A 53,065-nucleotide genomic window follows, 5' to 3' on the forward strand; every position below is an offset into this window, starting at 1 on the left:
TAATATTTATTTGGGTCATCTTTTCCTACCTCCATGTGTTGTTTTCTTGGTCGAAAATATTTTAACATGGGTCTGGAAGATGACCTATTTTTTTATACCTTTTTACACAATTATAAGGACGTTATCCTTCTAATCAGATGTGAGAACCTCTAGCGTCTGATTAGGTACTGTATTTCACCTGCTAATCAAATGTGAGGACCTCTTACGTTCGACTAGGCACGGAATTTCATCTGCTAATCAAATATGAGAACCTCTTACGTTCGATCAGGTCTTGAATTTCATCTTCTCATCAGATGTGAGAACATCTTCCGTTCGATCAGGTTTTGAATTTCATCTTCTCATCAGATATGAGAACCTCTTACGTTCGATTAGGCACGGAATTTCAGCCGCTAATCAAATGTGAGAACTTCTTCCGTTCGACTAGGTTCTGAGCTTCATTTTCTAATTAGATATAAGAACCTCTACTTTCGACTAGCCACCGAATTCTCACCTCTCATTGCATGTATGATTACCTAAAGTTAGTTTACCCATTAGAACCTATCTTCAAATCGCACAAAAAATCGCACAAATGCTCTGGAATATGCCGAAATACCTATGCCAACTCCTCCTTTTCTCATATTTTTGAAAAAACTTTAAAAAGTCTCTTGACATATCATGTTAATTATCTTAATCTTAATTCTAATAATTTAATTAATTCAAGCGTTGATGAAGAGTAGTAATTTATCGGGACTCTAAGAGAGCTGGTGGTTGGTGCGAACCAGTGTGCTTCCAATAAATGAATGGACTTCTGAGCTTCCAAACCGAACCCTTAGGCAGTAGGCTTTGGCGATTACGTCTTATCGTTATATGAGACAGGTATTAAGCATGATTGCTTGATGCTGTTAAAGCGAGCTTTTACAGCTTATAAAGGTGGCACCACGGTCCCTCGTCCTTTTTTGGATGGGGGACCTTTTTGATTTTATAGAAAAAATTCAAATACAATAAATCGTGGAGTAAGAGTAGTAGGCAATCCGGAAAAACGTTAAAGAGAGCTGGTGATGGTGGAAATCCAGTACGTGGCCGGTTGTTGAATGGACTTACGAGAGGTTTTCTGAACAAGCTTGCACTGATTGCAGTAGGAAAACACGGGTTTCCGCCGTTATACGGATAGGATATCGAAGGAAGTACGTCATATTCCTTCTGTATCTGAAAAAGATGAAAAGATATTTCTTTTCAAAGAGAGGTGGCACCACGGTCGCAAACGTCCTCTATAAACACTTATGTTGTGTTTGTAGAGGGCGTTTTTATTTTACCAATTTTAAAGGAGTGAAAAATTTGACCTCAACGGCTCTGACTTATCAGTATGTGAAACTCGACGCAGAAGGCAAGACACCGATTCATGTTTTTGAAAATCTTTCAGGAACGAAAAAATTCCTGCTGGAAAGTACTTTCTCCCATGAGAAAAAGGGGAAGTTTTCCTTCTTGGGTATGAACCCATATCAAGAAGTAATTGGGCAGTCTGGTGAAACGACAATTCATCATTTGGAAAAAGGTGAAACAGAGAAGAAGGATATCCATGTGCTCCATTATTTAAAAAAACATCTTCCCAAAATGGAGACACATCTGCCGGTACCCTTTTTTGGAGGAGCAGTTGGATATGTAGGCTATGATGCCATCCGGGACTTTGAGGATATTGGCGGTCCGCTTCCCGACGAACTGCAATTGCCGGAAATTCATTTCATGCTTTTTAAAGACATCATCGTGTTTGATCATGCGAAAGAGGCAATTTACCTTATCGCAGTAAATCCGAATGGTGCACCTGATTCGAATTTAGACAATCGTGTCCAGGAATTGAAAGAGGTAGTGACAACTGAATCCTCATTATCAGTAGGAATGGAACATGCAGAATTTCTGCCACAGGAAGCGGAAGAGAGTTTCAAAGAAAAGGTGGCCAAAGCCAAGGAGTATATCGAGAAAGGTGAAGTGCTACAAGTTGTACTTTCCCAGAGGCTCACTGCTCAAATCAAAAATAAGCCAGATTTCCCGTTTTCCTTTTACAAGAGCTTAAGGGAGAGCAACCCATCGCCTTACATGTTTTACGTGGATTTCCAAGATTACAAGTTGCTAGGAGCTTCTCCAGAAAGCCTGCTCCAAGTGGTGGACAGAGAGGTTACAACTAATCCAATTGCAGGAACCAGGCCACGTGGAAACAGGGTGGAAGAAGATTTGAAGCTCGAAGCTGAATTACTGGCCGATGAAAAAGAACTTGCCGAACATGAGATGCTGGTCGAACTCAGTAAAGAAGATCTTGCTCGAGTTTGTGAAGAGGACAGTATCCAGGTCCCCACTGATATGGTCATTGAAAAATATCAACATGTCATGCATATCGTATCTGAGGTGAAAGGAAGATTACGGGAAGATTTATCAAGTATTGATGCTCTCATTTCCTGCCTCCCAGCAGGAACGGTATCTGGCGCTCCAAGACTTCGGGCGATGCAGATCATTAATGAACTGGAAGATAAAATGCGCGGACCTTATGGTGGAGGAATTGGCTATATCAATTACAACGGAGATTTGAATATGGCGTTGACGATCCGTTCCTTGTTCGTTAAAGGGGAGACAGCTTATCTGCAAGCGGGTGCTGGGATTGTCAGTGAGTCCGACCCAAGTAAGGAATATGAGGAAACATTGCATAAAGCACGTTCGTTGCTTGAAGCGGCATATGTTTCACAGTAGTAAGAAGAGAATTTAGATGAGAAGAGATGAGAAAGGGGCAAGAAAAATGAAATTTTATCTGAAAAAGTTGATGAATAAAGAGAATTTGACGTTGGAAGAAATGAAGCAGGCTGCAAGAGCATGTTTTACCGGGAATGTGTCACAAGCGGAAATTGCCGGTTTCCTTATTGCACTTCAGGCAAAAGGGGAGACTGCAGAAGAAATTACGGGGCTAGCGGAAGTCATACGTGAGAAATCTTCCTTCCATACGGAAAGGGACTTTGCTGCAATTGATAATTGTGGAACAGGAGGTGACCAATCTTATAGCTTTAATGTGAGCACAACATCAGCCTTTGTCATGGCCGGTGCGGGGCTGAAGGTGGCAAAGCATGGTAACCGGAGCATCTCCAGTAAGACTGGAAGTGCAGATGTGCTTGAGCAATTAGGTGTTTCACTATCTTTCTCAAAAGAACACGTGACTGAAATGATTCATGAAAATAACATTGCATTTTTATTTGCACCACATGTCCATGAAGCGTTGAAGCCATTCTCCGTCGTGCGGAAACATCTTGGAGTGCCGACAATCTTTAACATGATTGGTCCACTGACCAACCCAATCCAACTAGACAGCCAGCTTGTTGGTGTTTATCGAAAAGATTTGCTCCTAAAAGTTGCAGAATCACTGCAAAAACTTGGACGCCGTCGTGCCGTTGCTGTAACTGGAGCTGGTTCTTTGGACGAAGCATCTTTAGCAGGAGAGAATCACCTCGTCATCCTTGAAAACGGGGAGCTGACCAAAATGACGCTACATCCGGAGGAAGTTGGATTGCCGGTTTTTCCAAACGAAGCAATCCGCGGTGGAGATTCAAAGCAAAATGCAGAAATTCTCCTTTCCGTGTTACAAGGAAAAGAAGGTCCCTATTTAGATACCGTCCTTTTAAATGCTGGTCTGGGCATTTTTACGAGTGGCAAAGCTGTTTCCATTGAGGAAGGCATTTCTCTTGCAAGGGAAAGCATTAAATCTGGTGCTGCTCTGGATAAATTAGAACGCTTGATTGATTTCAGTAAAAAAATTCCTAGTGAGGTGTACTAATATGACAATTTTAGATAAAATTATTGCCCAAAAAAGAAAAGAACTTGTTGAGCTGATTAATCTTCCGTTGTTGAAGGAGGTGGAAAAGCCTGTCCCTACATTTAAGGAGCAGGTTGCTTCTTCCTCAAATATGAGCATTATTGCAGAAATAAAACGAGCTTCCCCTTCAAAAGGGGCAATTGACTTAACTGTTGATCCAATTGAACAAGCAAAGACTTATGAAGGAAATGGGGCAGCTGCCATTTCAGTTTTGACGGATGAAACATTTTTTAATGGCTCATTAAACGATTTGCATGCAGTTCGAAAGGCAGTGGATCTTCCAGTTTTATGTAAAGACTTTATCATTGATACACTGCAAATCGACCATGCACGTGCGGCAGGAGCGACAATTATCTTACTGATTGTTGCGGCTCTGGATGATGAAAAACTAAAAGAATTGTATGATTATGCAACAAATCTTGGCCTGGAGGTGCTCGTAGAAGTGCATGATGAAGTGGAAATGGAGCGCGCACTGGCTATCCAGCCCGAGATTATCGGTATTAATAATCGCAATTTGAAAACTTTTGAAGTGAATCTCGCGACGACCGAGAAACTTGCTTCGTATATCACAAATCCCAACACGATTTTGATTAGTGAAAGTGGCATGCGCGTAAGACAGGATGTTGAGAGAGTAGGTAAGGTGGGAGCCGAAGCAATCCTTGTTGGTGAAACACTCATGCGATCAGACGATTTAAATGCAACTTTTAGTGAAATGCAAATCCCTCTATCAAAAGGCAGTGAGCAACATGCTCGTTAAAATATGTGGCATTACGACGAGGGAAGCAGCCATTGCTGCAGTGGAAGCTGGTGCTGATTTTATCGGTTTTGTTTTTGCCGAGAGTAAACGGAAAATTACTCCGGCAAAAGCAGCTGAAATTGCTAAAAACGTACCTGTTTCTGTCAAAAAAGTCGGAGTGTTTGTAAATGAAAAACCTCTTGTCATGCGTGAAATTGCAAGTGAAGTCGGATTGGATTTCATTCAATTACATGGAGATGAATCTTCGGTCACTGCTGAAAGTTTACCGGTGGAAATCATCAAAGCTCTTCCGGCAGAGAAGCAGTTATTGGCCCAACACGATGATTACCCTTGCGATTATCTTTTAGTTGATACGCCGAGTAAAAGTGTTCGTGGTGGGACTGGTAAGACGTTCGACTGGGACGTACTCAATGAATGGAAAACGAACAAGAAACTAATCCTAGCTGGTGGACTTACTCCGGAAAATGTTCAGCAAGCAATTAAAAAGGTAAAACCAGTTGGTGTGGATGTATCCAGCGGAGTGGAGACGGACGGAAAGAAGGACATAGAAAAAATAAGACAGTTTATTAAACGAGCAAAGGAAAGGGAGGACGAGAAGCATGAAAACATACACCATGCCCAATTCACAAGGTAAATACGGGGAATTTGGAGGGCGGTTCGTTCCAGAATTATTAATGCCAGCAGTACTGCAATTGGAGAAAGCTTATCAAGAGGCAAAGGAGGATCCTGAATTTATTAAAGAACTAGATTACTATTTGAAGCAATATGTTGGTCGGGAAACTCCATTATATTTTGCCGAGCGGCTTACGGAAAAAGCTGGCGGTGCGAAGATTTATTTGAAACGTGAAGATTTGAATCATACCGGAGCACATAAGATTAACAATACGATTGGGCAGGCCTTGCTTACGGTCCGGATGGGGAAGAAAAAAGTGGTTGCAGAAACTGGTGCTGGACAGCATGGAGTTGCGACAGCGACGGTTTGTGCACTGCTTGGACTCGAATGTATCGTCTTTATGGGGGAGGAGGATATAAGGAGGCAGGCGCTAAATGTGCAGCGAATGGAATTGCTCGGTGCAGAGGTTCGCGGTGTGACTCAAGGTAGCGGGACTCTGAAGGATGCAGTGAACGAAGCGTTACGATACTGGGTAAATCATGTCGAAGATACCCACTATATTATCGGATCGGTAGTCGGACCACATCCGTTTCCGCAAATTGTTCGGGACTTTCAAGCGGTGATCGGTTTGGAAACGAAAAAACAAATCCTTCAGCAGGAGGGGAAACTTCCTGAGACAGTTGTAGCTTGTGTCGGTGGTGGAAGTAATGCAATGGGAATGTTTTATCCATTTATTGAAGAATACGATGTTTCGTTGATTGGAGTTGAAGCTGGTGGTAAAGGCATTAAAACAGGTCAGCATGCGGCAACACTTTCAGCCGGAAAAGTTGGCGTTTTGCACGGTACATTAACACATCTTTTACAAGATGAGCATGGGCAAATCGAAGAGGCCTTCTCCATCTCTGCCGGACTTGATTATCCAGGAGTTGGACCTGAACATAGTCATCTCCATAAGATTAACAGAGTGGCCTATACGTCAGTCACGGATGAAGAAGCATTAGAGGCTTTTCAATTGCTGTCACGTACAGAAGGAATCATTCCGGCACTGGAAAGTTCACATGCTGTAGCTCATGCGATGAAACTGGCTCAAAAAATGGCTGCCGATGAGACGATTGTCGTTTGCTTATCGGGACGTGGCGATAAGGATCTTTAGAAAAGTGGAAAATGAAAGGGAGGAAATAACATGGGAAGAGCTAAACTGGAACTAGTCTTGCAGCAAAAGCTTGCAGCAGGAGAAAAGATATTTTCGCCATTTATGACAGCTGGTGACGGGGGACTTGATGTATTGGAGGAAAGAATCCGATTCTTTGAGGAGAATGGAGCTTCTGTCATTGAACTCGGTATTCCATTTTCCGATCCTGTCGCAGATGGCCCAACGATACAGGAAGCAGGGATTCGGGCGTTAAAACAAGGAACAAACCTTCAAGCTGTGTTGGATATTTTACAAGAAACGAAAGATCGTCGTTCCATTCCGATTGTGATCATGACTTACATTAATCCGATTTTAGCATTTGGTGTGGAACAGTTTGCACTGAAATGTGAGCAGGCAGGAGTGGATGGGGTAATCATTCCGGATTTATCGATGGAGGAAGAAGACATTATTTCTCCAGCACTGCAAAAACATGATCTTGCTTTTATTAGGTTGGCTGCTATGACGAGTCCAAAAGAGCGTTTAATTGAATTAGCCAAGCGTTCAGAAGGGTTTCTTTATGCCGTGGCTGTGACTGGGACGACTGGTGCTAGGGAAAAACATGACTCCCATGTTACCACGTATTTGCAAGATTTAAAGACTTATAGTCGTGTTCCGGTGTTGGCGGGATTTGGAGTGTCAACAAGTAAACAGGCAAGAGAGCTTAGCGAACATTGTGATGGAGTAATCGTCGGAAGTAAAATCGTTCAGCTCTTGCATGAAGGAAAGTTGGATGAAATAAAGCGGTTAATAGAGGGGAGCAGGAAAGCGGGGAGCTTGTCCTGACATATCTCATTTTCGTTGTGTAGACCTTCTTGGAGATGATATATTATAGTGGAACATTCAGACATATTAGATAAGTATCATCAATTAAAGGAGGTGTAACATTGTCTAAAGCAGTAATCTTAGATGGTTATACGTTAAACCCTGGAGATCTCGATTGGAAGCCACTTCAGGAATTAGCAGATTTCGAGATTTATGACCGTACAACTTATTCCATAGAAGAAGCACCTCTCATTATTGAACGGGCGAAAGATGCTGAAGTCATTTTAACGAATAAAACACCACTGACGAAAGAAATTCTTGACGAACTTCCGATGTTGAAATATATCGGTGTGCTTGCGACAGGTTACAATGTGGTCGATGTGGAAGCTGCTAAAGAAAGAAATATTACAGTAACGAATATTCCAAGTTATGGGACGGATACGGTCGCTCAAGCTGCGATAGCTTTACTGTTAGAACTTTGTCATCGTACGGGAGACCATAGTAACGCCGTAAAGAATGGGGAATGGACGAACAGCCCTGACTTCTGTTTCTGGAATCATCCAATCATTGAACTATCAGGTAAGACAATGGGCATTATCGGATATGGGCAAATAGGGCAAACGACTTCCCGTATTGCTCAAGCATTTGGCATGAAAGTGCTAGCGTACAATCGTACCCGAGAAAAAGTCATCGAAACGGAAAGTGTACGCTATGCAACACTTGAAGAACTATATCGTGAAGCAGATGTGATTATGCTGCATTGTCCATTGACAGAGGAAAATGAAGGTTTCATTAATAAAGAGTCTATTGAACAAATGAAAGATAGTGTCCTCATCGTTAATAATGCTCGTGGTGCTCTTATCAATGAAGCGGACCTTGCTGATGCATTAAATCGAGGGAAAGTTGCAGGAGCAGGTCTTGATGTGGTATCAGAAGAACCGATATCAGAGGATAACCCGCTCCTAAAAGCAAAAAATTGCATCATCACTCCACATATAGCTTGGGCAAGTCTAGAAGCAAGGCAGCGGCTGCTGGATATTGCTGTTGAAAATTTAAGCAAATATTTGGAGGGAAATCCTATAAACGTTGTGAATCAGTAAATGGATACAAATAATCCCCTTCTAATCAGTTGAGAAGGGGATTCTCTCATTCCGCACTTTCAGGCTTCATTTGCTTCTCTACGCTTCTCATTACTCGCCAAATATTAAAGATAGAATAGCCTAGCATTAATATGCCTGGAATGATAAGGCAGAGTATGATGCCTTGAGGGGATTGAAGAAAACTTACAGCATAACCAACCATGGGGATCGTTATCCCTGTATACAAGCCAACAATATTTTCAGCCAGTACTGGATTTCTGTCTATCGCATTATTATTATCACCTTTTGTCGTGTATAGAACATTGTTATCAGTTTGATTCACCTCGGTGATCCGGTGGGTAATCAGCGTATTTTGATCTTCCAAGAATGTGATGACGTCACCTGGTATTAGACTATTCTTTTCTTCTTCTGTTACGGATTCAATGATAATAATCGAACCAGTTTGAATACCCGGTTCCATTGAGCCGGATAGGACGGTCTTTATTTGGTAACCAAAAAGTTCTGGTTTTCCTCCTGAGAGAGCTGTGGAAATGACAAGTAATCCTACGGTGATCAATGCAGTATAAAATAATACTGAAAGTATTGAACTCAACCACTTAAATACTCTACGCATAATCATTTTTCTTCATCCTCCTCATCTTTAGGCATGTTTTCTTCTTCATCTTCTAAATTCTCTTCCGTTACCATCTCACTATCATCTCCTGATTCCCATACTCCAATCTCAATGGAGCTTTCAACGACTTTAGTTTCCTTAATATAAGCAACAGTCGGTGAGGATACGTATGTAATAGAGAGGAGGAGTAGATAAAAAACAGCAGCTGTCTTTAACAATGTTTGAAATAATGTTTTCGCATATCTTATCCTCATTTATAAAACCGCCTTTCAACCGTCATGCTCATTCCTCTTTATGTTTTCCATCTCTTTGCATAGCTTCGAATTGCCATTTCAAATTCAAGACATCTCCTTGAAAATGGTTTTGATTTTCCCCGTTATCAAGAAAACTGAAACGAACGGTGAACTTCTGGGGTGTGCTTTGGGTAGGTAAGGAATCCAATATGGTTGTTGGCTCATTATTTAATTGGGAGAGTGACTTTTCGAATAGACTTTTCTTTTCCTCCTGATGAATGAGTTCCACGATTATATAATCAGCGAGGTCATCTCCTTCATTAGGCTCCCCATGATCTACAATCTCGTAAGAAGTAATTAACTGAATCTCTTTCATGTCGATAGAACCTTCATTCGTCAACTCAAAGTCACTTTGTATCGAGTCGCCGGGGATGAAATCAGAAAGTTGGATAATGCTTGAAGTATCAATTCCTAATTCCATTAATCCAATTTCAAAGGAATTGTTCGTATCTTTACTATCCGTAAAGTAAGCGCTCGTTCCTCCGACAATCAAACTCAATCCAACCATTGCAAAAAATATACTAGTCACTAATTCTTTTGTTTTCTTCACCCGAACCTCCTCCTATGATAGATGTTTTATGTAAAGAATAAATGTTGAACTATCTTTGAAAATTTGGCGGCCAAAGTTATATGTCGTTTTCCTTATCCTCTGGCCGCCGGTAGCCCGTTCTACTATTCTCTTAACAGTTTATTTCTTAATAGACCCCTACAGCATTATAGGCTTGTTTCACTGCTTGAACTGCAGCAGAGTCTGCACCGTATAGATCTGTTGCAGCCTGGATTGCAGCTTGTCTCATCATACTGAAATCAGAGTTGCGTGTCAGGTAGTTGGCGAGGGCACGGTAATAGATTTGTTCTGTTGCTTCACGTCCGACACCTTCCACCACTACACCGTAATGTTCGCCACCTTCTGAAACGAGGTATGCGGCTTTATTATTGATACTACTATTGATGTGAACCCCACCATTATCCAGTGGACCTTCATAACGTAAGCTCCAGTGATCTGGGTATGGTGCTGCCGTTCTTCTCTCTATCAAAACGGCTGGGTCTTCCAATGATCGCAATCCAATGGTACCGTCTGCCATAATATCTTCCCCAATGATCCAATCATCCCGATCAACCATCGCGCCGAAGATATCTGCAAAGGATTCATTAAGAGCTCCAGATTCGTTTCTGTAAATCAAGTTGGCTGTATGCTGAACTACACCGTGGGACATTTCATGTGCTGCAACGTCCAGTCCTGCAGCTAGATTATGGAAACGGACACCATCTCCATCACCATAAGACATATAAACGCCGTTCCATGATGCGTTCGCCCAATTCTCTCCTACGTGGACTCTTGAAAGTAATGGTTGTCCATTATCATCGACAGAATCCCGATTGAACGTACGTTTGAAGTAATCATAGGTTATTTGAGCGTTTGCATGGGCATCAACTGCCGCTCCGTCCGTAAACATCTTACTGACACTGGTGACTAGAGCATCGTTATGGTTATTATCGAAAGTCAGTACTCCTTGACCTCTTGTTTGGTCATGAAGGCCATATAATCCATCAAGTAATGATGCTTCGAATTTCCGCCTTTCACCAAACACTCCATTTCCGAATGCTGTCACGTTATGGGCAGCATTATAACTGTCTACTACTTTGCCATTTGTCGCATCAATAAAGTAATGCCAAAATCCAACTTGTGGTTCTGAAGTGGAAGCTGTGACAAGGTACGTATGGTAGAATTTGTCCTTATATTCATAGATATATTGCTCAGCTTTCACCTCGCCATCATAATTTTCGACAGTGCCAATTCGCTTTTCTAAAGCTGCTTTAGCTTTATCTATTGCAACTTTTTCAGAAATGATATTCTCGATTTCTATCATTTCTTTAGCTAGGTCTGGTATGACTGTACCGAAGTAGGAAGTGACATTATCATTCTCATCTAGAGTAATCGTCTGGCCTCCGTTGTACACTGGAATCCCTTCATAGACCTGCTCAAGCTTGAAGTGATGGGTACCTGTACTGTCATCAGCGATCTCGTCGACAATAATAAAGCTTTCTTCTGCTTCACTTTTATTCAATTTAAATTTAGCGCTGTTTTGTTTCAAAAATTCAATTGCAATCTCTTCTTTGCTCAATTTCTGAGGAGCACTCCAGTTATCGATGATGTAGGAAGGGGTTTCATGTACTTCGTTAATTTTGACTTCTTCCGCAGAGGCGGACCCGGTGGTGAAGAATGCTCCTAGACCAATAGATAAAGCTGCAATCGATGAATATACTTTAATTCTTGTATTCAATCTACTCATCCTCCAAATCATTTTAATTGTTTAGTTGATGGGTATATGATTCTAGCGTTCTTCACCATCTGTTTGAGTCGCCTGGAACGTCCAGACTAGTTCTAGACTATCTCCCTGGAAAATATTCTGGTCTTCATCATTATCAACAAACTCGAATTCTACCCAGAAATCATTCGTGGCTCCAGGTTCCAATCCGCCTTTCTGTCTCCATAACGGATCCCAAATGTCTCTTTGGACTACATCCGGGTCCATATTTTGAAGTTCACTTAGTGTGGTCTGGAAAATGGGTTCACTTTCTTTATCCCAGTTCCACAGGAAGTTAACGCGGATGTGATCACCAAAATCCTCTGAGCCGTTGTCTGAATTGACGTCAATAACATTGTAGGCGGTTTCAAGATTCACCGTGTCGATCTTCAAGCTACCGCTATTGGTGAGTACAAACTCACGCATGATGGAGTCACCTGGTTTAATATTATCGATATTGATTACTGTTTCTGGGTTTAGTGATAAATCTAATGTTCCTGCAGCGAATACGTTGTTCGTCACTACTTGGTCACTGAAATAAGCGAAGGTTCCACCTACCAGTAAAGAGGTTCCTAAAACAGCCGTAGCAATACTTGAACTGAGTTTTTTTCTGATTTTCATTTTTTCATCTCCTATTCCGATTTTTACTAGATTTAGAAGCTAAGGTTATATATGGGAACTAGAATGATAATACCCCCTTTCAAAGGTATAGGGTCAATGAATCTTCCTCATCACCTCCTAAGGATTTATCTATATATAGGCGTTCAAAGATGAGCTTCAAAGGATGGTGCCTAAGTTAACATGGTAAAGTTAATGAAAGGTGAACGCTTACGATGTGAGATTCAAATAGTAGGTTCATGAAGTATTCGTCAAATTTACTGAAATAATCACTAAATTTTTCGATATGTGAGTGGATGTGGGATTGGTGAATAGACTCATTTATGATTGCTTGTCTACCCATTTCATCTGTTTATTAAATACATCAGATTGATAAAGGTATTACCACGCAAAACATATTCTTTCAAATTTCTCAGCAGATGTCAGAATATAGGTAATAAGTCTGCAGTTGAGATATTTGTAAGTTTAATTCTAATTATTATAAATAATTATGTCGTATTCACTATAATATACAATCCAAAAAAATGGTAGAGGGTATTTTTGTTGGAAACGCACTAATATCGTCTATTATTGTCGAATATGTATAAAATAATAGAAGAAGAGTATAGTAGAATTGGTTTTCTCGGAGATATCGTATAGAAATGTAGAGTATAGTTATAATTTACAGAACCTTAGAAATATAGTAATATATGACTAATAACATATATCTTTATATGGTTAAGGAGGAACTATTTTGGTCAACGTACAGCAAACCGAGAAGTTAACTTCCCTTTATTCTGAAATCGAAGCGAATTTTGAAGAGATGAGAGACTGGAGAAGACATATGCATATGCACCCGGAGCTCTCCTTTGAAGAAGTGAAAACCGCCAAATATATCGAGGAGAAGTTACGGAGTTTTAACTTGGAAGTAAAAACAAATGTAGGTGGAAGAAATGGATTGATCGGGATTTTGAAAGGTGCAAACCCTGGAAAAACAATTGCATTACGGGCCGATTTTGATGCCCTTCCGATCGATGATGAGAAAGATGTGCCTTATAAATCGATGAACCCTGGTGTTATGCATGCTTGTGGTCATGATGGTCATACTGCTGCGTTACTTGGTACCGCGAAGGTGCTCAGCAACTATAAACAACATATTAACGGAACGGTGATTTTCATTTTCCAGCCAGCTGAGGAAAAGCCACCAGGCGGAGCGAAGTTTATGATTGAAGAAGGTATTCTGGATGAAGTTGATGCTGTGTTCGGTGCCCATCTCGGCTCAGAAATACCTTTAGGGAAAGTAGCGGTTGGCGCAGGTTATAAAATGGCGGCTGTGGATAAATTTGAAATCCGTATAAAGGGCAGAGGCGGCCATGGTGCAAGACCAAATGAAACGATTGATTCTATTATTGTCGGCACAAGCGTTGTCGAAGCGCTCCAAAAAATTGTGAGCCGTAATGTTGACCCGTTAAAATCTGCAGTTGTGACCGTCGGTGTCTTCCAAGCCGGCAATGCTTTTAATATTATTGCTGATTCTGCGAGAATCGAAGGAACAGTGCGGACGTTCGATGCAGCTGTTCGTGACCAAGTAGAAGAAAGAATGCGCTCGATTTTAGAAGGAATTACGAATGCATTTGGTGCAACGTTTGAGATTGACTATCTTCGTGGTTATCCGGCGCTCTATAATCATGAGACAGAAACGGAACTGGTAAGGAATGTTTTATCCCAGCCATTTAAAGAAGAAAACATTGTTGAATTCCAGCCAACTATGGGGGCGGAGGATTTTTCATACTTCCTGAATGAAAAATCAGGAACATACTTCCGTGTAGGTTCTCGAAACGAAGATGAAAAGACACACTTTCCGCACCACCATCCGAAGTTCGATTTTGACGAGCGGGCACTGATGAATATCAGCAAGTCTTTCGTTACGATCGTTTCACATTACCTCTTTGATTAACTGATTCATCAGAATAAGTTCATATATGTGTTCTAAAAGTGGGGCGAAAATATGTCCCACTTTTTTATGTGCAAACAAACAGAACCTTTATTCCTCCAGAGGATACAATATAGGGAGAGGAAGGTTGACTCTAAGTTTGTTTAAAAAGGGTTGATCACTTGGGGGGATATAAAATGTTTGAAGCTGGGCAAGGCGCAGCATACATGTCACAGGGTGAAAATATGGATAAGGTGAAGAAACTTAGTGTGGTAAATAATGAGGCTTATATGAATAAGATCGGAAGGCCTGGCGCTTTTGGAGCGATGGAAGACGCAAAGATGGTCGATGAAGGAGCTCTGACTAGCGTCCAATATTATAATAAATTGCAAGATGACGACGCAGAAGGAAAATGAATGGAGAACACCAACAAACAGACTATATCTGAATGTTGGTGTATTTGTTTAATCATTGATATAGAATATCCTAGTCTCCCGTATGGTATCACCAGCTTTGTTGGCTGCTTCAAACGTGACGACATGGAATTTCTCTTGGAGCTTTTCTTCGAGCTGTAGTGACAGCGTTGCAGTTTCTTCATCAAAAGAAGGTACATAAGGTATTCCATCCACTATGATTCTGATACTTTCCAAATCAAGCTCTGTATAATCTTCAATCTTAGCCTGTAGAACTGGTGTGGTAGTTTGGATGATTTCTCCCATTTCATATTCAGGTTCAATAACAGGTCCAGCGGTTTTCACCTCTTGATTAATATCCGCAATGGATTCCACTTCTTCGAGCAATCTTAAAATATTTCCACCTAGAATTTTTTCGATATCTTCTAGGCTATACCCCCTATGAGCGAGTTCATCCGTAATTAAAGGTAGATCTTCTGCGGATTGTAAATCCTCAGGCAACGGTGCGCCGTCGAAATCAGACCCAATCCCAACATGATCAATTCCCATGATATCTACCGCATAATCAATATGATCGACAATGTCTGAAACGTAACCAGTTGAGTTATTTGTTAAAAAGGCTGGGAAAAATACGATACTGAGTACACCGCCATTTTCTTTTAATGCGAGCATCTCATCATCTGTCAAATTCCGCTGATGCTGTTTTAATCCATAGACGCCAGAGTGTGATGCAATAATTGGAGCTTCACTGACTTGGATTACATCCCAAAATGTTTCCCGGGACATATGGGAGACATCAACCACCATTCCTAGTCGGTTCATTTCTTTGACGACTTCCGCACCTAAATCAGTCAATCCGCCATTGGAAGGTGTTTTTGCCGGATCACCATAAACGCGATCAGCTCCTTCACCAAGTGCATTGGAATAATTCCAGTTGAATCCAATTGCTTTTACACCAAGGTCATTGTATTGGTGAAGCAATTCTATCGCATTATGCTCTTCCAGTGAATAAGCACCTTCGATGGTAGGGACTGCTGCGAGTTTTCCTTCACCCACAGTTTGTTTTATTTCAGCACTGTTTTGAGCAATTTTAAACGTATCTGGATTGTTACGCTCTGTCCAATAGAGTGCATTCAATAAAGCGAGTGTTCTACTAATGGAACGAGCATTATTATCATAAAAACCAGAAGTGTATGCTGCGAAAAATGCTACATGAAGTCCACCAGCTTTTGCCTTTGGGATATCCAGGTGAAAATCTGTTTCTTCACCAATGTCTATCTTAGGCAACCAAGTAGATTCATCAATGGCGAGCATCATCGTGTCGTTATGAGTATCGACAACAGTCGGCTCGTAGAATAAATAATCGACCGCTTTTGTATGGATAAGTTGTACATGGCTAAAACCTGGAAATGCTAGAAATAAAGCGAATGACAGTAAGTATGCAAACCGTTCCATGATATCCTCCTAAATACACTATCTTATTCTATTAGTCTAGCATAATTTGTTCTCAGATGACGGATATTAGGGGCTGGTCGACAAATGAATTCTTCACGGTCTGTCCTTGATCTGAAGTGCATATAGATAGAAGGAAGAATTTCAAGGGGAATCCAAAGGAGGGATTGAATGGGGAAGAAGCTTTGGTTATTTGGTCTGTTGATGTTAGCCCTATTGATTTTTGTTGCTTGTAGCGATAAGGATAGCGAAGGTGATGCAGAAGATACCAACCCTGGAAAAGCTGAGACAGGTGATGAAAATGACAGGACTCTCACGATTGCCATTGGAGCGGATATGGTGACATTTGATGTGCATGATCATATCAATACATCTACAGAGGCCATTCATGTGAATATGTTCAATTATTTAGTGAAGCGCGATAATGAGACTGGTGAGATCGTTCCTGATTTGGCCGAGTCTTTCGAGAACATCGATGACTATACATGGGAGTTCAAATTGAAAGAAGGAGTCACTTTCCATAATGGTGACGAGTTGACATCAGCTGATGTGAAGTACTCTCTTGAGCGGGTCGCTTACGGGGAAGAATTACGGGATTACACGAATTATAACCAGATTAAAGAAGTGGAGATCATTGATGATTATACATTCAGGATTATCACCCATGAACCAGAGCCTGTCTTGCTTAATCGGATTTCCCGTATTGCATCTGGTATCTTACCATCCAAATATATTGAGGAAAATGGATTTGACCACTTTTTAGAGAATCCTATCGGAACGGGTCCGTTTCAGTTCGTGGAATGGGTGAGGGACGACCGGATTGTATTTGAAGTATATGACGATTACTTTGGCGGAAAAAATCCGGATTGGGATAAATTAGTTTTCCGGATTATTCCTGAAAACTCCACAAGAGTCTCTGAACTGTTGACAGGTGGAGTCGATATCGCGGTGAACGTTCCACCTGCTGACTGGGAGCGAGTTGAAAATCATGAAGGCACGTATTTAGCTCAGGAAACATCGAATCGGACATTAATGATTTTCTTACGATCTACAGAAGGTTACCCTACTTCCGATCAACGTGTCCGTGAAGCACTGGACCTTGCCATAGATAACGGAGCGATAGTGGAAAGTTTACTTGGGGGAGCCGGCGTACCGACGATTACTAGAGTAGCACCTGGAAACTTTGGATTTGCGGAACATTTATATGATACGTACAACTATGACCCAGAGCGGGCAAAAGAGTTACTTGAAGAAGCTGGCTATCCAGATGGTTTTGAAATGACTTTCCATTCTCCGCGGGGCCGTTATTTGCAAGATGCTGAGATTGCAGAAATGGTCGCTGGAATGTGGGCCCAGATTGGCGTGACGGCAAACATTGAATTTATGGAATGGAGTAACTTCGTAGAGCTCCGAAATGCGAAAGAAAATAAAGACGCTTACTTACTTGGTCTAGGAAATTCCATGTTCGATGCAGCGAATGCGCTTGATTATTATAGTGCGACACGATTTGAGGGAGAAACGGATTACCGGAATGATGAATTGGAAGAACTGTTGGCTGCAGCAATGTCCAACATGGACCCGAAGGAAAGAAGTGAACAGTATGTACGCGCCCAGGAGATCATCGCCGAAGATGTTGCACACATTGTATTGCACCAGGAGTCGATTAATATTGGAGTAAGTGAAAGAATCAACTATACTCCGACAATGGACGAAATGATTTATGTGGAGACGATTACAAAGAAATAATCCGAAGTGGGTTTCCCGAAAATGAAAATCCATTTGGGGAACCTCACTTTTTCCCATTCGTAAAGGGGGATAAGCTTATGAATTACTTTATCAAAAGAGTTCTGGAAATCATCCCAGTATTATTTATTATTTCATTCATCGTCTTCGTCCTCGTGTTTGTAGCAGGTGACCCGGTTGCATTGTTGCTGCCGGAAGATGCACCAGAAGAGGCCGTAGAAACACTGCGAACGTCCTTAGGATTGGATGACCCCTTTTATGTGCAGTACGGCAGGTATGTTGTCAACATGCTGCAGGGAGATTTCGGAGATTCATTCCGATACGGCCAAGATGCGATGTCACTTGTGTTGGAGCGGCTCCCCGCCACGTTGGAACTTGCGATTGCCTCGATTTTGGTTGCGATTATGATTGCGATACCTTTGGGAATCTGGTCTTCTACAAAAAAGAACTCATCCATTGATTTAGTCGCTACTGGAGCGGCGGTCCTCGGAAAAGCGATGCCGAATTTTTGGCTCGGTATCATGCTGATTTTATTATTTTCCGTAACACTTGATATGCTTCCTGTCTCGGGAAGGGGAAGTTTTTCTCATTTGATATTGCCGGCGATTACTCTAGGTACTGGGATTGCTGCTGAAATGACGAGATTGATCCGTTCGAGCATGCTGGAGACTTTAAGTCAGGATTATATCCGTACTGCGAAAAGTAAAGGCTTAAGAACCGGGATTGTCGTCTATAAACATGCATTTCGTAATACGCTTGTTCCTGTCGTTACCATTATTGCCTTGCAAACATCAACGCTTATCGGTGGAACGTTAATTACAGAAACGGTCTTTGCCTGGCCGGGGATTGGCCAATTACTTATCCAGGCGGTGAATACCCGTGATATGGCAATCGTTCAGGCATGTGTGATGGTCATTGCTTTCTTTGTCATCGTCATGAATTTAATTGCTGATTTGCTCTACCAAGTCTTAGACCCTCGGATCAGATATAAGTAGGAGGTGGGTAACATGCCGGATTCGCTGCCGATGCAAAATAATCTTGTGAAAAACTCAAAATGGAAACGTTGGCTGAAACTTCTGTTACGCAGCAAAACGGGAACGGTTGGGTTATTGATTGTACTTACCATTGTGTTCGTTGCCATATTTGCTCCATGGCTTGCACCGTATGAACATAGTGTCATCGATCCGTTAAATACCCATAAACCTCCATTCTGGATGGAGGGGGGAGATATGGCAAATGTTCTCGGAACGGATAATTTAGGGCGGGATATATTAAGCCGGATTATCTATGGTTCACAAGTTTCTTTGTTAGTCGGCATTTCATCTGTTGTTTTAGCCGGGGTCATCGGTGTTTTGGTCGGTTTGTTTGCGGGATATTTTGGTGGATTCCTTGATGCCTTTTTCATGAGGCTTGCCGATTCATTTTTAGCGATCCCGAATATTCTATTGGCCTTAGTGATGCTTGGTGTATTTGGCCCGGGATTGATGACTTTAATTCTGGTTCTCGGTGTCACGAATTGGGTGCAATATGCTCGGATTATTCGTGGGGAAGTGTTGTCTATTAAAGAGCGGGACTTCGTGAGGGCAGCGAAAACCATCGGTGTTAAAAATCGTAATATTATTTTTTCACATCTTTATCCGAATGTCATATCCTCTTTTATTGTCGTCGCGACTTTAAGTGTTGCAAGCACGATTATTCTTGAGTCGTCGTTAAGCTTCTTAGGGTTAGGCATTCAGCCGCCACAAGTATCCTGGGGAACGATATTGAGCGATGGCCGTGATTACTTGGCGACAAGCTGGTGGTTAGCGACATTTCCTGGGCTTGCCATCACGATTGCTGTATTAGGAATCATTTTCTTAGGAGATTGGCTACGGGATGTGATGGATCCGCGCTCGGTGAAGTAAAGGGGGAGAGGCAATGAACGATATACTGCTAGAAGTGAAACAATTAAAAACATATTTTTTTACAGAAGATGGTATTGTACCGGCAGTTGATGATGTCTCTTTTAACATTCATAAAGGTGAAACCGTAGCAATTGTAGGAGAATCTGGTTCAGGGAAAAGTGTTACCTCTCTTTCCATCATGCGATTGATCGAGGAACCAGGAAAAATTGTCGGTGGTGAAATAAACTTTGAAGGCATAAATTTAAATAAAGTTCCAAGGATGAAAATGAGGGAAATTCGGGGTAATAGAATAGCAATGGTGTTTCAAGAACCGCTAACCTCTTTAAATCCAGTGTTTACGGTCGGGAATCAACTGGCGGAATCGATTAAGCTTCATCAAAAGAAAAGTAAAAAAGAAGCAAGGGAAATAGGTATCGAGATGCTGCGAAAAGTGGGAATAGCAAGGCCGGATAAAGTTTACGATCAGTACCCGCATGCATTAAGCGGAGGAATGAGACAACGGGTTATGATTGCGATGGCTTTGTCATGCAGCCCGAAGCTGTTGATTGCCGACGAACCGACGACGGCACTTGATGTAACGATCCAGGCACAAATCTTAAGATTAATGAGGGATTTAATAAAAGAATTGGATACGTCGATTCTATTAATCACACATGATCTTGGAGTTGTTGCCGAAATGGCGGATACCGTAGTCGTGATGTATGGTGGGCAAGTTGTGGAGAAGGCGGATGTGTTCACATTATTTAAAGAACCGAAGCATCCGTATACGAAAGGATTGATGGATAGTTCACCTAAAATACATGAATGGAACGAAGAACTAGTATCTATACCAGGTACAGTCCCTAGTCCATTCGAATTTCCGATAGGGTGTAAGTTTGCTGACCGGTGCCCGCATGTGATGAATAAATGTAAGGAAGAAATTCCTTCCTTGATAGAAATCCGTAAAGGGCAGGAAGTCAGGTGCTGGCTACACAGTGAGAAGGTGGTGGACTTGGAATGAGCCAATTGCTTGAAGTAAAAGGGTTGAAGAAATCTTTTGATGTTACTAGGGGGTTGATCAAAAGGAAAAAGCAGTATTTACATGCCGTCAATGATGTCAGCTTTTCCGTACAAAAAGGAGAGGTGTTAGGTATTGTCGGTGAATCGGGCTGTGGAAAATCTACACTTGGAAATTTAATTATCCAACTGCTTGAGCCGACAGAGGGTGAGATCATATTTGATGGTGTGGATTTACGCAAGCTACCCCCAGAACAATTGCGGAAAAAACGTGAAGATATTCAAATGGTTTTCCAAGATCCTTTCTCCTCGTTAAACCCTAGGAAACGTGTCTTTGATATAATCGCTGAGCCATTAAAGACCCATGGTTCATATAATAAAGTAGAACTTGAACATGAAGTACTCCAATTAATGGATGTAGTAGGTTTGAATCGTTCCTATCTGAACCGCTACCCTCATGAATTCAGTGGGGGACAGAGGCAGCGAATAGGAATTGCTCGGGCAATCGCGCTCAAACCAAAATTGATCATCTGTGACGAGCCGGTTTCGGCCCTCGATGTATCGATTCAGTCACAAATCTTAAATTTACTTAAAAAACTACAAAAGGAGCTGCAGCTGACGTATATTTTCATCGCCCATGGGCTGCCAGCGGTAAAACATGTTAGCGATCGGATCGCTGTAATGTACTTGGGCAAAATCGTTGAACTTACAACGAAAGAAAATTTATTTACAAATCCGATGCATCCCTATACGGAAGGACTATTGTCAGCCATCCCGATTCCAGACCCGACAGCGAGGAAAGATGAGCGGAGATTGTTAGAAGGTGATATACCAAATCCAGTGAATCCACCAACCGGTTGCGCATTCCACACCCGTTGTCCTTATAAAACGGAACTTTGCGAGCGAGTGGAGCCTGAGTTTACGGAGAAACGAGACGGGCATTTTACAGCATGCCATCATCCACTCAAGGAGGGAAAGGGAATTATATCTCAACATGAAAAATACTAAAAGAAGGAAAGTGGAGACAATTAGTACGTATGACATATTACCTTATCTGACTGCAAATAAGGAAAGGATAAAGGAGGAGTTATTGGAATTGGTTAGAGCGGAGTCGCCTAGCCATGATAAAGATTTGTTGTTTCATTGTGAGCAAACGATCAAACGAATTTTTACAACACATTTTGGGGATTTGTTTGAATTAGAACAGTTCCCGATGGAGCACACCGGAAATCATTTCAAATATGAGATACCTGCTCAACCTGGACCGCGTATATTATTTTTATCCCATTATGATACGGTTTGGGATAAAGGGGTATTACCAATCAAGGAAAAGCAGGGAAGGATATATGGGCCAGGAATTTTTGATATGAAAGCTGGTCTGCTTTGCTCCATCTGGTCTGTGAAAGCTTTATTGCAAACAAAAGGAAGTCTTCCTTTTTCGCCGGTATTTTTATTCACTGGTGATGAAGAAATTGGGAGTTCCACTTCTAAAGAGATTATCGAACGAGTGGCTCGTACATGTGATGCAGTGTTTGTAATGGAACCACCGACTGCACGGAGTTACTCACTTAAAATAGAAAGAAAAGGCGTTGGAGAATATAAAATTAAAACAACTGGAATCAGTGCCCATGCGGGAAATCATCATAAAGATGGTGCAAGTGCCATCCTGGAAATGTCCAAAATCATTCAACAATTGGAAGGGCTCACGGATTATAAAAAAGGTACAACTGTCAATGTTGGAAAAATCAACGGTGGATCGGTAAGTAATGTCATTCCGGAATTGGCGGAGATTGAAGTCGATTTTCGGGTGAGGAATATGGAAGAAGCAAGGCGAGTCCAATATTCTATTGAATCATTAACGGTGAGCAACCCAGAGGTTGATATTTTCATAGAAGGTGGATTGAATCGACCGCCACTGGAAAGGACAGAAGAGAATATTTCCTTATTTGAAGTCGCAAAAGCAGCGGGCAGAAGGTTGGGAATGGAAGTAAAGGCTGCAAGCGTGGGGGGAGGAAGTGATGGGAATTTCACATCAGCCATCGGTATACCGACATTGGATGGGTTAGGTATACCTGGAGGCGGACCTCATGCAAGATCAGAGCATGTGAAGTTCGACCTGTTTCCTGAGAAGTGTGCACTTGTAGCGGAAACGCTGATTCAATTAACAACAAAAGGGTGGAATCTACATCCAGGTACAACCTCTGTTAAATGAGCAAATTCTACCATGTAAAACTAGTGACCGGCCTGTTTGTGGAGGCATTACCTCAACAAATAGGCCGGTTGTTTTGTGTTTTTTTCCTTATTATCAAACCATCTTAGTCCCAGATTTTAAGTCCTGCTTCAAGAGCAACTTCTTTCACAGACTTGCTCTCCCGTGTGGAATCAATTTCTTTAGCTGTTTAGGAGACTGAATGAAATCCGGTTAGGGTAGTGTTTATTGAAATAGACAAATCAAGGTAGATTTTTTGTGTTCAGCGTTCCTTATTGACTTGCCAGACCCAAAAATTTCAATGCTGCTCCAACAATAGTTATAATGGAAATGTACATAAAACATGATGATTTTTGTTATATAAACGGATATAGAATCCTGCCTTGAAAGGGGTAAAAATTAATGATGAAATATGACTTACCTGGAAAAGTAAAAGAACAATTGGAATTAAAAAGGAGAACGGATCCTGGTTCATTTGAATATTTGATCCGACCAGGTGGATACGTTCCACCTCATATGGATTTGCTTGCTGATGCAATTATCGCTTTAAGCATGGGGAAAAATATTTTATTAAAAGGTCCTACGGGAGCTGGGAAAACGAAATTCGCAGAAACACTGTCCCATTTATTCAGACAGCCGATGTTCAGCGTGAATTGCTCGGTCGATCTTGATGCGGAAAGTTTGATGGGGTTCAAGACACTTGCTTACGAAGGGGATAAGCAGGTGATTGACTTTGTGCCTGGTCCAGTAACGAATGCAATGAAAGATGGCAGTTTCTTATATATTGATGAGATTAATATGGCAAAACCAGAAACCTTGCCGTTGATCAACGGTGTTCTGGATTATCGTCGTACGATAACGAACCCGTTTACGAATGAAATCATTACAGCGAATGAAGGATTCGGTGTTATTGCCGCCATTAACGTAGGCTATATTGGTACGGTGCCATTGAATGAAGCGTTGAAAAACCGCTTCATCGTCATTGAAGTCCCTTATATCGAAGGGGAACAGCTCAAAAAATTAATTCAGGATACGACCAGTTTGACTGATGAAAGGACAATCGATTTATTTGTACGGTTATCCGGTGATTTGATAACAGCTGTCGAACAGGGAAAATTGCCGGAGGAAGCAGCATCGATTCGGGCATTACTTGATGCTTGTGACTTAAGTGGGTTCATACAACCAAAACGGGCAATCCTGAGGGCTATCGTTGATAAACTCGAGGAAGAGAGAGAACGAGAATTTGTGAAAAACCTAGCTGAAACATTATTTTAAAAAGGAGCATGTACTATGTATCGTTTTCATGATTCTCGAGTACGAACCGACTTTTTCATGCAACTGCAGGATTTAACGACTGTTTTAGCTGGTAATGCTGAATTGAAATTTGAATTTAGTTTCGGCGCGAGTATTGATGTCATCAATCGGAAATTGACTGCAAGCAGGTTTTGGGAAAAGCTCGACGAGGAAACCAAAGAGGCAGGGCTGAAAAGTGATGTCTATTTACGAGCGTTGGGAACAATGAAACATTCCGATGTGCCGACAATGCAGTCATATATGAAAATCATGCAGGAATCAAGACTGCAGAAGTTTTCCAGTCAGCTTTTCGCTTTGTTGGAGGATTTACGCTTGGAAGAAATCGTGAAAAGAGAGCGTCCAGGGACGACTGCTGTTTTTCAAGTGAGGAAAACGTATTTTCAGCATTTCTTCACTCAACAGCTTGCCTCGAATGTTATCCGCAGCCGTGCATTGGACGAACTTTTTTGTTTGATATATCTTTTACTCCTGTCCGATCGGCCGGATCCGGATTTTTCCCGTTCGAATGAACGTGCGCGAAAGAATCTTGAACAGCTAAAACCAATGTTATATTCAGTTTACGAGGCAAAAAGCACAAAAGATATTACAAGAGTTTGCGAACAAATTTCTTTTCATTTGGAATCATTATACGATGCAGATTCCATTAATGAATATTTTATTTTTCCAGTCGGTGAACTATATGCTTATGAAAAGAACACATTATTTGATGAACTGACTCGGACTGATGAGCTTGTAAATGATGATGTGGACGAAGTAGATAAAGAAGAAAGTGAGTACTTCGATGAAACATTCTCCACTTGGCATCGGGAAAATAAAAATGAAAATCGAAAGCAGAATTTCTTGCAGTTTGAACTGGAGCAGGGAACGAAGACAAGTATGCTCGGCGGTGGAGTTCGTGAAACAGAAGATGCGGACCAAGCCCTCGCCAGTATTCAAGGGTCTTCAGGTGAGAGCAAACAACAGGATTATTCGAAAATGGAAGCATTAGAGCAGTCCGGCATGAATGACCAGAAAAGTGGAAGCGACTATGTGTATGGTGAAGAAAATACAGACGCAGTGAAAATAATCAAGGAAGCAGAGAAGCCTACGCTTAGTGAGGAAGAGTTGTATCGTGACTATGTTGCTGAAATTGAACGATATCAACGTTTGCTCGCCAATACGATAAAGAAGACCTTGGAGCATAAGAAAACAAATCCAAGAAAAGATCTTTTGGTCGGCCGTTTATCGAAAAAGCTGCTTTCCGTTGTGCTCGATGAAAACCCGCGGATCTTTTACAAAAAGAATGAGGAGTCCAATGAATTTGATGCGGTTTTTACACTGCTTGTAGACTGTTCAGCTTCCATGGTCGGAAAGATGGAAGAGACGAGGAAGGGCATTGTTCTATTCCATGAAGTGTTGAAGCAATTGAATATACCACATGCGATTATAGGCTTTTGGGAGGATGCCAATGAGGTGAAGGAAGGTTATCAGCCGAACTATTTTCACATCATACATTCCCATAATGATTCTCTTTATGAAAATAACGGTGCAAAAATCCTTCAATTGGAGCCCGAAGAAGATAATCGTGACGGCTTCAGTATTCGAGTCGCAACTGAGGAACTCAGGAAGAGGCGGGAGAAAAATAAGTTTCTACTCGTGTTCTCGGATGGTGAGCCGGCAGCGGCAGGATATGATCAGAACGGTATTGTCGATACACACTTGGCTGTCTCGGAAGCACGTAAAAATGGAATTGATGTCATCGGCATGTTTTTAGCTGAAGGTGAAATTGGTGAAAAAGAAGAATTCACGATGCAAAATATATATGGTAAAGAGCGGATTATGGTACCAACTGTTGCTGAACTTCCAGAACACTTTACCCCGCTATTGAAGAAGCTTTTGCTTAAGACGATCTAAAAAAGTTATGGATAATAGATTCAGGGTGCTCGATGGCACCCTAAGTTATTTTTTATTTCCCCAAGTTGCGGAAATGCTATTTATTTTGGTGACTGAACATGGATTACTTTCCCGAAGCAACGGAGGTGTCCTTCATTCGGACGAATAACCGTGGTTTACTTTCCCGAAGAAGTAGATATACCTTTCATCAGTGAAGATAACCGTGGTTTACTTTCCCAAAGAAGTAGATATATATTTCATTCGGGAAAATAACCGTAGTTTGCTTTCTCAAAGAAGTAGATATAAATTTTATTCGGGAAAATAACCGTGGTTTGCTTTCCCGAAGCAGCAGATATATTCTTTATTCGGGAAAATAATCTCGTTTTATTTTCCCAAAACAACAGAAGTATCATTTGTTCGGAAAGTTACTATTGTGTTTCAGTAAATAATTATTTTTTCCTGATTACAACCTATCAAATATAATATTTTCCAAGAATTGTAACTCTTTATGCTATAATAAAAATAGAATGAATATTATAGAAAGTAGCGATAACTCTTGGCGAAACAATCACATATCACTTCGCAGACACAAAATAAGACAATGTATAGCATATTATTCATCATCGGTTTGACTCATTTATTGAATGACTCATTGCAAGCAGTCGTTCCGGCTATGTTTCCGATACTGGAACGTTCCCTCGGGTTGACTTTCACCCAGCTTGGCTTGATTACGTTTACTTTGAATATGGTTGCTTCAGTGATGCAACCTGTCGTTGGAATGTATACGGATCGTCGTCCCTTCGCTTATGCACTGCCCATTGGATTATTATCGAGTATGTTTGGAATGCTTGGTCTTGCCTTTGCACCGAATCTGCCTACGATCCTCATCAGTGTCGTCTTAATTGGTTTAGGTTCCGCTGTATTCCATCCGGAAGGTTCACGAGTTGCATATCTTGCTGCCGGTAATAAACGAGGACTGGCCCAGTCAATTTATCAAGTCGGTGGGAATAGTGGTCAGGCTCTCGCTCCGGTCATAACTGCTCTTGTGCTCGTTCCAATGGGGCAATTTGGTGCGATTTGGTTTGTTGCAGTAGCGTTTATCGCTGTGCTGTTTTTGACATATATATCAAGATGGTATGCACAGCAAATTCATATTTTTAAACAGAATAATAAAAAGAAGAAACAAACTGCAAAAACAAAGGTGAAGCTACCAAAATTGATTCGGAACTCTGTCATTGTACTCATATTTGTGGTCTTTGCCCGTTCGTTGTATCATAGTGCAATTTCCAATTATTACGCTTTTTATGCGATACAAGAGTATGGAGCCAGTATTGCCGAATCACAAATTTTCATTTTTGTGTTCCTTGTAACTGGGGCGGTTGGAACGTTTGTAGGTGGGCCACTTGCGGATCGATTTGGAAAAAGAGTCATCATAATGCTTTCGTTACTTGCTCCAGCACCACTTACCATCCTATTGCCTTATGTAGGTCCATATGTGGCTATGATTTTAGTTGGTGTGATAGGGATACTTATTTTATCCAGTTTCTCCGTTGCAGTTGTATACGCACAGGAGATGGTTCCAGGTAAAATCGGTACGATGTCTGGCTTGATCGTTGGACTCGCCTTTGGAATGGGAGCAGTAGGATCCGTATTTTTCGGAAGCCTTATTGATTCCATTGGTTTAACCCAAACCATGGTTATCGTATCCTTTTTACCACTGCTCGGATTACTCACCTTCCTGTTGCCATCTGATGATAAAATAAGAGAAATCAACCGTAAATTGGGTGGATCTACCCTTGATTGATGTACTGGGACAGAGAGACTGTGCCAGTGACTAGGAGGAGCATGTTGAGAAAGAGATATATCATATTAACAGTCATCGTCTTATTCATTTTAATGATTCTTTTATTTTTTCGTTTCGGTGGAGAATTATTAGTGAAGGAAGATAATATAGAAGAAATAGAAGAAGCAGTTTTGGTGCTTCTCATGGGCAGTGTCGGTGACCGTGCACTTGGAGCGTACGAACTTTACGAAAATGGAAATATCGATCAAATCTTATTAGTCGAATCTCATATAGAAGGTGAGGAGTTATTAGGAGAACGGGACATTGCCATTCCAGGAGACGCAGACTTAAGTAAGCATATTTTAACTGAATTAGGTGCACCACAAGAGGATATAACGATCTTACCCGGGCATGCCGAAAGCACGAAGGACGAGGCTGTGACAGTGAAAGAGTACCTGAAGGACAATCCCGATATAAATACGGTTATTCTAACTACATCTAAATTTCACTCCTATCGTGCAAACCTTATTTTTAATAAAGCTTTAAAAGATCAGGATGTTGCCATTTACTCCTCGCCTACGCCTTATGATCCTTTTGAAGCAAAAGGCTGGTATCAAGATCGGGAAGATATTCAACGAGTGATAACGGAATATATAAAGCTTGCACACTATTTACTTCTTGAGCAATTCCAATTGTAATAACTCTATGGAGGAATGATTCTATGAAGAAATTAGGTATGGTAGGTGGCTTGGGGCCAGAGTCGACAGTGGAATATTATCAATCAATTATTACTCAGTATCAGGAAAAGATGGGGAGTAAAGAAGTTCTCCCAGAACTCTTCATTAACAGCATTAATATGTATCGAGTGTTCGAGTTTATTTCAAAGGATGACTTACAAGGATTAGCAAATTATCTCGTCGAAGCAATTGAAACTTTAGAGAAGGTAGGGGCTGACTTTGCAGTTATTTCCGCCAACACACCCCATATTGTATTTGATGAAGTAAACCAAAGAGTGAGTATCCCGGTGTATAGTATTGTAGAAGAAACTGTAAGAGAAGCGGAAAAACAAGGGCTCAAAAAAGTCGGTTTAATTGGAACAAAATTTACGATGGAGAATGACTTTTTCAAAAAGCCGTTTGAAGACCGGGGCAAAGAAGTTGTCGTACCTACAGAAAAAGAACAACAATATATTCACGAAAAAATTGTAGCTGAACTGGAAAATGGAATTGTAAACGAAGAAACAAAGGAACATTACTTAGCAATTATTGAAGATATGGTGAAACGGGACGGTATTGATGGAGTCATTCTCGGATGCACCGAGTTGCCAATGATTATAAAAGAAGATGATTTGGAATTACCGCAATTGAACACAACACAAATACACATTGATCGGATTATCGAATTAATGTTTTCATGATTCATTGCGTCATTGTGATACGAAATAGTATATAGAGAAGCGAGGGGAAGATTGCCCCTCGCTATTTTTGTTATTTTTAAGTCAAATTTCCCCATTCTTCTACAAAAACATGTATAATCATATCGTGCGTTCTATTGTTATAAGATTATCTATTCAACAAAGTTTCGCAATATTCAACATTGTTGAGTAATTGGAGGGCGTTACAAACATTTAAAGAAGAGGTAAGAGATAAGGGGATATCGGATAGACTATAAACAGCCATGTAAGTACTATATTTAAAGTCTGTGATCCAATGATCACAACTTGTATAGTTTAGCATAATTAGTGAACAGAAAAAAGTTACAAATCAAAACATGGACACCCCGATTTCTCGAATAGAAGGAGGTAGAAAAAATGACAGAAAAACAACATAACAATGAAATGACATATGTCGAAGTCATTGGTGATACAGTTTATGGTAAGCATTTGATTGCAACAATTTCCATCAGTATCGCTTTTAGTCTCATTGGCTTTTTTATCGGGAAACAAATATTCCCGAAAATTGCTCCAGAACAAATGGTACAATCTTATTCTTTATTGCTCGGGATTGCTGGAAGCTTAATCGCCTTGCTTACTAACACATTCCTTTTTAAGCCGAAGCGGACACTGAATGAAACACCAAGCACGAGTGAGGAGATAAGTGAAGTGTATAGACAGCTTCAATTGGATATCGAAGAAGAACGACAGTCCATTAAAGATGATCCAGTAATCGCTCAAGAAATGAAGGAACAAGGTATTTATGACATGTTTATGAATGAACAGGAGGACAAGCGCTGATGGATGTGTTATTCATTGCAATAATCCTCGCGGTTGTCGCGGGAGTTATTTTTACATTGATTGGACTTATTTCAGGGTCTGATGAGACTGCAGTAATGGTACCAGCAACATTGATAGTGATCTTGCTTGGTGCTCCACCAGAAGCAGTGTTTGCATTTTTTATGTCGGCAGTTCTAGCCAAGCATTTAACTCATGCCATTCCGACTGCATTGATGGGTGTGCCAGGTGATACGACAGCTGCTCCAATGCTGGAACATGCAAACTTTATGCGTCGGATCGGGCTCCCACATATTGCTTTGCGGAAAATGATTTCAGGCGGGATCATCGGTGCGTTTATTGCCTTGCCGATTGCCTTGTTGTTTGCTGTATTCCTCAGCCAATTCGGAACATTTTTCCAAGAAAATGCAGGGATTATCTTTACGGCAGCAGCAGTTTTAATTGGTTATTTCTCAAAGGGACGTTGGGTGAGCATTTTGCTTATTGTGCCGCTTGCTTTAGTTATTCAAGGATTGAACTTAGCAAGTATGACGATTCTGGACAAGAATCTCACCATCAGTTTCTTTCTAGGGATAGCAATTGGACCGATGTTGACAGATATTTTACTCGCGACGTCGAATAGTGCACGTCCATTAATTCAACAGAAAAAAATGAATGAGTACAAGCTCGCACCAGAGCAGAAATCATGGGCAGGATATTTTCCAAACCCGTTTAAAGTGTTGACGAAAAAACAAACAGCTGCGGTTGGTGGCACGTCATTTATATCTTCTTTAACATTTGCACTCAGTCCGGTTGGGATGACATCCCTTATGGGTGAGCTTGTAGGGACAAGGACGAAAGGTCAATATAAAAAAGCTACGACGAGTCTTTCTACAATGAATGGAGTCACCGAATCGACATACGTTGCAGAAACAATCATTCCATTGATTGCTTTTGGTATTCCGCTGAGTCCGGTGGCAATTGGACCGGCACTTGCTCTATTTAACGCTCCACCGGTATATACGACGGAACCGGTTCATAACTTACATACGTTGTTGGAACCGATGGACTTCCTCATCTATGGGTTGATTGGGATGGTCATTGCTTCAGTCATCGCCTATCCGTTTTCCATGAACTTTGCAAGGAAGGCGACCGTGTTTGTTTTGAAACGAATCAACCAAGAAGCCATCATCGCCATGTTTATTGGAATCGTTTGTCTCCTTTCATTTTATGAAGGAGGTATCGTTGGGATTTTTGTCACCTTTGCGATGTCAATGGTAGGTGGGATGCTTAACCGTTTCCTAGGAGTTGGAGTTGGCGTCCAGTTTATGATTTATTATGGTTCAAGTTGGATCATTTCTACCTTACTTGGCTTATAAACAAGAGGTGGTACCGATTATCGGTGCCGCCTTTTTTATTTCTCTAGGAAAAACTTTTTTGAACCAGGTTCAATTTTTCAGAGAACGGGGTATAGATTCTGAAATAGAAGTGAAAGCACCCAAACAGGTGAGGGGGACATAAACGGTATGTATGAATTTCAAGTATTGGATTCGAGACAACAATTCCTCTCTCCTTTTTTGCTGAAGGAAGGTAAGATTGAATCGTTGGTTGAGCGATTATTAATGGAGGATTATCTGTTTTTCGACTTGGAAAACGACGACTATCAAGATAGGTTCTATGGAAATACAAAACTTTCTCATCGCGCGATGGAGAACTATTTTATGCCTTATATCGAATCGATTTTGTTCCCGAAATCTTTGGAAGCCTTCGACAGTGTCCGGAGATTTTCAAAAGCGGTAGATCAAAAGTGTACATTGAAGTCGGCTGATTTTGAAGTTGACTTTATCATTGATTCTATGGATGTTTATATTTTTCCGTATCATATCGGGTTAGTGAATTTACGGGTCCGTATACCTGGTAATCTCACTAATAATGAAGTGTATACGTTCTCTGAGAAATTTCGAAATCTGGTGCCAAGGGATGAACATAATAAGGAGATAAGCATTCAATGCGATGAAAATACACATGATCATGCGAAAGATTTTATTTTCAATAATTTGCTGAAGCCTTTTAAAAGGTATATGGAAAATCATACACCTGATTTTCCAACCTACTATGGCAGTTTACCGTTCTATATGGACGAGCGGATGTTTGTTGTCAGTTATATCCAGAGTGACCCTGAACATGAAATCTCAAAAACAGACTTATACCGTGCTGGTGAGTTGAATGGTTATAACCAGGATGGGGAGGAGTATATCGGAGCAACAAATGAAGATTACGTGAAGCGTTATTATAAAAGTTATGTTTATGACCGTTGGGCAAGCAATACGTTTTATGTGGCAACAGATTCTCATTTTGTCTGTATTACAAAAGAACAGGGGAATTTAGCTGAGCGAAAGTTGAGGGAAATGTATGGCGACTATTTTTATACTTTACTCATGCTTTGGTATTATCGGCTCATGCTGTTGAAATTGAATCATGAACATTCGCAGATTGAAATTGAAAAAGACCATTCCAAAGTGAACCTATTGACGATAATGATTAGTGATTTTTCCGCAAAATATTATTTTCCAGAGTTGAGCAGTAATACATCTGGTCGTGAAATCGCGAACTTATTGCGTAATGCATTTAATATTGAAAGGCTCTATAGTGAAGTGGATGCGACATTATCCAGATTGTTCAAGAAGCAAGAAAAGTTAGAAGGAAATCAGATCAATGCACTGCTTCAGATTCTTACCATCTATACGGTGATTTCCGGAATTTATGGAATGAACCTCGTAATTGATGATTTAAGTGGGAATATTAACTGGAGTAAGTTCATGGAATTCTCCTTCTTTGAATGGATTGTCGTGTTCGTTACGATAACAGGGATTGTCCTTTCTTTCATCATGGGATACTACTTCTTAAAGCGTTGGGTTCTAGAGAGGCGCAGTAAAAAACGTAAAATGTATTAAAAGGGAAGTGACTTCATTAGAACATATTTCTGGTGAAGTCACTTTTCGTTTGCTCTTCTGTTTGAATGTAAGATATTGGAGGGGTACAATAGAAGCATCTCAGGAAATAGGGTGTTTAACTGATGAAGGCCTTGGCAAAGTGGGGATTGAGTTTATCCATTACGTTGTATGGATTATTGCATTTCATTACTTATTTCTATCAGAATGAGTCATTATTATTTTTCCTATCTATTAGTGGAATCAGTATGATTATTTTTGCTGTCATCATATTGTCTGTAAAAAGAATGAAAATGCCGATTGTACTCGTATCCATTGGTATAATTATCTTAATGTATTCGGACACATCCCTAGGTAATGGGATTATGTCTGGTTTTCTCCAAATGCGGAACATGATCGGTCTTTTGATCCTTGTTCCATTAATCAGCTGGGTCTTACGGGAAGAGCCATATATGGAAGCAATCGTTTCGTTAGGGAATAAGTTCTTGAACACGAGCAGAAGGTTTTATCTCGGTACGATTTCCTTCGTTCAAGTCATCGCTTATTTCCTTCTATTTGGCTCGATACAGATGGTGTATCATTTTATCAATGAAATTCTTAAAGACGAGAAAGGTGAAGCATGGGAAAACTTTAAAGGCACCGCGTTGCTTCGTGGTTTTGCATTATCTACTTTGTGGGTCGTAAGCATCCCGAGCTTTGTTTTCGTTGTGGAAATCATGGATGCCTCGCTCTATTTGTCCATCTTGCAAGGGTTCGGCATGGCGGTTGTCGGTGTGTTGATCGCTCTTTTTTTCTCTCGTTTGGAGGAGAAGAAATACGGGGTTGATTTAACGGCAGGCGTGCAAAGTGAATTTGCTGAAGTGTTGGATGCAAATCATGGGCAGGTAAGAGTGAAGCGGGATTTTCAGGAATTTTGTTTGCTCTTCCTATCATTGTTTGGAACGATATTCATTTTACAGGCATTCATTGAAATGGACTTGCTCATCCTGATTCCTCTTGTCGTCGCGGGATGGATTGTCCTGTATTACTTATATAAGAAGCGGCCTCAAAAACTTGCAAGACAGTTGAAATCACATATTAAAAATGACATCTTTCATGAAACGTATCAATTTTGTATGATGCTTGGGTCTGGAATGCTGATTTACGCTTTAAATCAAACTTCTTTTGCCAAGAACGTTGTGGAAGGGATTTATAGTTTACAATCTGCTGTGCCATTTTTGAATCTGTTATATTTTTTGCCGTTTATCGTAGTCATTTTAGGGTTTTGTGGATTGGGTCCACTTACGGTTATGGTTCTAGTGGGTGGGATTCTAAGTGGATTGGATCTTCCGTATCCTCCGGAAGTCATTGTCTTAGCAGTAACATCCGGTAGTGCCATCTCCATCCTCTTGTCGCCGCTGATTATGCCTATAATTACGTTGAGCAGTGTAAATGGGTTAAGTGGATTTAAAAATGGGATCGGCTTCAATTGGAAATATGCCCTCATCCTTTATATCGTCGTTCAGGTTTATGTTCAATTGATGGCCGCATAAACTTGGGTTAGCTGCTTTAGTCCATTCTGATGTATTTTTGATATACTAATTTTTGCGAAAGACATTATTCATCAACAAACGTATAGGGGGAAGAAACATGGCAGGCACATTATTAGGCAGGATAAATGAACAGTACAACCAATTTTCCGAGACGGAAAAGAAGGTCTCTACTTATATTCTTAATCATGCAGAACTCATTCCAAACATGACGACAAATGAATTGGCGACTAAAGCCGGTGTAAGTGAAGCAAGCGTAATACGATTTGCGAAGAAAATTGGAATAGGCAGTTTCAAGACGTTCAAGATTTCTTTGGCACAGGAACTGGCAGTCAAGGAAGACTATATAACTGATTTTTCCATATTGCAAAAGAAGGACTCCCCCTATGAAATGTTCCAAAAGGTTGTCCATGTCAATAAAAATGCCATCGAGTCTACCATGGAATCGTTGGATAAAAAAGAGCTGGAAAAAGCAGTGGACACATTGAAAAATGCTAGAAAGATTGTTTTTTTTGGAATAGGTGGTTCATCTATCGCAGCTACGGATGCTCTTAACAAATTTGCTAAATTAGGATTTGAAGTGGAATTTAATACAGACTTTCATTACATGCTTTCCAGAATGCCTTTTGTTAATGAATTGGATGTTTTCGTAGCGATCAGCATGTCTGGAGAAACAAAAGATGTCCTAGAGTTAACTCGGATTGCTCAAAAGAAAGGGGCAAAGGTGATAGCCATTACAAATATGAACAAATCTCCACTTTATAAGGAGGCGGATATTCGCTTGGCAACACCTGTGGTGGAGAAGGATTTTCGTATCGGAAGCATTACCTCAAGAATGACACAATTGACGATTGTCGATACACTCTATATTTGTATCTTTAACTTGATTGGTGAAAAGGTGTTGGATGAATATCAAGAAGCAAGAGATTATGTCATCACATTAAGGAGGTAGTCATTCCTTATCTATTTTATGAAATTTTATTTCATAAAAAAATAATCATATATTGACATTAAATTTCATAAAGTAATATAATAGAAGTGTAAATAATAGGAAGGAGCTGATGTCATGCTCGATAAATTGACGACAGAATTACGAAATCCACGAACGATGAACTTGGATGAAATGTCTACTTTAGATATTTTACGAACAATGAATCAAGAAGATGAAAGCGTTTTAGAAGCGATAGATAAGCAACTGTCAAATATCGAAAAGGCCGTACAGTTTGTGATTGAATCATTCAATAATAATGGGAGACTCATATATATTGGTGCTGGAACGAGCGGCAGGTTAGGGATTCTCGATGCGGTGGAATGTGTTCCTACTTTTGGGACGGATCCGGAGATGGTTCAAGGATTGATTGCTGGTGGAAACCAGGCAATTTATGAAGCGGTTGAAGGGGCAGAGGACGATGCGGAATTAGGAGAAAATGATTTAAAGCGGATTCAGTTGACGGATAAAGATACCGTCATTGGAATTGCAGCAAGTGGTCGAACACCTTATGTTATCGGGGCACTAAAATATGCGAATTCTATTCAAGCAAAGACAGTGAGCATTTCTTGTAATCATAATGCGGAAATGAGTAAATACGGTGATCTGGCGATTGAACTGGAGACAGGACCTGAAGTACTGACTGGTTCTACTAGATTAAAAGCAGGAACTTCCCAAAAAATCGTATTGAATATGATTTCTACCGCGTCCATGGTTGGAATCGGTAAAGTGTATCAAAACTTTATGGTGGATTTGAAGCCCACAAATGAAAAATTAGAAGAACGTTCCAAACGGAATATTATGGAAGTGACGGGGGTTGATTATGAAACTGCCAATCGTTATTTTGAGAAATCGAAGCAGCAGGTGAAAGTTGCGATTGTCATGATTTTACTGGATTGCTCGTATGATGAGGCGGTTAGAAAGCTTGAAAGTTCTAAAGGATTCGTTCGCGATGCAATTGCCAAATAAATAAGGAGGGTTCACTATGAGAAAAGAAGAGAAAATGGCCCATGAAATATTGGGCGAGATTGGTGGTAAGGAAAATATTCAACGCGTTGCTCATTGTATGACACGACTCCGGTTATCAGTAAAAGATCCTGCAAAAGTGAAATTTGATGAGCTGAAGCAAGTAGATGGTGTGTTAGGTGTTGTAGATGACGAGACACTTCAGGTGGTTATTGGTCCAGGAACAGTTAATAAGGTGGCTGGAGAGATGAGTAAGCTCACGGGCCTTGCTATCGGGGAAGATGCAGGTCCAGGAGATGAAGATTTAACCTTTGAAGAAAAAGCTGCATTAGATAGGGAAAGAATGAAAGCTAAAAATAGAACCCCGTTCAAGAACTTTTTGCGCAAATTGGGGAATATATTTATACCTTTAATTCCGGGACTCGTTGCCTCGGGGATCATTAATGGAGCAGCCAACTTCGCAGTAAATGCGGGGGTGGATCGAGAACAGACATGGATGCAAATATTACTTTTATTTGGAAGCGTTATCTTTGCTTCGTTAGGTATTTTAGTCGGTTGGAATACTGCGAAAGAGTTTGGGGGCACTCCTGTATTAGGAGCCATTGCCGGAATGATATTATTTAGTCCTTTACTTGCGAACATTACACTTTTTGGAGAAGAATTAACTGCGGGCAAGGGTGGATTGTTTGGTGTCATCCTAGCAGCATGGTTGATGACCTTTGTTGAAAAGCATGTAAGGAAAGTGGTTCCAAGTGCAGTTGATATCATCTTTACTCCTTTATTCACACTACTTATTGTAGGATTTACATCTTTATTAGTTATTGTACCTGTTGCCGGAGTCCTTACCGAGGGCATTACAAAAGGGTTATTAGCGCTAATTGATACTGGTGGAATAATTGCAGGTGCAGTACTGGCTGGATTCTTCCTTCCGTTAGTAACGGTTGGTTTGCATCATGGCTTAACACCAATTCATTTAGAATTGATTAATGTTTACGGTGAAACTGCTCTGTTGACGATTTTAGCTATGGGTGGTGCTGGTCAAGTAGGTGCGGCACTAGCAATCTATGTAAAAACGAAAAATAATCGCTTAAGAAATATTATAAAAGGTAGTACACCGGTTGGGTTTTTAGGTATTGGAGAACCGTTAATGTACGGGGTCACTTTACCATTAGGAAGACCGTTTATTACAGCTTGTATGGGTGCTAGTGTCGGAGGAGCGTTCCAAGCAGTCATGAGTACGGCATCTTCTGGAGTAGGGGTTTCAGGTTTATCTTTAATCCCGCTAATTACAAATGGTCAATATTTAACATATTTCTTAGGACTTGTCATATCCTATACATTTGGTTTCATATTCACCTATACATTTGGCTTTAAAGAAAGTATGGCAGATGGTATTTAATAGATAGGAAGATTGGGAGGTTTACTAGAGAACCTCCTTTTCTCCATTTAAAAGCTTGGAGGAATAAAAGTGCTAGGAATTTCAATTTATCTTGGAAATGAACCAATTAAAGAACAAGTACCTTATATTAGGAAAATGAGGGAACATGGATTTCAGTGTATCTTCACATCACTCCATATCCCAGAAGATGACCAGACAATGTATGGAGAACAACTTCAAGCACTAGGGAAAGTTGCAGTAGAACTGGATATGGAGCTCATGGCTGATATTTCACCTCATTCATTGGATTCACTTGGTTTAGATTGGAAAACAGCAGATCAATTATTGGATTGGGGACTCTCTGGGTTAAGAATCGATTATGGAATAGATGAAGAGATAATTATTGATCTATCACATAAGATGCGGATTGCATTAAATGCAAGTACAATTACTTCAGATGAATTAATACGTTTAAAAGCAAAAGGTCTGCATATGAAAAATGTAGAAGCGTGGCATAATTATTACCCGCGTCCGGAGACAGGACTTGGGTCAAGTGATTTTATCCAAAAAAATAATGAATTGAAAGAGACAGGAATTACCGTAATGGCTTTTATCCCCGGTGATGATCAATTAAGAGGTCCGCTTTATGAAAAACTGCCGACATTAGAAAAGCATCGCACCTATTCTCCGTTTGCCGCTTATCTAGATTTGTTAGTGGCTGAAGTGGATAAAATTGTAGTTGGAGATATCGGGATGAGCGAGGAGAGTCTGGAGCAATTCCAAGCGTACAAGAATAAGCAATTCATTCTACGAGGAACTCCATCTGCAGAGGCAGATGAAAATTTAGTGAAAACTGCATCAGAATCTTTTACTAATCGTGCAGATCCTGCAAGGGATGTTATTCGGGCTGTTGAATCAAGAAGTTATGCGCAGTATGGAAATGTAATCGTTCAACCGAAACATACAGTGGAGAGACCTGCCGGAACAGTGACGATAGATAATGAGAGGTACAGGAGATATCAAGGGGAAATTCAAATTACATTAACCGATCTGCCAGCTGACGAAAGAGTAAATGTCCTTGGGAGGGTAGTACCTGAGGATTTCCCTATACTTCAATGGATTAAAGCGAATCAAAAGTTCAAACTGAAGTGGCTTTCTTAGCTTCATATTGTTATAGAATAAGTGACAGCATTATTGAAGGAGGATTTCCAGTGGAATTACAAGATATCATTACTGATAGAGACCGACTTTTTCTAAAAGATGACATACCTGAAGAATACAAAATGGATTATTCGTATAAAAATGTTGCTGAAGCTTTCGCTGTTGCACTTCCGAAAACAACAGAAGAAGTGATATCTTTAGTAACGTATGCAGATAAAGAAGCGAGACCTATCATTGCTCGAGGAGCAGGTACAGGAGTAGCCGGCTCCCAAGTTCCCATCCATGGGGGAGAACTGATTATTGATGTGAAACATATGAATCGCATCATCGGTTTGGACGAAGAGACGATGACATTGACGGTGGAACCTGGTGTATTATTAAAGGATATTCAAGCTTTTGTGGAAGAAAAGGGTTATTTTTATCCACCAGACCCAGGTTCGAAACACTCAAGCATCGGCGGTAATATCGCCACGAATGCTGGTGGAATGCGTGCAGTAAAATACGGCACAACGAGAGATTATGTGAGAGAAATGGAAGTGGTTCTGCCGGATGGAAAACATGTGACCCTTGGCAGCTTAAATATCAAGAACAGTTCCGGCTATGATTTGAAAAATCTCTTTATTGGTTCAGAGGGCACATTAGGGATAACGACGAAAATCAAATTGAAGGTATTGCCGCTCCCGAAACATAAACAATCTATCTTACTTGCTTTCTCTACACTGACGGATGCGACAAATGGCGTTTTAACCATTCTCAAAAATGGTATTGAACCGACAGCTTTGGAGCTATTTGAAAGGGATACAATCTCCTACAGTGAGAAGTTTACAAACCTTTCTTTACAGAGCCAAAAAGGCGAAGCTTATCTGCTGATGACAATCGATAGTAATGAAGAGGACACGATAAATCGAAAAGTAAATACCGTTGTACAACTTTTATCAGATGAAGCACTTGAAATCATCCCATTAAAAGGAGAAGAAGAGGATAGAGCTTGGATGCTTCGAGACAATATATTGGTCGCATTAATGCAGTTTACAGAGTATGAAATGCTGGATGAAGTTGTACCGATCAATAAATTTGCCGAGATGATTAATTACACCAAAGAGTTACAGGAAAAACATGGGATTAAAGTAATCAACTTTGGCCATGCAGGAGATGGAAATGTTCATACTGTTTTAATGAAAGAAGAATTGGACGACTCGACTTGGCAGACTAGACGAAAAGCTCTACTGGATGATTTGTATAGGAAAGTCGCCGAACTTGGTGGGCTTCCTTCAGCTGAACACGGGATTGGCATCATGAAGAAAGCTTACTTTAATACGATGAGTGACCCGGTTGAGTTGGAAGTGATGAGAAAAATAAAGAATGCGCTTGATCCAAAATGTATCTTTAATCCTGGTAAATTATTTTAATAAAGAAGTTTGTGAGCCGATCGGTGTTTATCTGATTGGCTTTTTATTATCGAGAAAAGGGAAGGTTCCTGTATGTTCCAGCCGGATTTGCTATAATAATAGTATGATAGGAAGTTTCCTATCATCTGATTCATGCACAGGACCATGTCATGACCGCCCAAGCTGAATTGCAGCTTATTAAGCGGATGGTTGAACAATATCGACATCAAGAAAAATTAGAAATCCGTATTGAAAAACTTGAAAATAAGTAGATTAACTGAGAGGTCATTTAAGGACAGATTCCTTAAATGACCTTTTTTAGTTGGCTGTTTTATATGTGCGAATAGTATTTGCGTTTAAGATTATTTGCTGGTAATGTTAAAATATAAAATATTTAAACTAATTAATCAATTAAGTAATGTGGAAGATAAAGAAGGGAGCGAGTAAGAATGAATGTAAAAGATGTGGTTGCAGTTGTCACCGGTGGGGCCTCCGGTTTGGGAGAAGCGACGATAAGGAAAGTTATTGAAAATGGCGGAAAGGGAGTTATCTTAGATTTACAAGAGGAACGGGCTGAAACAGTCGTAAAGGATCTAGGTAAAGACAATACTCTATTCTTTAAAACCGATGTGACTGATGAAGAAATTGTGCAACATGCATTAAACCAAGCTGTAAGTCATTTTGGTTACATAAACACAGTAGTCAATTGTGCAGGAATCGGACTTGCCGCTAAAACGCTAGGCAGGAAAGGAGTCCACAATTTGGAGGATTTCTCTAAAGTCATCGAGGTAAACTTAATCGGTACATTTAATGTCATTCGGCTTGCTGCAGAACAGATGAGTATTAATGAACCCACATTGGATGGTGAACGGGGTGTCATTATCAACACTGCATCCGTGGCTGCATTTGATGGACAGATGGGGCAGGCCGCATACAGTGCTTCGAAAGGCGGCATTGTAGGAATGACATTACCGATTGCACGAGATCTTGCTTCATTAGGCATACGTGTGATGACGATTGCACCGGGTTTATTTGAGACTCCTTTATTTACTTCCCTCCCCGAGAAAGCGATACAGTCGTTGGGACAAATGACACCGTTTCCAAAGCGGTTGGGTAAACCGAGTGAATATGGACAACTTGTAAAAAGCATCATCGAAAACCCAATGCTGAATGGGGAAGTTATACGGCTGGACGGGGCAATCAGGATGCAACCTAAGTAAAAAACAACCTATTTATTTGGACGTCTGGAATATGTCAGTTTACTAGGAGGGGAAAAAGATGCGTGAAGCGGTAATAGTTGATGGAGTCCGAACACCGACTGGAAAATTCCAAGGGACTTTAAGTGGAATCCGAGCTGAAGAATTAGCTGCAAAACCGTTGGCGGAGATAATCAATCGCACGGGGATTCCGGCGGAACTTATTGAAGATGTCATACTTGGATGTGTTACCCAAGTGTCAGAACAAGCCTTTGATATTGCAAGACAAGCAGCACTGATTGCTGGTTACCCGATCCACGTTCCAGGAACAACGATTGATAGGCAATGTGGTTCCAGTCAACAAGCTGTTCATTTTGCAGCGCAGGCAATTATAAGTGGAGATATGGATGTAGTAGTTGCTGGTGGCATTGAGAGTATGTCGCGGGTTCCTATGATGTCGAACATGAAAGGAACTAAATTAAGTGAAGCACTATCATCAAAATATAAAATAATCAATCAAGGATTATCAGCTGAGCTTGTCGCTGATAAATGGAATATAAGCCGGGAAGAGATGGATGAATTTTCATTAGAAAGTCATAAAAAAGCAATTATGGCAAGAAACGAAGGTAGATTTGAAAAGGAAATCATGCCTGTTGAAGTAACGTTGCCCGATGGCAGTAAAAAGATGATGAAACATGATGAGGGGCCAAGAGAGAATACAAGTTTAGAAAAGCTTGCTTCTTTAAAACCTGCTTTTAAAGAAAATGGCAATATTACTGCTGGAAATTCTTCGCAAATCAGCGATGGTGCGTCTGCTCTATTAATCATGTCACGAGATAAGGCGGAGGAGCTTGGTTTGAAACCGCGATTCCGGATTATTGCTCGGACGGTAGTCGGCTCTGATCCGACCCTGATGTTAACGGGGCCTATACCAGCAACAGAAAAGGTTATAAAAAAGGCGAATCTTTCTATTGATGATATTGATATTTTTGAAGTGAATGAAGCATTTGCGTCTGTTCCGCTTGCCTGGTTAAAAGAAACTGGTGCCGATCCAGCAAAATTGAATCCGAATGGTGGAGCAATTGCATTAGGACATCCTTTGGGAGCAAGTGGGGGACGTCTCATGCTTACGATGATGAATGAACTGGAACGTACTGGTGGCCGGTATGGATTACAGACGATGTGTGAAGGACATGGAATGGCAAATGCCACGATTATAGAGAGATTGGATTAAAACCAGAAGGAGGGAAACGTATGCCGCTTCAGTCAATCCGGGTGTTGGATCTTACCCGGTTGTTACCAGGGCCATATTGTACAATGATTCTAGCGGATTTTGGTGCGGAAGTCATCAAGATTGAGGAGCCTAACATAGGGGATTACGGTAGAAATTGGGAGCCTAAAGTATATAGTGATGGTGCATTCTTTCATTCTTTAAATCGGAATAAGAAGAGTGTTGCCCTCAACTTAAAAGAAAGTGATGGGAAAGAACAGTTTTTAAAGTTAGTGGAAAAAGCAGATGTTGTCATTGAATCTTTCCGTCCTGGAGTAATGGAGCGGCTAGGCCTTGATTATGAAACCTTGAAGAAAGTGAACCCTGGAATTGTCTACTGTGCAGTGACAGGTTATGGCCAGACAGGTCCGTATGCTTCCATGCCGGGGCACGATATCAATTATATCAGCTATGCAGGTTTGCTTCATTTCATGGGAGGAAGAGGTGGTAAACCGACAGTGCCTGCTGCCCAAATTGCCGATTTAGGTGGCGGAGCGTTTCCCGCAACAGTAGGTATTCTACTGGCGCTGTTGGAAAAGCAGAAATCTGGGAAGGGGCAATTTGTTGATATATCGATGATGGACGGTGTGATATCCTGGCTGCAAACGTTGCTTCCTAACTATTTTGCTTCCGGACAAATGGAGAACCGTGGAGAGCTGATGTTAAGTGGTGGGAAAGCTTGTTATGAAGTGTACGAAACAAAAGATGGGAAATTTATTTCTGTCGGAGCCCTGGAGGAAAAGTTTTGGAGGGAGTTTTGTAAAGTCATTGAAAAAGAGGAATTTATACCGTTATTGAATGCCCCGCGGACGGAACAGTATCGGCTGATGTATGAAATACAGCAGATCATCTCCACTAAAACACAGGATGAATGGATGCAGTTGTTTTGTCAAGTTGAGGCATGTGTCTCACCAGTATTAAGCTTGGAGGAACTGAGCGAAGATCCCCAAGTTCAAGCTAGGGAAATGATTATCGAGACGAAACATCCTCAAGGAGGTAAGTTAAAACATATTGGAATTCCTATAAAACTATCAAAAACTCCAGGAAGCATCCGTACCGTTGCTCCGAGATTAGGGGAACATTCTGATCAAACATTAGGTGATGTGTTCAACAGGTAAACCAGAGGTACGGAAACTTCATTCATACTTCGGCCTTCAAATCTGTCATGTTTAAATTAACGACAGTAGCGTGAATAAATAAAAATTATTAAAGAAATTCGCTTCTTGTTCCACATAGAGGAACAGGGAGCTTTTTTATTTCACCAATAGCATCTAGAATGAACGTAACGAACAGATAATAGATTTCATCAATTAGTGTAAATTACGGATGATTAATATGAATCCGTTTTCAAAAAATAAAGGAGGAATTAATCATGCAACTTACGAGACACAACTCAAAGGTGAAGACAATCGATTGCTCCCATTATATCAACGGAGAGTTTGTGCAGTCAAAAAGTGGTGAAACCTTTGAAAATATTAATCCGGCAACAAAAGCAGTGTTAGGAACGGTACAGATTGGAGGAAAAGAAGAGGTCGATCTAGCGGTCAAGGCTGCCCGAAAAGCGTTAAAAGGCGAATGGGGAAGCATGCCCCTGAAGAAACGATCACAAATTATCCGCAAAATCGGAGACCTTATATTAGAAAGACTAGATGAATTAGCACATTTAGAATCACTAGATACCGGGAAGCCAATTTGGCTAGCTAAAAAAGTGGATATTGACCGGGCGGCGAACAATTTCCATTTTTTTGCCGATTACATGACAACGACGACTAATGAATCTTATCAGCAAGATGATATCGCTATCCACTATTCCGTCCGTAAACCAGTTGGAGTAGTTGGCCTCATTAATCCTTGGAACCTGCCATTATTGCTTCTGACTTGGAAATTGGCACCAGCTCTTGCAGGCGGCAATACTGTTGTGATGAAACCATCAGAGGTAACACCGATGACAGCGACTGTACTTGTAGAAATATGTAAGGAAGCGGGAGTTCCAGATGGTGTCATCAACTTAGTCCATGGACTTGGTGAGACTGGTGCAGCAATCACATCCCATGAAGATGTAGATGCAATTGCATTCACTGGTGAAACTACTACAGGTACAGCTATCATGAAGGCTGCAGCACCAACTCTTAAAAAATTATCTTTCGAACTAGGCGGAAAAAACCCGAACATTATTTTTGCTGATGCCGATTTAGATGATGTAATTGAGACAACATTGAAATCAAGCTTTATCAACCAAGGTGAAGTTTGCCTCTGTGGCTCAAGAATCTACGTTCAACGTCAAATTTATGATGAGTTTTTAGATAGATTCGTAGATGCAGCGAAGAAATTGAAAGTTGGGGATCCGTTCGATCCTGAAACGAAAGTTGGAGCTATGGTAAGTGAAGAGCATTATAACAAAGTCGTCAGTTATATCAATATCGCAAAAGAAGAGGGTGGAAACTTCCTGCTTGGCGGTAAAACATTATTTGAAGATAAAGGGTTCTATATCGAGCCGACAATCATAACCGGCTTAGGGACAGATTCCCGCTGTGTACGTGAAGAGATTTTTGGACCAGTCGTTACAGTGCTTCCATTTGATACGGAAGAAGAAGTACTGGAACAAGTGAATGATACTCATTACGGTTTGAGCGCCAGTGTTTGGACAACAGATGTAAAGCGTGCTGCTAGATTCTCTGCTCAGATTGAAGCGGGAATGGTTTGGGTGAACACTTGGTTCTTACGTGATCTACGCACTCCATTCGGTGGGATGAAGCATAGTGGAATCGGCCGTGAAGGCGGTACACACAGCATTGATTTCTATACAGAATTAACGAACGTAACGTTGAAACTATAGGGGGATCTAAAATGAATACAATACAATCTTCCAAAATAGAAAGTCATGTGAAACATTTACGTAGTGCGTGGGAAAAAGGAGAAGGGGTCCAGCCGTTAACAACGCTGGATCCTGAGCTCACAATTGACGAAGCGTATTTTGTTCAGCTCCACACCATTGAAGAAAATGTACAAAACGGTGAAAAAATTACAGGAAAGAAAATTGGTCTGACTTCAAAGGCGATGCAAGATTTATTAGGTGTTGACGAACCGGATTATGGACATCTCACGGATGCGATGGAAGTTGAAAATGGCGGCACTATTTCTTTTAAACAAGTGCTTCAGCCAAAAGTCGAAGGGGAAATTGCATTTATTTTAAAGGAAGATTTAGCTGGACCGAACATTACGCCGTTAGACGTTTTGAAAGCAACCGATGTCATCGTCCCAGCATTGGAAATTGTGGATAGTCGTGTTAAAGATTGGAAGATCACGTTGGCGGACACAGTTGCGGATAATGCTTCATCTGGACTTTATCTACTTGGAGGTAATCCGAAAAAAATTACCGATGTGGATATAAAGCATGTCGGTATGGCGCTTTATAAAAATGAAGAACTGCAGAATACTGGAGTCGGAGCTGCTGCATTGGGTGACCCGGTGAAATGTGTTGCTTGGCTTGCCAATAAACTTGCAACGTATGATATCCGACTCAAAGCAGGGGAAGTCATTTTATCTGGTGCACTATCCGCAGCAGTGGATGCAGAGCCGGGCGATTACTTCCGTGCAAAATTCGCTGAACTTGGCGAAGTAACCGTTCATTTTACAGAATAAGGGGGGAAGTTCGCATGAGTAAAGTAAAGGTAGGCATTATCGGGTCTGGAAATATTGGTTCAGACCTTATGGTAAAACTAAGGAAATCTGAGACGTTGGAACTTACGACCATGATGGGAATCGATGCTACATCTAGGGGGATGCAACACGCGAAGGAAATCGGTCTAACTGTATTTGATAATGGGGTGGATGGATTATTGGACAATCCGGAACTTGTCGATATTATTTTTGATGCAACGAGCGCTAAGGCACATCTTCATAATGCAGAAATTGCTAAGAAATTAGGTAAGAAAATGCTCGATCTCACTCCAGCAGCGATCGGACCATCTGTCGTCCCACCAGTTAATATAGAGGAACATTTGGATGCAGGTAATATCAACATGATTACATGTGGTGGCCAGGCAACCATCCCGATTATCCATGCAATTAACGAAGTTGCACCAGTGGAATATGGGGAGATTGTCGCGACGATTTCCAGTAAAAGTGCAGGACCGGGAACTCGAGCAAACATTGATGAGTTTACGGAAACGACGGCAAAAGGAATTGAAGAAGTCGGCGGTGCAAAAAGGGGCAAAGCGATTATCATTTTAAACCCAGCTGAACCACCAATCATGATGAGGGACACGGTATATGCAATTGTGGAGGAAGGATCAATGGCTGAGGAGAAAATTACTGCATCCGTTAGAAAAATGGTTGCTAAGGTGCAAGAGTATGTACCAGGTTATAAGTTACGTACCGAACCTATTTTTGATGGAAATCATGTTACCGTTTTTATCGAAGTGGAAGGTGCAGGGCATTATCTACCGAAGTATGCGGGTAATCTAGATATTATGACGTCTGCGGCGGTGAAGGTAGCTGAAGAACTTGCAACGAGTCTTCCAAAAGTAGCTGTAAATTGATGAGAGGAGGGGGACAATCATGACACAATTAAAGATAACGGAAGTGGCATTAAGAGATGGAAGCCACGCGATGAGTCACCAATATACCGTTGAACAAGTGAGAAACATTACAAAAGGTTTAAACGCCGCACGTGTCCCTTATATTGAGGTGGCCCATGGGGACGGGCTTGGTGGTTCCACCATCCAGTACGGATTATCAAAAACGGATGAGCTAAAATTGATCGAAGCAGCAGTGGAAGAAGCTGATTTTTCCAAAATAGCTGTCTTACTTCTTCCAGGTATTGGGACAATCCAAGACTTGAAGGAGGCTCATCGTATTGGTGCAAAAATGGTGCGAGTTGCTACCCATGTGACAGAAGCCGATGTAGCCAAACAACACTTGGAAACAGCAAAAAATTTAGGGATGGAAACGGTCGGATTCTTAATGATGAGCCATATGGCTCCAGTAGATAAGCTTGTGGAGCAGGCAAAGCTCATGGAAAGCTATGGTGCAGATACGGTTTATGCAGTTGATTCTGCAGGAGCGATGCTGCCGTATGAAGTGTCTGAAAAAATTAAAGCATTACGTGATGCATTGACGGTCAATATTGGTTACCATGCCCATAACAACTTAGGGTTGGCGATAGGTAATACGCTTGCTGCAATTGAACATGGTGCAACAAGAATTGACGGAAGTGTCCGTGCGTTGGGAGCGGGTGCCGGTAATGCACAGACAGAAGTACTTGTTGCTGTCCTCGAAAAAATGGAGGTTGAAACTGGGATTGACCTCTATAAGATGATGGATCTTGCGGAGGAGGTTGTAGCTCCAATTATGCAAACGACACAAGAGATTACAAAAGATAGCTTGACGCTCGGTTATGCTGGGGTTTATTCGAGCTTCAGATTACATGCTGAACGGGCTGCCAAGAAATTTAATATTGATTCCAGGGATATATTAATTGAGCTTGGAAAGCGGGAAATAGTTGGCGGCCAGGAAGATATGATCGTTGATGTAGCTGCTGAATTAGCACAGAAAAACCAAGTAACTGTTTAATTGGAATCAGGAGGAACAAAATGGATAAGAATCTTATAGTAGAGCTTGCCAATTACACACATAACGCAGAAAGAGAAAAAAGGGAAATCATAAAAATTACTCATGAGTTATATCCAGATTTATCAATTGAAGATGCATATCTCGTACAAGAAGAACTAGTAAGCCAGAAGTTAGAAGAAGGTAAAAAGATTGTTGGTCCTAAGATGGGGATTACAAGTGAGGCAAAAATGAAACAAATGAACGTAACGGATCCCATTTATGGTTATGTATTTGATGACATGGTAGTTGATGAAGGAGAAACGGTTTTAATAGATGACTATATTCATCCAAAGGTAGAACCGGAAATTGGGATCATTTTAAAACGGGACTTAGAAGGACCTGGGGTTACTGCTTTAGATGTGTTGCGGGCAACAGAATATGTATTTCCTGCAATTGAAATCATCGACAGCCGCTATGAGAACTTTAACTTTACACTGCCAGACGTCATTGCAGACAATACCTCTGCAGCAGGTGCTGTATTTGGAACCACTTTGAGGCGTCCAGAAGAATTGGAATTAGATGTTATCGGAGTTACGCTCTCTGTTAATGGCGAAATCAAGGCATTAGGCGCAGGGGCTGCTGTATTGGGGCATCCAGCCAATTCTGTAGCAAGACTTGCAAATATGTTGAGCAAAAAGGGAGAAAAAGTTAAGGCCGGAGAACCAATTTTAACGGGTGGTCTTACTGCAGCAGTAGAGCTTTCCCGAGGAGATTATGTAAGTGCCAAGTATGGCGGGTTAGGAGAAGTATCATTTTTTGTCAAATAAACTACTACCGTAATGTTAAAGGGGTGACGTGCTTTGCCAGTTATTCAGATTCAAATGATGGAAGGTAGAACACCAGAGAAAGTAGATGCATTAATAAGAAATGTGACGGAAACCGTTAGTGATACGCTGGATGCACCTGAAGAAAATGTAAGAGTGCTCGTTACGGAGGTACCGAAGACTCATTGGGGAATTGGCGGAGTAAGTGCTAAAGAATTAGGAAGGTAGAGACTAAGTTTAAAAGAATAGGATAATGTAACATATGTCAAATAAGACTCCTTCCTTGTGGGGAAGGGGTCTTTTGTTTCGGTGGGATCAGCTATTTATAGAATATACATCAAATCAGCCCAAAAAACTCTTGTCATATCCCATTCGTTCAGACGCTTCTTCCCCTGCTCGCATAACTTTTCTTGCAATTTCAGGTATTTTATAATCTTTCATTCGTTGAATCGGACCGACTACGTTGATCGAAGCGACTACTTTGCCGGTGTAATCTTTAATTGGTGCAGCTACGGAACGTGTGCCCTCCGTTAACTCTTCTGTACTTATCGCGTAGCCTCTCTCACGAATCACTCTTAACTCTTCTAAAAGTTTTTCCGGTTCTGAAATACTATTGGCGGTATATTTCTTCAAGCCTTGTCTAATAATCTCTTCTACAAGTTTTTTTTCATCATAAGCTAACAACACTTTACCTGAGCTCGTACAGTAGGCAGGATTTTTCCTTCCTAGATGGGTAAGAATACGCACAGGATGATTACACTCTTCTTTATGAATATAGATAGTCGATAACCCGTCGAGAACTGCCAAGTGTGCTGTTTCACCAGTTTCACTTACTAGTTTGTGCATTACGGGAGATGCCTCGTTATGGATTTCCAATTCGTTTGTAACGATACCACCAAGGGTTAAGACGGATATCCCCAATCTATAAGCACCAGTCTTTTTATCTTTGACTACAAAACCTTCATGAGCCAGAGTAGATAGAAGTCTGCTTATAGTACTTTTTGCGAGACCAAGAGACTCTGAGAGCTCGCTGACTTTAAGTGTTGGTTTAAAGGTGGAAAAGCTTTTAAGAATTCGTAATGCATTACTGACTGAAGATAGAATTTGTGGGTTCTTATTTGTTTTAGACATGTTGATATCTCACTCCATTAGTGTCTTCATTTGGGAATTACTTTATAAAGGCAATGTTTGTCCAAGTGTATTTCTAATCAGAAACTATATCATGTGGAGGTGTATGTGTATATTATATAATATATTAAAATATAAAGATAAATCCAAGTATTTACATTAGTTTAACCGTTTACACTAATTCTATATAATAAAAGACAAGCCCAATCCCACAAAAGAATAGAGCTTGTCCAAAATAACAAATCTATGAAAATTCAAATAAATTAATTAGCTAACTTCCATTTTTAAATCTCCGTTATAGGCTGCACCACGCAACTGCATCGCTTTGTATACAACAACAGAGATGATACCCGGCATAATCACACCTACGACAATATACATCATCAGTACGGATATGCCTTGGTTTGCAAGGATATTCAATGGTGCAATAAAGGAATTTAGTCCAAGTCCAGCTAATTGGTAAGGAACCTGAAAATCAAACATTAATATAGCGATTGGTGCACAAATAATTGATGATAAGAATGGTCCTGCGACAAGGCGCGGGTTTTTAACAATATTCGGAACTTGAACTTTTGGTGTTAAGAATGACTGTGCAATATTGGCACCTAGCTGATTTTGTCTCCAGGACATTGCTGTCCAGCCTGCAAATTGTGCGGTACAGCCAATCAATGCCGCTGCACTTGAAACTGGGTCAAGCTGCAATGCCATGGCAATTGCTGCTGATGATGCAGGTGACATAAGGAAAATACTCCAAACTAATGATATTACAATTGATGCAACAAATGGAGATCCTTCTACTGATCTTGTAATATACGCGCTTAAAGCTTCAATGAGTGGTGTAGTGACTGCGGCTATAAACACACCGCTGACTCCTCCAACAAATGTGGCTGCAAATGGGATTGCAAGCATATCCAATTTTGTTTTTCCGGCGACACGTTTACCGGCCCAAACTGCAATAACTGCAGCCAGTACAGCACTAATCGGTTGACCTGTGGTTAGCACCCAACTTCCATCGGCATTCATCTGAAGTGCATCGGCTCCTATGGTACTTGCTGCCATCGCACTAAAAATTATTAATGTATTTCCACCAAGCATATGAGCAATTCCGGCTCCAAATGCTGGTGCCAACATTAATTGGGTTGCTTTACCGACAGTGGTGAATCCTTCCCATCCCGTGAAGGTTCCAATCGTTTCAATGAGCAATCCAATCCCTAATGCTACGAGAACTGCATTTGCAATTCCTTGTGACGCTTTGTACGACCGATCTACGATGTATTTCTTAGTTGACTCCTTCAATTTACTCTTCCTCCTCATTCTATGCTAGCTCATCTAAGTTGATAGGATGCTAACTTACTAATTAAGTAAATTAAAAATATAATACTAGTTTTCTGATTTAGAGTCAATTAATAATTTATTCTGATAATTTAGTGCGGAAAAAGGTCTATTGGACTGAATCCAATAGACCTTTATCATATTAAAAATAAACTTTAATTTTAACTAACATCCCTACGTTTTTCGTTTTCAGAAATGATATATGCACAGGCTGCATCCCCGGTAATATTTACAGCAGTCCGTAGCATATCAAGCAGACGATCGATACCGATAATTAATGCAATACCTTCCACCGGTAGACCTATTTGAGTCAAGACCATAGCAAGCATAATAAGTCCGACTCCTGGAACACCGGCCGTCCCAATGCTAGCTAAAGTCGCTGTTAAAATAATCGCAATTATTTCTGTGAAACCAAGATCGATTGCGTATACTTGTGCAATAAAAACAGCGGCGGTCGCTTGCATAATCGCTGTTCCGTCCATATTGATCGTTGCTCCGAGTGGTTGTACGAAACTACTGATACTTTTACTTACTCCTAGGTTTTCTTGTGCCGCTTTCATAGAAACTGGAAGTGTTGCATTGGAACTCGATGTACTAAAGGCGACTGTCATCGCTGGAAAGAACCCTTTATAAAATGTTAATGGGTTTGCTTTACCGAGCATCCAAATTGCTAGGCTATAAATAAGAGCTGCGTGGACAATCAATCCTAATATTACTGTTCCCATATACGCCGCCATAGAACCGATGGCATCAAGTCCAGCACCACCTATGGCTGATGCGATTAGTGCAAATGCTCCATACGGTGCGAATTTCATAATTAAATTTACGAGAAACATTAAAATTTCATTCGCTTGCTCAAACAATCGGTACATTCCTGTAGTTTTATCCTTTAGAAAGGCGAGTGCTAGGCCAATAAAAATTGCAAATGCAATGACTTGCAGCATATCTCCTGCAGACATGGCAGCTACTGGGTTCTTTGGAATAATACTTATAATTGTTTCCATCACAGGCGGAGCTTCTTGAGCTTCAAAATCCGCTACACTGACATCGAATACACCTTCTGCTCCTGGTTTAATCATGAAAGCCAATGCCAGACTGATACAAAGTGCAAGTGCTGTGGTCACAAGGAAAAAAGTAATCGTTTGAATACCGATTCTACCCAGTTTTGCCGGTTCACCAAGACCGGCAGTTCCTAGTACGATGGATACAAAAACAATAGGTACGACGAGCATCATGATGAGATTGACGAATATTGTTCCGACTGGACTTAACACATACATATCAAGATTATAGAAAACGCTTTCAGGAATGAATGTAAAAATAATACCAACAACAACACCAAGAACCAGAGCAATTAAAATCTTTTTGGTTAAATTCATCACAAAACCTCCTCGTATATTATGTTTAGGCACTTAGTTTCCGCCTATTATTTCCCTTGTTAATCAACCTGTTGATATGTCAAATGACTTGGACGCTCTGGGATATTCCTAGATAATGGTCTTAGGATCATT

Annotated in this window: 47 protein-coding genes, 1 pseudogene and 2 other annotated features; of the genes and pseudogenes, 39 read left to right on the forward strand and 9 right to left on the reverse strand. The window is 40.8% G+C overall.

From position 1 onward, the window contains the following. Positions 1-693: 693 nt before the first annotated feature. Positions 694-936 (forward strand) — a binding site (T-box leader). A 43-nt stretch (positions 937-979) separates the two neighbouring features. After that, positions 980-1,251: a binding site (T-box leader), on the forward strand. Positions 1,252-1,314: 63 nt separating this feature from the next. From trpE to M3210_RS12950, 7 genes are all read left to right on the forward strand, one after another. Next, positions 1,315-2,715, forward strand: coding sequence for an anthranilate synthase component I (gene trpE, locus M3210_RS12920; RefSeq protein WP_251515051.1), 1,401 nt, complete (start codon positions 1,315-1,317; stop codon positions 2,713-2,715). 46 nt (positions 2,716-2,761) lie between these two features. After that, positions 2,762-3,787, forward strand: coding sequence for an anthranilate phosphoribosyltransferase (trpD, locus tag M3210_RS12925; protein WP_251515052.1), 1,026 nt, complete (start codon positions 2,762-2,764; stop codon positions 3,785-3,787). A gap of 1 nt (position 3,788) precedes the next feature. Further along, complete coding sequence (trpC, locus tag M3210_RS12930; protein WP_251515054.1) at positions 3,789-4,583, forward strand: indole-3-glycerol phosphate synthase TrpC; 795 nt, start codon at positions 3,789-3,791, stop codon at positions 4,581-4,583. Then, positions 4,573-5,217, forward strand: a complete 645-nt coding sequence (locus M3210_RS12935; protein ID WP_251515055.1) for a phosphoribosylanthranilate isomerase — start codon at positions 4,573-4,575, stop codon at positions 5,215-5,217. The genes trpC and M3210_RS12935 overlap by 11 nt, the downstream gene beginning before the upstream one ends. After that, entirely contained in the window at positions 5,183-6,349 is a 1,167-nt protein-coding gene (gene trpB, locus M3210_RS12940) for a tryptophan synthase subunit beta (RefSeq protein WP_251515056.1), read from the forward strand. Before M3210_RS12935 ends, trpB begins: the two co-directional genes overlap by 35 nt. Positions 6,350-6,379: 30 nt before the next feature. Further along, a complete protein-coding gene (gene trpA, locus M3210_RS12945) occupies positions 6,380-7,171 on the forward strand; it encodes a tryptophan synthase subunit alpha (protein ID WP_251515057.1) in 792 nt (263 codons plus the stop codon). Between the two features lie 101 nt (positions 7,172-7,272). Further along, entirely contained in the window at positions 7,273-8,250 is a 978-nt protein-coding gene (locus M3210_RS12950; RefSeq protein ID WP_251515060.1) for a D-2-hydroxyacid dehydrogenase, read from the forward strand. A gap of 46 nt (positions 8,251-8,296) precedes the next feature. On the opposite strand, the gene sipW is transcribed toward M3210_RS12950, so the two are convergent. The 5 genes from sipW to M3210_RS12975 form a co-directional block, all read right to left on the reverse strand. After that, positions 8,297-8,869, reverse strand: coding sequence for a signal peptidase I SipW (sipW, locus tag M3210_RS12955; RefSeq protein ID WP_251515063.1), 573 nt, complete (start codon positions 8,867-8,869; stop codon positions 8,297-8,299). Continuing rightward, positions 8,866-9,117: a hypothetical protein gene (locus M3210_RS12960; RefSeq protein WP_251515067.1), complete on the reverse strand. Its 252-nt coding sequence runs from the start codon at positions 9,115-9,117 to the stop codon at positions 8,866-8,868. The genes sipW and M3210_RS12960 overlap by 4 nt, the downstream gene beginning before the upstream one ends. 28 nt (positions 9,118-9,145) lie before the next feature. Then, positions 9,146-9,706 (reverse strand): TasA family protein, encoded by a 561-nt coding sequence (locus tag M3210_RS12965; protein ID WP_251515070.1) that lies wholly within the window; start codon positions 9,704-9,706, stop codon positions 9,146-9,148. Positions 9,707-9,851: 145 nt separating this feature from the next. Then, positions 9,852-11,450, reverse strand: a complete 1,599-nt coding sequence (locus M3210_RS12970) for a M4 family metallopeptidase (RefSeq protein ID WP_379598931.1) — start codon at positions 11,448-11,450, stop codon at positions 9,852-9,854. A 42-nt stretch (positions 11,451-11,492) separates the two neighbouring features. Further along, positions 11,493-12,086, reverse strand: a complete 594-nt coding sequence (locus M3210_RS12975) for a CalY family protein (RefSeq protein ID WP_251515076.1) — start codon at positions 12,084-12,086, stop codon at positions 11,493-11,495. Between the two features lie 799 nt (positions 12,087-12,885). Here M3210_RS12975 and M3210_RS12980 point away from each other — a divergent pair. Further along, the gene (locus tag M3210_RS12980) at positions 12,886-14,019 is read left to right on the forward strand and encodes a M20 metallopeptidase family protein (RefSeq protein ID WP_251515194.1); all 1,134 of its coding nucleotides are present in this window, start codon (positions 12,886-12,888) and stop codon (positions 14,017-14,019) included. 173 nt (positions 14,020-14,192) lie between these two features. Beyond that, a complete protein-coding gene (locus tag M3210_RS12985) occupies positions 14,193-14,411 on the forward strand; it encodes a YbyB family protein (RefSeq protein ID WP_251515079.1) in 219 nt (72 codons plus the stop codon). Positions 14,412-14,459: 48 nt separating this feature from the next. Here M3210_RS12985 and M3210_RS12990 read toward each other — a convergent pair whose 3' ends face one another. Next, on the reverse strand, positions 14,460-15,863 hold the full coding sequence (locus M3210_RS12990; RefSeq protein ID WP_251515082.1) for a dipeptidase: 1,404 nt from the start codon (positions 15,861-15,863) through the stop codon (positions 14,460-14,462). 168 nt (positions 15,864-16,031) lie between these two features. Between M3210_RS12990 and M3210_RS12995 the strand changes: the two genes are divergently transcribed. From M3210_RS12995 to M3210_RS13140, 30 genes and pseudogenes are all read left to right on the forward strand, one after another. Continuing rightward, positions 16,032-17,606: an ABC transporter substrate-binding protein gene (locus M3210_RS12995; RefSeq protein WP_251515085.1), complete on the forward strand. Its 1,575-nt coding sequence runs from the start codon at positions 16,032-16,034 to the stop codon at positions 17,604-17,606. Between the two features lie 77 nt (positions 17,607-17,683). Further along, complete coding sequence (locus tag M3210_RS13000; RefSeq protein ID WP_251515089.1) at positions 17,684-18,598, forward strand: ABC transporter permease; 915 nt, start codon at positions 17,684-17,686, stop codon at positions 18,596-18,598. A gap of 12 nt (positions 18,599-18,610) precedes the next feature. After that, complete coding sequence (locus M3210_RS13005; protein WP_251515092.1) at positions 18,611-19,507, forward strand: ABC transporter permease; 897 nt, start codon at positions 18,611-18,613, stop codon at positions 19,505-19,507. A 13-nt stretch (positions 19,508-19,520) separates the two neighbouring features. Further along, positions 19,521-20,507 carry an ABC transporter ATP-binding protein gene (locus tag M3210_RS13010; RefSeq protein ID WP_251515095.1) on the forward strand — a complete coding sequence of 329 codons (987 nt, stop codon included), beginning with the start codon at positions 19,521-19,523 and terminating at the stop codon, positions 20,505-20,507. Further along, positions 20,504-21,511, forward strand: a complete 1,008-nt coding sequence (locus M3210_RS13015) for an ABC transporter ATP-binding protein (protein WP_251515098.1) — start codon at positions 20,504-20,506, stop codon at positions 21,509-21,511. The genes M3210_RS13010 and M3210_RS13015 overlap by 4 nt, the downstream gene beginning before the upstream one ends. Beyond that, a complete protein-coding gene (locus tag M3210_RS13020) occupies positions 21,498-22,715 on the forward strand; it encodes a M20 family metallopeptidase (protein WP_251515100.1) in 1,218 nt (405 codons plus the stop codon). The genes M3210_RS13015 and M3210_RS13020 overlap by 14 nt, the downstream gene beginning before the upstream one ends. Positions 22,716-23,114: 399 nt before the next feature. Then, a complete protein-coding gene (locus M3210_RS13025) occupies positions 23,115-23,987 on the forward strand; it encodes an ATP-binding protein (protein WP_251515103.1) in 873 nt (290 codons plus the stop codon). Positions 23,988-24,002: 15 nt separating this feature from the next. After that, positions 24,003-25,919: a vWA domain-containing protein gene (locus M3210_RS13030; protein WP_251515107.1), complete on the forward strand. Its 1,917-nt coding sequence runs from the start codon at positions 24,003-24,005 to the stop codon at positions 25,917-25,919. A gap of 580 nt (positions 25,920-26,499) precedes the next feature. Next, positions 26,500-27,702 (forward strand): MFS transporter, encoded by a 1,203-nt coding sequence (locus M3210_RS13035; RefSeq protein WP_251515196.1) that lies wholly within the window; start codon positions 26,500-26,502, stop codon positions 27,700-27,702. A gap of 44 nt (positions 27,703-27,746) precedes the next feature. After that, on the forward strand, positions 27,747-28,379 hold the full coding sequence (locus M3210_RS13040) for a YdcF family protein (RefSeq protein ID WP_251515110.1): 633 nt from the start codon (positions 27,747-27,749) through the stop codon (positions 28,377-28,379). Between the two features lie 23 nt (positions 28,380-28,402). Beyond that, positions 28,403-29,098, forward strand: a complete 696-nt coding sequence (locus tag M3210_RS13045) for an aspartate/glutamate racemase family protein (RefSeq protein WP_251515113.1) — start codon at positions 28,403-28,405, stop codon at positions 29,096-29,098. Positions 29,099-29,491: 393 nt separating this feature from the next. Further along, positions 29,492-29,914 carry a hypothetical protein gene (locus M3210_RS13050; protein ID WP_251515116.1) on the forward strand — a complete coding sequence of 141 codons (423 nt, stop codon included), beginning with the start codon at positions 29,492-29,494 and terminating at the stop codon, positions 29,912-29,914. Then, positions 29,914-31,269 (forward strand): tripartite tricarboxylate transporter permease, encoded by a 1,356-nt coding sequence (locus M3210_RS13055; protein ID WP_251515119.1) that lies wholly within the window; start codon positions 29,914-29,916, stop codon positions 31,267-31,269. Before M3210_RS13050 ends, M3210_RS13055 begins: the two co-directional genes overlap by 1 nt. Before the next feature lie 147 nt (positions 31,270-31,416). Further along, positions 31,417-32,844, forward strand: coding sequence for a hypothetical protein (locus M3210_RS13060; protein ID WP_251515123.1), 1,428 nt, complete (start codon positions 31,417-31,419; stop codon positions 32,842-32,844). A 122-nt stretch (positions 32,845-32,966) separates the two neighbouring features. Further along, entirely contained in the window at positions 32,967-34,373 is a 1,407-nt protein-coding gene (locus M3210_RS13065) for a hypothetical protein (protein WP_251515126.1), read from the forward strand. A gap of 97 nt (positions 34,374-34,470) precedes the next feature. Next, on the forward strand, positions 34,471-35,322 hold the full coding sequence (locus M3210_RS13070) for a MurR/RpiR family transcriptional regulator (protein WP_251515129.1): 852 nt from the start codon (positions 34,471-34,473) through the stop codon (positions 35,320-35,322). 114 nt (positions 35,323-35,436) lie between these two features. Then, positions 35,437-36,327, forward strand: a complete 891-nt coding sequence (gene murQ, locus M3210_RS13075) for an N-acetylmuramic acid 6-phosphate etherase (protein ID WP_251515132.1) — start codon at positions 35,437-35,439, stop codon at positions 36,325-36,327. Positions 36,328-36,343: 16 nt separating this feature from the next. Beyond that, positions 36,344-37,723: a PTS transporter subunit EIIC gene (locus tag M3210_RS13080; protein ID WP_251515135.1), complete on the forward strand. Its 1,380-nt coding sequence runs from the start codon at positions 36,344-36,346 to the stop codon at positions 37,721-37,723. Positions 37,724-37,792: 69 nt separating this feature from the next. Then, entirely contained in the window at positions 37,793-38,863 is a 1,071-nt protein-coding gene (locus M3210_RS13085; RefSeq protein ID WP_251515138.1) for a DUF871 domain-containing protein, read from the forward strand. A 50-nt stretch (positions 38,864-38,913) separates the two neighbouring features. Then, complete coding sequence (locus M3210_RS13090; protein WP_251515140.1) at positions 38,914-40,272, forward strand: FAD-binding oxidoreductase; 1,359 nt, start codon at positions 38,914-38,916, stop codon at positions 40,270-40,272. Between the two features lie 116 nt (positions 40,273-40,388). After that, positions 40,389-40,523, forward strand: a pseudogene (locus M3210_RS13095) (PTS lactose/cellobiose transporter subunit IIA); the annotation flags it as partial. A 177-nt stretch (positions 40,524-40,700) separates the two neighbouring features. Continuing rightward, positions 40,701-41,471, forward strand: coding sequence for a 3-hydroxyacyl-CoA dehydrogenase (locus M3210_RS13100; RefSeq protein WP_251515142.1), 771 nt, complete (start codon positions 40,701-40,703; stop codon positions 41,469-41,471). Positions 41,472-41,529: 58 nt separating this feature from the next. Next, positions 41,530-42,681, forward strand: coding sequence for a thiolase family protein (locus tag M3210_RS13105; RefSeq protein ID WP_251515144.1), 1,152 nt, complete (start codon positions 41,530-41,532; stop codon positions 42,679-42,681). 20 nt (positions 42,682-42,701) lie between these two features. Beyond that, positions 42,702-43,835 (forward strand): CaiB/BaiF CoA transferase family protein, encoded by a 1,134-nt coding sequence (locus M3210_RS13110; protein WP_251515148.1) that lies wholly within the window; start codon positions 42,702-42,704, stop codon positions 43,833-43,835. Between the two features lie 254 nt (positions 43,836-44,089). Next, positions 44,090-45,553, forward strand: coding sequence for an aldehyde dehydrogenase (locus M3210_RS13115; protein ID WP_251515152.1), 1,464 nt, complete (start codon positions 44,090-44,092; stop codon positions 45,551-45,553). Positions 45,554-45,564: 11 nt separating this feature from the next. Beyond that, positions 45,565-46,359 carry a 2-keto-4-pentenoate hydratase gene (locus M3210_RS13120; RefSeq protein WP_251515155.1) on the forward strand — a complete coding sequence of 265 codons (795 nt, stop codon included), beginning with the start codon at positions 45,565-45,567 and terminating at the stop codon, positions 46,357-46,359. A gap of 14 nt (positions 46,360-46,373) precedes the next feature. Next, on the forward strand, positions 46,374-47,258 hold the full coding sequence (locus M3210_RS13125; RefSeq protein ID WP_251515159.1) for an acetaldehyde dehydrogenase (acetylating): 885 nt from the start codon (positions 46,374-46,376) through the stop codon (positions 47,256-47,258). 19 nt (positions 47,259-47,277) lie between these two features. Beyond that, positions 47,278-48,291, forward strand: a complete 1,014-nt coding sequence (dmpG, locus tag M3210_RS13130) for a 4-hydroxy-2-oxovalerate aldolase (protein WP_251515177.1) — start codon at positions 47,278-47,280, stop codon at positions 48,289-48,291. 20 nt (positions 48,292-48,311) lie between these two features. After that, a complete protein-coding gene (locus M3210_RS13135) occupies positions 48,312-49,097 on the forward strand; it encodes a 2-keto-4-pentenoate hydratase (protein WP_251515181.1) in 786 nt (261 codons plus the stop codon). Between the two features lie 33 nt (positions 49,098-49,130). Next, positions 49,131-49,322, forward strand: a complete 192-nt coding sequence (locus M3210_RS13140; RefSeq protein ID WP_251515184.1) for a 4-oxalocrotonate tautomerase — start codon at positions 49,131-49,133, stop codon at positions 49,320-49,322. Positions 49,323-49,436: 114 nt separating this feature from the next. Here the strand turns inward: M3210_RS13140 and M3210_RS13145 are convergent, their stop codons facing one another. The 3 genes from M3210_RS13145 to M3210_RS13155 form a co-directional block, all read right to left on the reverse strand. Next, on the reverse strand, positions 49,437-50,225 hold the full coding sequence (locus tag M3210_RS13145; protein WP_251515188.1) for an IclR family transcriptional regulator: 789 nt from the start codon (positions 50,223-50,225) through the stop codon (positions 49,437-49,439). A gap of 264 nt (positions 50,226-50,489) precedes the next feature. Further along, on the reverse strand, positions 50,490-51,518 hold the full coding sequence (locus M3210_RS13150) for a PTS sugar transporter subunit IIC (protein ID WP_251515190.1): 1,029 nt from the start codon (positions 51,516-51,518) through the stop codon (positions 50,490-50,492). 197 nt (positions 51,519-51,715) lie between these two features. Next, positions 51,716-52,933, reverse strand: coding sequence for a dicarboxylate/amino acid:cation symporter (locus tag M3210_RS13155; protein ID WP_251515192.1), 1,218 nt, complete (start codon positions 52,931-52,933; stop codon positions 51,716-51,718). Positions 52,934-53,065: the final 132 nt, after the last annotated feature.

This window comes from Oceanobacillus luteolus, from assembly GCF_023715655.1.
In the GTDB taxonomy this organism is placed as follows: Bacteria; Bacillota; Bacilli; order Bacillales; family Amphibacillaceae; genus Oceanobacillus; species Oceanobacillus luteolus.

Bases quoted from the DNA above. Each gene is read 5' to 3' on its own strand.
- M3210_RS12975 (WP_251515076.1), bottom strand. From the start codon at position 12,086: ATGAAAATCAGAAAAAAACTCAGTTCAAGTATTGCTACGGCTGTTTTA.
- sipW (WP_251515063.1), bottom strand. From the start codon at position 8,869: ATGATTATGCGTAGAGTATTTAAGTGGTTGAGTTCAATACTTTCAGTA.
- M3210_RS13115 (WP_251515152.1), top strand. From the start codon at position 44,090: ATGCAACTTACGAGACACAACTCAAAGGTGAAGACAATCGATTGCTCC.
- M3210_RS13015 (WP_251515098.1), top strand. From the start codon at position 20,504: ATGAGCCAATTGCTTGAAGTAAAAGGGTTGAAGAAATCTTTTGATGTT.
- M3210_RS12935 (WP_251515055.1), top strand. From the start codon at position 4,573: ATGCTCGTTAAAATATGTGGCATTACGACGAGGGAAGCAGCCATTGCT.
- dmpG (WP_251515177.1), top strand. From the start codon at position 47,278: ATGACACAATTAAAGATAACGGAAGTGGCATTAAGAGATGGAAGCCAC.
- M3210_RS12980 (WP_251515194.1), top strand. From the start codon at position 12,886: ATGAGAGACTGGAGAAGACATATGCATATGCACCCGGAGCTCTCCTTT.
- M3210_RS13005 (WP_251515092.1), top strand. From the start codon at position 18,611: ATGCCGGATTCGCTGCCGATGCAAAATAATCTTGTGAAAAACTCAAAA.
- M3210_RS13050 (WP_251515116.1), top strand. From the start codon at position 29,492: ATGACAGAAAAACAACATAACAATGAAATGACATATGTCGAAGTCATT.
- M3210_RS13010 (WP_251515095.1), top strand. From the start codon at position 19,521: ATGAACGATATACTGCTAGAAGTGAAACAATTAAAAACATATTTTTTT.
- trpD (WP_251515052.1), top strand. From the start codon at position 2,762: ATGAAATTTTATCTGAAAAAGTTGATGAATAAAGAGAATTTGACGTTG.
- M3210_RS13045 (WP_251515113.1), top strand. From the start codon at position 28,403: ATGAAGAAATTAGGTATGGTAGGTGGCTTGGGGCCAGAGTCGACAGTG.
- M3210_RS12970 (WP_379598931.1), bottom strand. From the start codon at position 11,450: ATGAGTAGATTGAATACAAGAATTAAAGTATATTCATCGATTGCAGCT.
- trpB (WP_251515056.1), top strand. From the start codon at position 5,183: ATGAAAACATACACCATGCCCAATTCACAAGGTAAATACGGGGAATTT.
- M3210_RS13035 (WP_251515196.1), top strand. From the start codon at position 26,500: ATGTATAGCATATTATTCATCATCGGTTTGACTCATTTATTGAATGAC.
- M3210_RS12960 (WP_251515067.1), bottom strand. From the start codon at position 9,117: ATGAGGATAAGATATGCGAAAACATTATTTCAAACATTGTTAAAGACA.
- M3210_RS13100 (WP_251515142.1), top strand. From the start codon at position 40,701: ATGAATGTAAAAGATGTGGTTGCAGTTGTCACCGGTGGGGCCTCCGGT.
- M3210_RS13030 (WP_251515107.1), top strand. From the start codon at position 24,003: ATGTATCGTTTTCATGATTCTCGAGTACGAACCGACTTTTTCATGCAA.
- M3210_RS13125 (WP_251515159.1), top strand. From the start codon at position 46,374: ATGAGTAAAGTAAAGGTAGGCATTATCGGGTCTGGAAATATTGGTTCA.
- M3210_RS13080 (WP_251515135.1), top strand. From the start codon at position 36,344: ATGAGAAAAGAAGAGAAAATGGCCCATGAAATATTGGGCGAGATTGGT.
- M3210_RS13105 (WP_251515144.1), top strand. From the start codon at position 41,530: ATGCGTGAAGCGGTAATAGTTGATGGAGTCCGAACACCGACTGGAAAA.
- M3210_RS13110 (WP_251515148.1), top strand. From the start codon at position 42,702: ATGCCGCTTCAGTCAATCCGGGTGTTGGATCTTACCCGGTTGTTACCA.
- M3210_RS13135 (WP_251515181.1), top strand. From the start codon at position 48,312: ATGGATAAGAATCTTATAGTAGAGCTTGCCAATTACACACATAACGCA.
- M3210_RS12990 (WP_251515082.1), bottom strand. From the start codon at position 15,863: ATGGAACGGTTTGCATACTTACTGTCATTCGCTTTATTTCTAGCATTT.
- trpC (WP_251515054.1), top strand. From the start codon at position 3,789: ATGACAATTTTAGATAAAATTATTGCCCAAAAAAGAAAAGAACTTGTT.
- M3210_RS13070 (WP_251515129.1), top strand. From the start codon at position 34,471: ATGGCAGGCACATTATTAGGCAGGATAAATGAACAGTACAACCAATTT.
- trpA (WP_251515057.1), top strand. From the start codon at position 6,380: ATGGGAAGAGCTAAACTGGAACTAGTCTTGCAGCAAAAGCTTGCAGCA.
- M3210_RS13020 (WP_251515100.1), top strand. From the start codon at position 21,498: ATGAAAAATACTAAAAGAAGGAAAGTGGAGACAATTAGTACGTATGAC.
- M3210_RS13155 (WP_251515192.1), bottom strand. From the start codon at position 52,933: ATGAATTTAACCAAAAAGATTTTAATTGCTCTGGTTCTTGGTGTTGTT.
- M3210_RS13060 (WP_251515123.1), top strand. From the start codon at position 31,417: ATGTATGAATTTCAAGTATTGGATTCGAGACAACAATTCCTCTCTCCT.
- M3210_RS13120 (WP_251515155.1), top strand. From the start codon at position 45,565: ATGAATACAATACAATCTTCCAAAATAGAAAGTCATGTGAAACATTTA.
- M3210_RS13000 (WP_251515089.1), top strand. From the start codon at position 17,684: ATGAATTACTTTATCAAAAGAGTTCTGGAAATCATCCCAGTATTATTT.
- M3210_RS12985 (WP_251515079.1), top strand. From the start codon at position 14,193: ATGTTTGAAGCTGGGCAAGGCGCAGCATACATGTCACAGGGTGAAAAT.
- M3210_RS13025 (WP_251515103.1), top strand. From the start codon at position 23,115: ATGATGAAATATGACTTACCTGGAAAAGTAAAAGAACAATTGGAATTA.
- M3210_RS13065 (WP_251515126.1), top strand. From the start codon at position 32,967: ATGAAGGCCTTGGCAAAGTGGGGATTGAGTTTATCCATTACGTTGTAT.
- murQ (WP_251515132.1), top strand. From the start codon at position 35,437: ATGCTCGATAAATTGACGACAGAATTACGAAATCCACGAACGATGAAC.
- M3210_RS12995 (WP_251515085.1), top strand. From the start codon at position 16,032: ATGGGGAAGAAGCTTTGGTTATTTGGTCTGTTGATGTTAGCCCTATTG.
- M3210_RS13055 (WP_251515119.1), top strand. From the start codon at position 29,914: ATGGATGTGTTATTCATTGCAATAATCCTCGCGGTTGTCGCGGGAGTT.
- M3210_RS13145 (WP_251515188.1), bottom strand. From the start codon at position 50,225: ATGTCTAAAACAAATAAGAACCCACAAATTCTATCTTCAGTCAGTAAT.